Source organism: Streptomyces sp. SID13031 (genome assembly GCF_010548305.1).
Lineage (GTDB): Bacteria > Actinomycetota > Actinomycetes > Propionibacteriales > Kribbellaceae > Kribbella.
On sequence record NZ_JAAGLV010000011.1, the window covers coordinates 1 to 57,671 of the forward strand.

At 64.8% G+C, this 57,671-nt stretch carries 45 protein-coding genes, 12 tRNA genes and 1 pseudogene (1 of these 58 running past the window's edge); 22 read left to right on the forward strand and 36 right to left on the reverse strand.

Annotated elements, in window-relative coordinates; genetic code table 11:
- Positions 1-830: pseudogene (locus G3I17_RS21840) on the forward strand (hypothetical protein); the annotation flags it as partial.
- 224 nt (positions 831-1,054) lie between these two features.
- Here G3I17_RS21840 and G3I17_RS21845 read toward each other — a convergent pair.
- A complete protein-coding gene (locus G3I17_RS21845) occupies positions 1,055-1,738 on the reverse strand; it encodes a GntR family transcriptional regulator (protein ID WP_164599228.1) in 684 nt (227 codons plus the stop codon).
- A gap of 123 nt (positions 1,739-1,861) precedes the next feature.
- Here G3I17_RS21845 and G3I17_RS21850 point away from each other — a divergent pair, with 123 nt between their 5' ends.
- Genes G3I17_RS21850 through G3I17_RS21880 form a run of 7 tightly spaced genes read left to right on the forward strand, consistent with a single transcriptional unit; the run spans position 1,862 to position 12,419 of the window.
- On the forward strand, positions 1,862-4,612 hold the full coding sequence (locus G3I17_RS21850; protein ID WP_203590587.1) for a UxaA family hydrolase: 2,751 nt from the start codon (positions 1,862-1,864) through the stop codon (positions 4,610-4,612).
- Between the two features lie 22 nt (positions 4,613-4,634).
- Complete coding sequence (locus G3I17_RS21855) at positions 4,635-5,525, forward strand: fumarylacetoacetate hydrolase family protein (protein WP_164599232.1); 891 nt, start codon at positions 4,635-4,637, stop codon at positions 5,523-5,525.
- On the forward strand, positions 5,522-6,973 hold the full coding sequence (locus G3I17_RS21860) for an aldehyde dehydrogenase (NADP(+)) (protein ID WP_164599234.1): 1,452 nt from the start codon (positions 5,522-5,524) through the stop codon (positions 6,971-6,973). The genes G3I17_RS21855 and G3I17_RS21860 overlap by 4 nt, the downstream gene beginning before the upstream one ends.
- A gap of 34 nt (positions 6,974-7,007) precedes the next feature.
- Entirely contained in the window at positions 7,008-8,813 is a 1,806-nt protein-coding gene (locus tag G3I17_RS21865) for an IlvD/Edd family dehydratase (RefSeq protein ID WP_203590588.1), read from the forward strand.
- A gap of 56 nt (positions 8,814-8,869) precedes the next feature.
- Complete coding sequence (locus G3I17_RS21870) at positions 8,870-10,174, forward strand: hypothetical protein (RefSeq protein WP_203590589.1); 1,305 nt, start codon at positions 8,870-8,872, stop codon at positions 10,172-10,174.
- Complete coding sequence (locus G3I17_RS21875) at positions 10,171-11,046, forward strand: U32 family peptidase (protein ID WP_164599238.1); 876 nt, start codon at positions 10,171-10,173, stop codon at positions 11,044-11,046. The genes G3I17_RS21870 and G3I17_RS21875 overlap by 4 nt, the downstream gene beginning before the upstream one ends.
- Positions 11,043-12,419, forward strand: a complete 1,377-nt coding sequence (locus tag G3I17_RS21880) for an FAD-linked oxidase C-terminal domain-containing protein (protein ID WP_164599240.1) — start codon at positions 11,043-11,045, stop codon at positions 12,417-12,419. Before G3I17_RS21875 ends, G3I17_RS21880 begins: the two co-directional genes overlap by 4 nt.
- A gap of 374 nt (positions 12,420-12,793) precedes the next feature.
- On the opposite strand, the gene G3I17_RS21885 is transcribed toward G3I17_RS21880, so the two are convergent.
- From G3I17_RS21885 to G3I17_RS21955, 15 genes are all read right to left on the reverse strand, one after another.
- Positions 12,794-12,875 (reverse strand) — tRNA-Tyr (locus G3I17_RS21885).
- Positions 12,876-12,879: 4 nt separating this feature from the next.
- Positions 12,880-12,952 (reverse strand) — tRNA-Glu (locus tag G3I17_RS21890).
- Positions 12,953-13,000: 48 nt separating this feature from the next.
- Positions 13,001-13,073 (reverse strand) — tRNA-Asp (locus tag G3I17_RS21895).
- A 14-nt stretch (positions 13,074-13,087) separates the two neighbouring features.
- Positions 13,088-13,176: transfer RNA gene (locus G3I17_RS21900), tRNA-Ser, on the reverse strand.
- A 124-nt stretch (positions 13,177-13,300) separates the two neighbouring features.
- Positions 13,301-13,687 (reverse strand): hypothetical protein, encoded by a 387-nt coding sequence (locus tag G3I17_RS21905; protein ID WP_164599242.1) that lies wholly within the window; start codon positions 13,685-13,687, stop codon positions 13,301-13,303.
- Positions 13,688-14,040: 353 nt separating this feature from the next.
- On the reverse strand, positions 14,041-15,183 hold the full coding sequence (locus G3I17_RS21910; RefSeq protein ID WP_203590618.1) for an RtcB family protein: 1,143 nt from the start codon (positions 15,181-15,183) through the stop codon (positions 14,041-14,043).
- Positions 15,184-15,259: 76 nt separating this feature from the next.
- Positions 15,260-15,352: transfer RNA gene (locus G3I17_RS21915), tRNA-Ser, on the reverse strand.
- A 116-nt stretch (positions 15,353-15,468) separates the two neighbouring features.
- Positions 15,469-15,541 (reverse strand) — tRNA-Gln (locus tag G3I17_RS21920).
- Positions 15,542-15,572: 31 nt separating this feature from the next.
- Positions 15,573-16,019 carry an HNH endonuclease gene (locus tag G3I17_RS21925; RefSeq protein WP_164599246.1) on the reverse strand — a complete coding sequence of 149 codons (447 nt, stop codon included), beginning with the start codon at positions 16,017-16,019 and terminating at the stop codon, positions 15,573-15,575.
- A 76-nt stretch (positions 16,020-16,095) separates the two neighbouring features.
- Positions 16,096-16,169, reverse strand: a tRNA-Leu gene (locus G3I17_RS21930).
- A gap of 86 nt (positions 16,170-16,255) precedes the next feature.
- Positions 16,256-16,332: transfer RNA gene (locus G3I17_RS21935), tRNA-His, on the reverse strand.
- 2 nt (positions 16,333-16,334) lie between these two features.
- Positions 16,335-16,408: transfer RNA gene (locus G3I17_RS21940), tRNA-Arg, on the reverse strand.
- A gap of 143 nt (positions 16,409-16,551) precedes the next feature.
- Positions 16,552-16,627: transfer RNA gene (locus G3I17_RS21945), tRNA-Pro, on the reverse strand.
- A 98-nt stretch (positions 16,628-16,725) separates the two neighbouring features.
- Positions 16,726-16,794: transfer RNA gene (locus tag G3I17_RS21950), tRNA-Trp, on the reverse strand.
- 73 nt (positions 16,795-16,867) lie between these two features.
- A complete protein-coding gene (locus tag G3I17_RS21955; RefSeq protein WP_164599248.1) occupies positions 16,868-17,011 on the reverse strand; it encodes a hypothetical protein in 144 nt (47 codons plus the stop codon).
- A gap of 179 nt (positions 17,012-17,190) precedes the next feature.
- Between G3I17_RS21955 and G3I17_RS21960 the strand changes: the two genes are divergently transcribed.
- The 3 genes from G3I17_RS21960 to G3I17_RS21970 all read left to right on the forward strand — a co-directional run bounded on the left by G3I17_RS21960 (position 17,191) and on the right by G3I17_RS21970 (position 19,380).
- Positions 17,191-17,586 carry an NUDIX domain-containing protein gene (locus tag G3I17_RS21960; protein WP_164599250.1) on the forward strand — a complete coding sequence of 132 codons (396 nt, stop codon included), beginning with the start codon at positions 17,191-17,193 and terminating at the stop codon, positions 17,584-17,586.
- A 69-nt stretch (positions 17,587-17,655) separates the two neighbouring features.
- A tRNA-Thr gene (locus G3I17_RS21965) sits at positions 17,656-17,731 on the forward strand.
- Positions 17,732-18,390: 659 nt separating this feature from the next.
- A complete protein-coding gene (locus G3I17_RS21970) occupies positions 18,391-19,380 on the forward strand; it encodes a hypothetical protein (protein WP_164599252.1) in 990 nt (329 codons plus the stop codon).
- 183 nt (positions 19,381-19,563) lie between these two features.
- Here G3I17_RS21970 and G3I17_RS21975 read toward each other — a convergent pair whose 3' ends face one another.
- The 12 genes from G3I17_RS21975 to G3I17_RS22030 form a co-directional block, all read right to left on the reverse strand.
- Positions 19,564-22,836, reverse strand: coding sequence for a type I restriction endonuclease subunit R (locus G3I17_RS21975; RefSeq protein ID WP_164599254.1), 3,273 nt, complete (start codon positions 22,834-22,836; stop codon positions 19,564-19,566).
- A complete protein-coding gene (locus tag G3I17_RS21980) occupies positions 22,833-24,014 on the reverse strand; it encodes a restriction endonuclease subunit S (RefSeq protein ID WP_164599256.1) in 1,182 nt (393 codons plus the stop codon). The genes G3I17_RS21975 and G3I17_RS21980 overlap by 4 nt, the downstream gene beginning before the upstream one ends.
- Positions 24,007-25,647 carry a class I SAM-dependent DNA methyltransferase gene (locus G3I17_RS21985; protein ID WP_164599258.1) on the reverse strand — a complete coding sequence of 547 codons (1,641 nt, stop codon included), beginning with the start codon at positions 25,645-25,647 and terminating at the stop codon, positions 24,007-24,009. Before G3I17_RS21985 ends, G3I17_RS21980 begins: the two co-directional genes overlap by 8 nt.
- A gap of 42 nt (positions 25,648-25,689) precedes the next feature.
- Positions 25,690-27,855 carry a hypothetical protein gene (locus G3I17_RS21990; RefSeq protein WP_203590590.1) on the reverse strand — a complete coding sequence of 722 codons (2,166 nt, stop codon included), beginning with the start codon at positions 27,853-27,855 and terminating at the stop codon, positions 25,690-25,692.
- 869 nt (positions 27,856-28,724) lie between these two features.
- Positions 28,725-29,681 carry a hypothetical protein gene (locus G3I17_RS21995; protein WP_239062778.1) on the reverse strand — a complete coding sequence of 319 codons (957 nt, stop codon included), beginning with the start codon at positions 29,679-29,681 and terminating at the stop codon, positions 28,725-28,727.
- An 11-nt stretch (positions 29,682-29,692) separates the two neighbouring features.
- Positions 29,693-30,715, reverse strand: coding sequence for a glycosyltransferase (locus G3I17_RS42185; RefSeq protein WP_164599260.1), 1,023 nt, complete (start codon positions 30,713-30,715; stop codon positions 29,693-29,695).
- Entirely contained in the window at positions 30,715-32,007 is a 1,293-nt protein-coding gene (serS, locus tag G3I17_RS22005; protein ID WP_164599262.1) for a serine--tRNA ligase, read from the reverse strand. Before serS ends, G3I17_RS42185 begins: the two co-directional genes overlap by 1 nt.
- A gap of 78 nt (positions 32,008-32,085) precedes the next feature.
- Positions 32,086-32,688: a histidine phosphatase family protein gene (locus tag G3I17_RS22010; protein ID WP_164599264.1), complete on the reverse strand. Its 603-nt coding sequence runs from the start codon at positions 32,686-32,688 to the stop codon at positions 32,086-32,088.
- Positions 32,676-33,608: an aminoglycoside phosphotransferase family protein gene (locus G3I17_RS22015; RefSeq protein ID WP_164599266.1), complete on the reverse strand. Its 933-nt coding sequence runs from the start codon at positions 33,606-33,608 to the stop codon at positions 32,676-32,678. Before G3I17_RS22015 ends, G3I17_RS22010 begins: the two co-directional genes overlap by 13 nt.
- Entirely contained in the window at positions 33,608-34,858 is a 1,251-nt protein-coding gene (locus G3I17_RS22020; protein ID WP_164599268.1) for a methionine adenosyltransferase, read from the reverse strand. The genes G3I17_RS22015 and G3I17_RS22020 overlap by 1 nt, the downstream gene beginning before the upstream one ends.
- A gap of 55 nt (positions 34,859-34,913) precedes the next feature.
- Positions 34,914-35,978, reverse strand: coding sequence for an aminoglycoside phosphotransferase family protein (locus G3I17_RS22025; RefSeq protein WP_343238373.1), 1,065 nt, complete (start codon positions 35,976-35,978; stop codon positions 34,914-34,916).
- 170 nt (positions 35,979-36,148) lie between these two features.
- The gene (locus tag G3I17_RS22030) at positions 36,149-36,835 is read right to left on the reverse strand and encodes an HAD hydrolase-like protein (RefSeq protein WP_164599271.1); all 687 of its coding nucleotides are present in this window, start codon (positions 36,833-36,835) and stop codon (positions 36,149-36,151) included.
- Positions 36,836-36,939: 104 nt separating this feature from the next.
- Here G3I17_RS22030 and G3I17_RS22035 point away from each other — a divergent pair, with 104 nt between their 5' ends.
- The 6 genes from G3I17_RS22035 (at position 36,940) to G3I17_RS22055 (ending at position 41,831) form a co-directional block, all read left to right on the forward strand.
- Complete coding sequence (locus tag G3I17_RS22035; protein WP_164599273.1) at positions 36,940-37,719, forward strand: helix-turn-helix transcriptional regulator; 780 nt, start codon at positions 36,940-36,942, stop codon at positions 37,717-37,719.
- Positions 37,706-38,173 (forward strand): NUDIX domain-containing protein, encoded by a 468-nt coding sequence (locus tag G3I17_RS22040; protein WP_164599275.1) that lies wholly within the window; start codon positions 37,706-37,708, stop codon positions 38,171-38,173. The genes G3I17_RS22035 and G3I17_RS22040 overlap by 14 nt, the downstream gene beginning before the upstream one ends.
- A gap of 15 nt (positions 38,174-38,188) precedes the next feature.
- Positions 38,189-38,731, forward strand: a complete 543-nt coding sequence (locus G3I17_RS22045; RefSeq protein ID WP_343238374.1) for an HD domain-containing protein — start codon at positions 38,189-38,191, stop codon at positions 38,729-38,731.
- A gap of 504 nt (positions 38,732-39,235) precedes the next feature.
- Entirely contained in the window at positions 39,236-39,952 is a 717-nt protein-coding gene (locus G3I17_RS39940; protein WP_203590592.1) for a hypothetical protein, read from the forward strand.
- Entirely contained in the window at positions 39,946-40,587 is a 642-nt protein-coding gene (locus tag G3I17_RS39945; protein WP_203590593.1) for a site-specific integrase, read from the forward strand. The genes G3I17_RS39940 and G3I17_RS39945 overlap by 7 nt, the downstream gene beginning before the upstream one ends.
- 665 nt (positions 40,588-41,252) lie before the next feature.
- A complete protein-coding gene (locus tag G3I17_RS22055; protein ID WP_164599277.1) occupies positions 41,253-41,831 on the forward strand; it encodes a hypothetical protein in 579 nt (192 codons plus the stop codon).
- A 400-nt stretch (positions 41,832-42,231) separates the two neighbouring features.
- On the opposite strand, the gene G3I17_RS39955 is transcribed toward G3I17_RS22055, so the two are convergent.
- From G3I17_RS39955 to G3I17_RS22085, 7 genes are all read right to left on the reverse strand, one after another.
- Positions 42,232-42,582 carry a hypothetical protein gene (locus G3I17_RS39955; protein ID WP_203590595.1) on the reverse strand — a complete coding sequence of 117 codons (351 nt, stop codon included), beginning with the start codon at positions 42,580-42,582 and terminating at the stop codon, positions 42,232-42,234.
- A gap of 92 nt (positions 42,583-42,674) precedes the next feature.
- Entirely contained in the window at positions 42,675-42,800 is a 126-nt protein-coding gene (locus tag G3I17_RS41710) for a hypothetical protein (RefSeq protein WP_275402516.1), read from the reverse strand.
- Between the two features lie 222 nt (positions 42,801-43,022).
- The gene (locus tag G3I17_RS22065) at positions 43,023-44,900 is read right to left on the reverse strand and encodes an ATP-binding cassette domain-containing protein (protein ID WP_164599287.1); all 1,878 of its coding nucleotides are present in this window, start codon (positions 44,898-44,900) and stop codon (positions 43,023-43,025) included.
- A complete protein-coding gene (locus G3I17_RS22070; RefSeq protein ID WP_164599290.1) occupies positions 44,897-46,204 on the reverse strand; it encodes a lanthionine synthetase C family protein in 1,308 nt (435 codons plus the stop codon). The genes G3I17_RS22065 and G3I17_RS22070 overlap by 4 nt, the downstream gene beginning before the upstream one ends.
- A complete protein-coding gene (locus G3I17_RS22075; RefSeq protein ID WP_164599292.1) occupies positions 46,201-49,263 on the reverse strand; it encodes a lantibiotic dehydratase in 3,063 nt (1,020 codons plus the stop codon). The genes G3I17_RS22070 and G3I17_RS22075 overlap by 4 nt, the downstream gene beginning before the upstream one ends.
- Before the next feature lie 291 nt (positions 49,264-49,554).
- Positions 49,555-49,749 carry a hypothetical protein gene (locus G3I17_RS22080; protein ID WP_164599294.1) on the reverse strand — a complete coding sequence of 65 codons (195 nt, stop codon included), beginning with the start codon at positions 49,747-49,749 and terminating at the stop codon, positions 49,555-49,557.
- An 835-nt stretch (positions 49,750-50,584) separates the two neighbouring features.
- Positions 50,585-51,136 carry a hypothetical protein gene (locus G3I17_RS22085; protein ID WP_164599296.1) on the reverse strand — a complete coding sequence of 184 codons (552 nt, stop codon included), beginning with the start codon at positions 51,134-51,136 and terminating at the stop codon, positions 50,585-50,587.
- 141 nt (positions 51,137-51,277) lie between these two features.
- Here G3I17_RS22085 and G3I17_RS22090 point away from each other — a divergent pair, with 141 nt between their 5' ends.
- From G3I17_RS22090 to G3I17_RS22105, 4 genes are read left to right on the forward strand one after another with little or no spacing between them, the layout of a single operon-like run.
- Positions 51,278-51,793 carry a MauE/DoxX family redox-associated membrane protein gene (locus tag G3I17_RS22090; protein ID WP_164599298.1) on the forward strand — a complete coding sequence of 172 codons (516 nt, stop codon included), beginning with the start codon at positions 51,278-51,280 and terminating at the stop codon, positions 51,791-51,793.
- 12 nt (positions 51,794-51,805) lie between these two features.
- Positions 51,806-52,354, forward strand: coding sequence for a thioredoxin-like domain-containing protein (locus tag G3I17_RS22095; RefSeq protein ID WP_164599300.1), 549 nt, complete (start codon positions 51,806-51,808; stop codon positions 52,352-52,354).
- Positions 52,351-54,210, forward strand: a complete 1,860-nt coding sequence (locus G3I17_RS22100; protein WP_343238375.1) for an ABC transporter ATP-binding protein — start codon at positions 52,351-52,353, stop codon at positions 54,208-54,210. Before G3I17_RS22095 ends, G3I17_RS22100 begins: the two co-directional genes overlap by 4 nt.
- Complete coding sequence (locus G3I17_RS22105) at positions 54,191-54,679, forward strand: S26 family signal peptidase (protein WP_164599302.1); 489 nt, start codon at positions 54,191-54,193, stop codon at positions 54,677-54,679. The genes G3I17_RS22100 and G3I17_RS22105 overlap by 20 nt, the downstream gene beginning before the upstream one ends.
- 470 nt (positions 54,680-55,149) lie before the next feature.
- Here G3I17_RS22105 and G3I17_RS22110 read toward each other — a convergent pair whose 3' ends face one another.
- On the reverse strand, positions 55,150-56,325 hold the full coding sequence (locus G3I17_RS22110) for an HEXXH motif-containing putative peptide modification protein (protein ID WP_164599304.1): 1,176 nt from the start codon (positions 56,323-56,325) through the stop codon (positions 55,150-55,152).
- 524 nt (positions 56,326-56,849) lie between these two features.
- On the opposite strand from G3I17_RS22110, the gene G3I17_RS22115 reads away from it, so the two are divergent.
- Positions 56,850-57,671: the 5' portion of a BTAD domain-containing putative transcriptional regulator gene (locus tag G3I17_RS22115; protein WP_164599306.1), read on the forward strand. It continues 2,010 nt past the right edge of the window; 822 of the gene's 2,832 nt are visible here — the first part of the coding sequence; its start codon is at positions 56,850-56,852; its stop codon lies beyond the right edge, outside the window.

A 57,671-nucleotide genomic window follows, 5' to 3' on the forward strand; every position in this document is an offset into this window, starting at 1 on the left:
CGACCGTCGCGCCGTCAGCCGACGCTGCTTCCGCGGCACCTTCCACCTCTGATGCTCCCGCCCCGGAAGAGACACCCGTGGATCCGCACCCAGGGCGCTGGCCATGGGACGACGTGCCCGATGCCGATGCCGATGCCGATGCCGATGCCGATGCCGATGCCGATGCCGACGACGACGGTGCCGACGAGCAGGCAGGTCCCGCCATGCCTGACGCATTCAGCGAAACTCCCGGATCCGATGACTCCGTCGCCTCCTCACTGAAGGCGCCCGACTTCGACAGCGCAGCACGTCGGGAACTCATCGGGAAGCTCGCCAACCTCAAACAAGCCGCACGACGGCAAAACAACGGAACGACGCTCTACCTCCACATCACCGACGAAACACTCCTCGCCGGTGAAGGCGTCGCGCGCGTCGAAGGATTCGGCCCCGTACTCGTCACCCGCCTGGAAGAACTCATCGGCCACCACCACATCACCCTCAAGCCCGTCATCGACCTCAAAGACAAGCTCGCCGTCGACTCCTACGAGATCCCCCAGCGCATCCGCGAACGAATCAAACTCCGCTACCCAGCAGAACAATTCGTCTACGGCACCGGCGAAAGCAGCCGCGCCGCTGACCTCGACCACATCGAACCGTTCAGACCGGACGGCCCACCAAAACAAACAAACACCGACAACCTCATCCCGCTAAGGCGATTCAGCCACCGGGTCAAAACCCACGGCGGCTGGCAGGTACGCCGCCTAAACGACGACGCCCTCGAATGGACCACCCGCCACGGCTTCAAATTCATCGTCGACCACCGCGGAACCCACCCGGTAGACCGGCGGTGAACGCGATCCCCAGTGCGTCCGGCACGACCCGCGCGCACCATTCCTCAGTACCGGATGCCGCGGCCTACACGCTCCGGGGTCGGCGACGACGGCATCGATGGACGCCGGTGCGCCGTGGGGTTCAGGCCGCGTGTCGATCCGGATCCCGCTTCATCGGTGCCGCGCTCGCCATCGACGGGGGCATGACTGCCGCTGCCCTGGCCCAGCCGCCCTAGTATCAAGTTCTACTGCTCGTACACCTTGCGCAGTCGAAGCGACATCGAATTGTCGAGGTGCTTGGTCATCGCGGCCTCGGCCGCGGCAGGGGCACCGGATGCGATCGCCTCGACGATCTGGCGGTGCTCCACCAGTACTTCGGGTCCGGTGTCGCGGTCGTAGTGGAGGCGGAAGATGTGCAGGTGGCAGTGGGTTCGCTGGAAGGCGAGGCGGACCTGCTCGCTGCCTGACAGGCCGGCGATGAGGGTGTGAAAGCGGTTGTCGTGCGCGGTGAGTGACTTGTACCCGGCGTAGTCGACCGACGTCGGCTCAACGGCGGTCGCGAGCTCCGCGCGCAACCGATCCCGCCCACCGGCGTCGATGAGTTCGGCGGCCCGCCGCGCTGCCCACGGCTCCAGCAGTAGCCGGAACCGGTACAGGTCGTCGAACTCCGCCAACGAGAGCAGCGGTGTGGCCCGATACCCCTTCAGGGGCTCCTTGTCCGCCAGTCCCTCCGACTCCAGTCGCGCCAGCGCCTCTCGTACCGGCGTCGACGACACCTGGAAATCGCGCGCCAGGCCGTCGATGGAGATCCGCGCGCCCGGCCTGATCGCGTGGTCCATCAGCATCGTCTTGATCGCCTCGTAGACGTCGTCGGCGAGCATCTGCCGCCGCAGCAACCGGCGATCCTGCGGCTCCACTGTCTGGTCCATCGGGCCCCATTCTCCAGGGACTGGTCGTGCCCTTGACCCAGCCCGCGCAGTTCGGCAAGGTGGCACCGGTAATCATGCATCATGCACGATTCCAGCCCAGCCAGCCACCCGGAGGCGGAAACGATGCTCAGGTTCGACGAGATCGGCGTACTACCCGAGCCGGGGGACAACGTCGCCATCTCCTCGCGCCGCCTCGAAGCCGGCACCGTGATCGACGTCGCCGGTACGCCGGTGACGCTGCCGCACACCGTGCTCGAAGGCCATCGCTTCGTCGCCCGCCCGGTCGCCACCGGCGAGCCGCTGCTCTCCTGGCACACCCCGTTCGCCAGAGCCCTCCGGGACCTCGAAGTCGGCGACTACGTCTGTACGCCGACCAGCCTCGCCGCCGTGGCAGCCCGAGGTGTCGACGGCCTTCCCCGGGAGCCCAGCGCCAGGAACGAGACCCTCGATCCGTACCAACTCGACGAAACGGCTCTCAATCTCGGCCGGCAGGTCACCTCGGTCGAGCAGCCCGGGACCTTTCTCGGCTACCCCCGCGAGCAAGGACCGGCCGGGACGCGCAACCACGTCGTGCTGCTCGCGACGAGTTCCCGCAGCAGCGGTTTCGTCACCGAACTCGCCCAGCGGATCGACGAGGAGTTCGTAGTACCGGTTGCGCACACCGAAGGCGGCGAGGACGGTACGCCGAACAACCTGCGCCTCCTGCTGGCCACGTTGGCGGGCTTCGCCTTGAATCCCAACGTCGGCGCGGTCCTGATCGTCGACACCGACGGCGAACTCGTCTCCGGCCAGGCGATCAAGAACTTCATGGCCGAGCAGGGCTATCCGCCGATCCGCGTGCCCCACGCGTACTTCACCAGGAAGGCCGGATTCGAGGCGGACCTCGCGGCCGCGGGTCAGCTGGTCGCGCCGTGGTTGCCGGTCGTCGCCGCGCAAGCCAGGCAGGAGGTTCCGCTCGCGGATCTCTGGATCGGCTTGCAGTGCGGTGGTTCTGACGCGTTCTCGGGCGTCAGCGCGAACCCGCTGTCCGGCGCGGTCGCGCGCGAGGTGATCCGGCACGGCGGCATCGCAGTACTGGCTGAGACCGATGAACTGATCGGCGCCGAAGGCTACGTTCTCAAGAACGTCCGGGACCTGCCGACGGCCAGGAAGTTCCTGAGAACCGTGCAGTCGTTCAAGGAACGCGTCGGCTGGCACGGGCACACAGCCGAGGGCAACCCGTCCGGCGGCAACGTGTATCGCGGGCTCTACAACATCGTTCTCAAGTCCGTCGGCGCCGCGCGCAAGCTGGATCGCGACGTCCGGCTGGACCACGTGATCGACTACGCCGCGCCGATGCCGGGCCACGGGTTCGTCTTCATGGACAGCCCCGGCAACGATCTGGAGTCTGTCGCCGGCCAGGTCGCGAGCGGCTGCAACCTGATCTTCTTCACCACCGGGAACGGCTCGATCACCAACTTCCCGTTCGTCCCGACGATCAAGTTCGTCACCACGACGACCCGGTACGACCTACTGCACGCCGAGATGGACGTGGACGCCGGCCGCTACCTGACCGGCACCCCGATGGACGACCTCACCACCGAGACCTTCGACCTCACCGTCCGGGTGGCCTCCGGCGAACCGTCCGCAGGCGAACGCGCCGGCCACAGCCAGGTCTCCATCTGGCGCAACTGGCGCCAGAACGGTCCCCGCGAAGGCATCTCCATCACCACCGACGGCCGCACCACCCGCAACCTCCTCGACCTTCCCGCCGAAGACCGAGACGCCCCTCTCCCCGGCGCCCCACTAGACCTCGCCGGCTACGCCGCGTCCGGCGCCGCCGCCTCCGCAGCCGCCCCCGCCGCCCCCGCCGCCGCCTCCGCCGTGCTTCAGCTTTTGCGAGTTGACGGTCGCGTCGTTCCCGAAGCCGTCGGGCTCATCCTTCCGACCAGCTTGTGCTCCGGGCAGATCGCCTTGCGGCTGGCGACCCAGGGTGAGTTGGAGCGGTGGGCGAGTGACGCCGTCACGCGGATGGTCGCGCTGCCGCATACCGAAGGATGTGGGTCGAGCGGGGGTGCGTCCGAGGAGACGTTCGCGCGCACGATGCTCGGCTACCTCCTGCACCCCAACACCAGGCTGGCGCTGCTCCTCGAGCACGGTTGCGAGAAGACGCACAACGACTACTTCCGGTCCCGCCTGGTCGAGGCCGGTGCCGACCCGTCGCGTTTCGGCTGGGCGAGCATCCAGGCCGACGGCGGCCTCGACGCAGTCACCGGCCGCGTCCGCGACTGGTTCGGCAGCTTCAACCTCCCCGCGCCCGAAGAAGTCCCAAGCACCCTCGGTGAACTGACCGTCGCCCTCGAAGCCCGCGGACCGCTCACCCCTGAAACCGCCGAGGCGCTCGCCCTGACCGGCCGCGAAATAGTCGCCGCCGGCGGCACCGCAGTTCTCTCCTCGAGAGGCGCGCTCCTGGCCGACAAGACCTTCCGGTACGCCGCCTTCGGCTCGCCCGCCGCGGTCGGCCCGACGATCGCCCACGGCCAGCGGTTCACCGCGAAGGGCTGGCACGTGATGCGGATGCCAGGCACCGACTGGATGGAAACCGTCACGGGCTTCGGCGCCGCCGGCGTCCAGCTGGTACTCGCACATGTTGCCAGCGGCACCTTGTCGGCCCAGCGCTTCGTCCCCGTCGTGGAGTTCAGCAGCGACCCGGAGACGGTCGCGCAGTACGGCGATGATCTGGATGCCGTTGCCTCGGGCAACTCGCAGCAGCAGGCAACGGCAGCCCTGGTAACCCTTGCGGCGGTAGCGAGCAGGCAACTGATCCCGAAGGCCGTTGCATCCGGCAACGTAGGTTTCCAGATCACCCGTGGTCTCCTCGGCACCTCGATGTGAATTCCCTCGAAAGGTGGAACCAATGCATTTGGTCCGGTACCTGCTCCCTGGACAACGGCCGCAAGCCGGCGTCCGAACCGGTGACACGGTGGCACCGGTTCGCGGGATCGCCACCATGGCGGAGCTCCTGCGTCTGAGGACGGCGGAGCTCCGCTCGGCGACCGGCCAACTCGGCGACGGCGTACCGGTGGCCGATGTGCAGCTGCTGCCACCGCTCGACGGCCGCGGCGAGGTGTGGTGCGCCGGTGTCACGTACGAGCGATCCCGCGGCGCGCGGATGGAGGAGAGCACCGAGCAATCGGTGTACGACCGCGTGTACTCCGCGCCGCGGCCGGAGTTGTTCCCGAAGTCGCCGGCCTGGCGACTCGTCACGGACGGCGAGCAGATCGGCATCCGCGCCGACTCTGGTCACGACGTACCGGAGCCCGAGCTCGCGATCGTCGCGAACAGCCACGGCGAGATTGTCGGATTCACGATCTGCAATGACGTCAGCTCCCGCTCGATCGAGGGCGAGAACCCGCTCTACATCCCGCAGGCGAAGGTGTTCGCCGGCGGCTGCGCGCTGGCGACCGGGATCCGGCCGGCCTGGGAGGTCGCGGACCCCAAGAACCTCACCATCGACCTCGCGATCCGTCGCGACGGCGCCGACGTCTTCACCGGTACGACGTCGACGAAACAGCTGGTCAGAGAGCTGCAGGACCTGATCGACGTCCTGTTCGCGCCGAACGAGTTCCCCGACGGCGTGATCCTCGCGACGGGCACCGGAATTGTGCCGGAACTCGACTTCGCACTGCGCGCCGGCGACGAGGTGGCGATCTCGATCAGCGAGGTCGGCGCGCTGACGAATACGGTGGGAGTCGGCCGGGAACCTTTCGCCTTCCTGGCAGCGCACACCTTGGAGGAGACCCGATGACGCCCGACACCACCCCCGCCGAACTCGAGCAGGCACTCAGCGACGCGGCGGCAGCAGCCGGACCGCTCGCCGCGTCGGCGCCCGCAGTACGAGCCGAGTGGATCCGTGCGGTCGCTGATGCGCTGGACGCCGTCGCGGACGACCTGGTGCCGATCGCGATGCGGGAGTCGTCGTTGCCCGAAGCGCGGTTGCGGGGAGAGGTCGCCCGCAGCAGCGGTCAGCTGCGGATGTTCGCCGACGCGCTCGCCGAGGGATCGTTGCTCGAGATCATCATCGACACGGCAGACCCGCAGGCCAAGCCGGTACCGCGACCAGATCTGCGCCGGGTGCTCGTCCCGCTCGGGCCGGTGCTCGTGTTTGCCGCCAGCAACTTCCCGTTCGCGTTCAGCGTCTGTGGCGGCGACACCGCCTCCGCGCTCGCGGCCGGTTGCCCGGTGGTCGTCAAGGCGCACCCGGGCCACCCCGACCTCTCGGTCCGTACCGCCGAAGTGATGATCGAGGCGTTGCGCGACGCGGGTGCTCCGGACGGGACGCTGAGCCTGATCCAGGGGTACGACGTCGGCGTGACCGCGTTGAAGGACCCGCGGATCACCGCCGCCGGGTTCACCGGTTCGGTGCCGGCCGGCAAGGCGCTGCACGAGATCGCGGTGACGCGCCCGGAGCCGATCCCGTTCTACGGCGAGCTCGGCAGCCTCAACCCGGTCTTCGTCACCCAGGCCGCGGTGGATGCCCGAGGCAACGAGATTGCGGCCGGGTACGTCGGGTCCTTCACGCTCGGGGTCGGGCAGTTCTGTACCAAGCCCGGGCTCCTCTTCCTGCCTGCCGGACACGGTCTCGAAGACAAGTTGATCGAGGCAACCGGTGGCGTCGCGGCAGCCTCGATGCTGAACGACCGGATCGCATCCGGCTTCTCCTCCGGCCTCGATCGCCTCCGCAAGGTCGACGGCCTCCGCGTGCTCAGCGACGGCCCCGCGACCCTGCTCGGTACGACTGTCGCCGAGCTGCTCGAGCGGCGCGAGGAGATCCTGGAGGAGTGCTTCGGCCCGGTCTCGATCGTCGTCGAGTACTCGTCCATCGACGAGCTGACCGCAGCCATCGAGGCGTTCGAAGGCAACCTCACGGCGACCCTGCACGCGGAGGACTCGGATACCGAACTGGCCCGCGAGCTGCTCCCGCGGCTCACCGCCCGGGCTGGCCGAGTCCTCTGGAACGGCTGGCCCACCGGCGTAGCCGTCTCCTGGGCGCAACACCACGGCGGCCCGTTCCCCTCGACGGTCGGCTCCATCCACACCAGCGTCGGCGTCACCGCCGCCCGCCGCTTCCAGCGCCCGGTCGCCTACCAGGACATCCCCGACGCAGTACTCCCCGAAGTACTGCGCAACGACAACCCGGCAAAGATCCCGCGCCGCCTCAACGGCACCGTCACCACAGCCGACGTAACCCGATAACCACCCCGCACTCCGACAACCGCGGAGGTTCCCCTTGAGCGACAAACCGACCGACAGCGACCTACCCCCGGTCGCCGACCCGCAGCAACCGCCTGAAGCCGCCGGAGTCCAGCACACGGGGCGACGGAGCTTCGACCACTGGTTCGGGGAGAAGGACCGCAACGGTTTCATCCACCGGTCCTGGATGCGGGCTCAGGGCTTCTCGGATGAGGTGTTCGACGGCCGGCCGGTGATCGGGATCTGCAACACCTGGTCCGAGCTCACTCCCTGCAACGCGCACCTGCGCCGCCTCGCCGAATCGGTCAAGCGAGGCGTCTGGCAGGCCGGCGGGTTCCCGCTCGAGTTCCCCGTGATGTCGCTCGGCGAGACCATGCTGCGCCCGACCGCGATGCTCTTCCGCAACCTACTCAGCATGGACGTCGAGGAGTCGCTGCGAGGTAACCCGCTCGACGGCGCCGTCCTGCTGACCGGCTGCGACAAGACCACGCCCGGCTCGATCATGGGCGCCGCCTCGGTCGACCTGCCGACCCTCGTGGTGACCGGCGGCCCGATGCTGAACGGCAAGTTCCGCGGCTGCGACATCGGCTCCGGTACTGCGGTCTGGCGGTTCAGCCAGGACGTCAACGCCGGCCGGATGACGCAGGAGGACTACGCCGCCGCCGAGTCGGGCATGTCCCGTAGCAACGGGCACTGTATGACGATGGGTACGGCGTCCACGATGGCCTGTATGGCCGAGGCACTCGGGCTCCAGCTGACCGGGTCGGCCGCGATCCCCGCCGTCGACTCCCGCCGGTACGCGATCGCGCAGCAGGCCGGCCAGCGAATCGTCCAGATGGTCGAGGAAGACCTCAAACCGAGCGACATCCTGACCCGGGACGCATTCGCGAACGCAGTCCGGGCCAACGCCGCGATCGGCGGTTCGACCAACGCGGTCATCCACCTGCTCGCGATCGCCGGCCGGGTCGGCGTCGAGCTGACGCTGGACGACATGGACGAGTGGGCGCGCGGCGTACCGTGGCTCGTCGACCTGCAGCCCTCCGGCAGGTACCTGATGGAAGACTTCTACTACGCCGGCGGTCTGCCCGCCGTGCTGCACGAGATTCTGCCGCTGCTGAAGGCCGACGCGATCACGGTGACCGGCAAGACGATCGGTGAGAACGTTGCGAACACCGAGCGAACCGTTGACACCGACGTGATCCGTGCCGTCGGCAACCCGCTCGGCAGTGGCGCCGGAACCGCAGTACTGAAAGGGAATCTGGCCCCGGACGGTGCCGTCGTCAAGCAATCGGCGGCGTCCGAGAGATTGTTGCAGCATCGCGGTAAGGCGCTCGTGTTCAGCAGCATCGAGGAGTACGACCTGGCGGTTGACGACATGGATCTCGACGTCGACGCAGACACCGTGCTCGTCCTCCAGAACGCCGGCCCGCGCGGCTATCCGGGCATGCCCGAGGTCGGCAACCTGACCATCCCGCGCAAGCTCGCCGAACAAGGCGTGGACGACATGGTCCGGATCTCGGACGCCAGGATGAGCGGTACGGCGTACGGCACGGTAGTCCTGCACGTAGCCCCCGAGGCGGCCGTAGGCGGTCCACTGGCGCTGGTCCAGACGGGTGACTGGATCGAACTGGACGTCCCCGCGCGCACCCTCCACCTGGACGTCCCAGAAGAAGAACTGGCCAAACGCCGAACAGCCTGGGAATCCGCCCCACCCCCCACGAAGCCCGCCGAGCGAGGCTGGGCCCGCCTCTACGTCAACCACGTAACCCAAGCCAACCTCGGCTGCGACCTAGATTTCCTGATAGGCCACTCAGGCTCCGCCGTAGCCCGCCAGAGCCACTAATGCCCCCCACCCAGAACCCCCCACCAACCCCCAAGCCAACAACCGCCGCGGGTGGCTTGTGGGGACCTTTCGAAGCCGTCCGCGGCCTGCGGCCTACCGGTGCACTGCCGCAGGTCACCCCAATCCGCCGCCTGCTACACGACGTCCCCACCGAAGCCGACCCGTACGCCGCCGCGCAGGCCGCCCTCGCCCCGTTGGCCAGCGCCATCCACCCGGGCGACCGGATCGCGGTGACGGCGGGAAGCCGTGGCATCCACGACCTGGTGACCGTCGTACGAGCCGCCGTCGACTGGCTGCGCGCGGCGGGCGCGGAGCCATTCGTAGTACCGGCGATGGGTTCTCACGGAGGGGCAACCACCGACGGTCAGCGCGAGATGCTCGAAGGCCTCGGCGTCACCCCGGAATCCGTCGGCTGCCCGATCGAGGCGACCATGGAAACGGTTGTCCTGGGCAACCTGCCGGACGGTACGCCGGTCCACCACGACGCCCTGGCCGCAAAGGCCGACGGCGTCCTCCTGATCAACCGGGTGAAACCGCACACCGACTTCCACGGACCGGTGGAGAGTGGACTCGGGAAGATCCTGGCGATCGGCCTCGGCAACCACCAAGGCGCTGCGGCGCTCCATGCCGGCGGGATTCCGTTGCTCGGATCATCAATCGAGCAAGCGGCGCGAATGGTAGTTGCGTCCGGCAAGATCCTGGGCGGCCTCGCGATCCTCGAGAACGCCCACGAGAAGACCGCCGCCGTCGAGTTGGTCATTGCCGACGGCATCGCCGGTGCCGCGGAGAACGCCCTACTGCAACGCGCCAGCGGCCTGATGGCGAGACTGCCTTTCGACTCGTTGGACGTGCTCGTGGTCGACGAGATGGGCAAGGACAAGTCGGGCACAGGAATGGACACCAACGTCCTCGGCCGCTGCTGGGTCTACGGCATCCCCGAGTTCGAATCGCCGTCGATCGCGGCAGTGAGCGTGCACCGGTTGTCAGAGGCATCGCACGGAAACGCGTCCGGCCTCGGCCTGGCTGACGTGATCCCGGCATCGATGCTCGCCCAGATCGACCTGCGAGCAAGCTACGTGAACGCGCTGACCTCAGGCGCCGGGGGAGCGCGGAGATCCCGGCTGCCGATGGTGCTCGAGGACGACGCGGCCGCAGTACTGGGCGCGGTGACGATGAGCGGGCGGCGCGACTGGTCGGAGCTCAGACTGGCCAGGATCCGTGACACCCTGTCGCCGAACGAGTTGATGGTGACGCCCGCCCTGCTGGCCGAGGTGGGTGAACGGTTCGACCTGGAGATCACCGGGTCTGCCCGGGAGTTGACCGACGCGACCGGGTCGCTGAGTGGCTGGGGTGAAGGATGAACCTGCGAGAAGCCCATGCGCTCCTGACCGACCGGGGGCTGATCACGCCGCCTCACGAGTTCGCCTCCACGCGACGGTTCGGCGACGGAGCGCAGTACAAGGTGGAGATTCCCAGCTGCGAAGGGCCCGCGGTGATGCGGACCGTGCTCGACGAAGCGTCGGCGCGTGGCGTCGCCGTGCATCGCGTCTCGCAGGGCAGCGGCGTGATGATGCTGACCGACGGCGAGATCGACGAGATGCTCAATCTCGGCGCCGACCATGACGTCGAGGTGTGCCTCTTCCTTGGCCCGCGTGGCGCGTGGGACACGGGCGGCCAGGCAAAGGTCTCGGCCGCTGTCGGCGGAGTTGCCCGAGGCAATGACATGGTTGCCGCGTCGCTTTGTGATGCGTACCGTGCGGTGGAGCTCGGCGTACGGAGCCTGCTGGTCGGCGATCTCGGCGTACTGGAGTTGCTCGGCCTGCTGAAGAAGGAAGGTGAGCTCCCGGCCGACCTGGTATTGAAGACATCCGTGTTGATGCCGTTGCCCAATGCATCGACTGCTGCGCTGTACGAGCGGCTCGGTGCGACCAGTCTGAACGTGTCGACCGACCTCCCGATCACCGTGCTCGCCGAGATCCGCGCGGTGACGACGGTACCGATCGACATGTACATCGAGGTGCCCGACGATCAGGGCGGGCACGTGCGCTTCTATGACGTACCGGATGTGGTGCGGGTGGCGGCGCCGGTCTACCTGAAGATGGGGCTGCGGAACGCGCCCAACATCTACCCGGCCGGCGCCCACCTGGCGGCGACGGCCGAGGCGCTCGGGCGCGAACGGGTCCGCCGGGCCGAATTGGTCCTGCGACTGCTGGCGGAACAGGATGAGGAATGAGCACTGACTTGCTGATCGCGCGACTGCGGGCCTCGCTGGGGGAGAAGGCGGTCGTCACCGACCCTGACGTACTGGACAGCCATCGCAACGACCACGCGACCTTCTGCGAGGCCGGGGTTCCTGCCGTGTTGGTGCGGCCTTCCTCCACCGCTGAGGTGCAGGAGGTGCTGCGCGCGGCGGGGGAGTACGGCGTACCGGTGGTGACGCAGGGCGCGCGGACCGGGTTGTCGGGTGCTGCGAACGCGCTCGACGGGTGCTTGTTGCTGTCGACGTCGCGGCTGAACCGGATCCTGGAGATCTCGGTCGAGGACCAGGTCGCGGTAGTACAGCCTGGGGTGGTGAACTCCGAGCTGTCGCGGGCCGTTATGGAGCAGGGGCTGTTCTATCCGCCCGATCCGTCGTCGTGGGAAATGTCCACGATCGGTGGCAATATCGCCACCAACGCGGGTGGGCTGTGTTGCGTGAAGTACGGCGTGACCGGGGACTTCGTGCGCGGTCTCGAGGTGGTGCTCGCCTCCGGTGAGGTTGTTCGCACCGGCCGGCGGACTGCGAAGGGGGTTGCGGGGTATGACGTGACTTCCTTGATCGTCGGCTCGGAAGGGACGCTGGGCGTTGTCACCGAGGCGACCCTTGCCCTGCTGCCTGCGCCTGAGGCGGCGCTCACTGCAGCTGCCACCTTCTTGTCGATCGAGGACGGGATCGCGGCTGCGGCTGCGGTGATGGCTTCGGGGTTGCGGCCTTCGCTGCTTGAATTTCTCGACGGTCCGACGGCTCGGGCGATCCAGGACTACCGAGACATGGGGTTGCCCGCCGAGGTGGGTTCGCTGCTGATCGCGCAGTCGGATCGCGGCCCTCGCGCGGCTGAGGATGTGGCCGAGATCGCCCGCATCTGCACGGCTTCCGGAGCCGTCGAGGTGGCCGTGGCATCCGATGCGGAGGAGTCCAGGATGTTGCTGGAGGCCCGCAGATTGGTCAACCCGGCGCTCGAGTTGCTCGGCGTGACGCTCGTCGACGATGTCGCAGTACCGCGCAGCAAGCTCGTCGCGCTGCTCGACGGGATCGCGGAGATCGGCACGAAGTACGACGTACTGATCTGTTGCCCTGGGCACGTAGGTGACGGCAACATGCATCCGACCGTCGTCTTCGATCGCGACGACCCCGCGGCCGAGGCGCGTGCCCTGGAAGCGTTCGGCGCGGTGATGAACCTCGGCCTGGCTCTGGGCGGAACCATCACCGGCGAACACGGCATCGGCAAGCTCAAGGCCCGCTGGCTGGAACAAGAGCTCGGCCCGATCGGCCTGTCCCTGCAACGCCAACTCAAATCCGTCTTCGACCCGACGAACCTCCTCAACCCCGACAAGCTCTTCCTCTAGTCTCCCTGCCTGGAGTCGAACCAGGGACCCAGCCTTCGGAGGGTCGGGCGTGCATCCGTCACCAGAGAGTCTTCTGTACGCCGGCCGCCGTGGCCGGCGTACAGAGATTCGCTACTCGTCGACCGAGACGACTCGGACCCAGTCGGCGCAGTCTGCTTCACACCACACGTGATCGTCCGAGTGGGCGATCCGATCGCGCTGCACGTGCCCGCAGGCAAGGTGCACGCGCCGTAAGGCATGCCCCTGCTGAACCGGAGCACCGGTCCTACCACCGGGGATCTTCCTACGCTTGTTCCTCAGATCGGCCATGGCCGGTCCTCCTTCCTTGCTGGTTGTCTGACACACCGCCATACCCGGCGCGAGCGCGCCGGTAGTACAGGAGACAGGATTCGAACCCGCTCAGCCGAAGCAACGGGATTACAACCCGCCCCATCTCTCCCACGATGGCGCTCCTGCCCAGTACCCCGTACCGGATTCGAACCGGCGACCTTCCGGCTGAGAACCGGACGTCCTATCCACTAGACCAACGGGGCTTGGATTTTCGCCTGGACGGGCCGGCCGGTTCGCCCCGGCCGGCCCTGCGCCCCGTACCGGATTCGAACCGGCGATCTCCCGGCTGACAACCGGACGTCCTGACCACTGGACCAACGAGGCTCACTGTCCCTGCGCGGTGAGAGTGAGATTCGAACTCACGGACCGGCCGAAGCCGATCGACGGTTTAGCAAACCGCTGCCCCTGCCATCAGGCGGACCTCACCCCGGCCCGGCCGCCGTGCCCCCACGACGACCGAGCTCTCCGATGCCCCCGGCGACTCCGGGAACAGGTTCTTAGTACGACGTCTCGACGCCGTTTCGCACGACGCTGCGTCGTCGTAGTACCGGCTAGCTCGCTAGCTCGCCGATCCTGCTGACCGCGTCCCCCGACTTCGGGCACTGCCAGCACGGACCACCGGGTGCCAGTACCGGCGTCAGCGGATGCGACGCCGGATGCTCCGGACACTCGGGCCAGGTCGCCGGAAGCTCGAGCCGAGCCAACTCCTCGAACACGAACTCCTGCACCTGATCAGCAACATGCACCAACCGCTCGGCGTCCGCCATCTCAACCGGCGCAAGCACCCCGGTCGACGACCGTCGCCCAGACAAGAGCAGAACGGACTCATACCAAGGATCCGTGGTCGCAGGCTCCTCCGAGATCCGCAACTCGATCCCGCCGGTATTCCGAAGGTCCCGCCGGATCGCATCCAGCGCACTCCCAAGAGACACGTTCACCCTCTCCAATCTGCCGAGCCTGTGGACCAGTTTCGACTCTTGACACGCACCACCACGACCAGCGAAGGACGCAGCTATCCCGGAGCCGACTGGCCACGATGAATCGCTGATCGCCACCCAGTGCCGGCCACCATCCGGTCCGCAGGTACTCCAGATTCCCCGGCTAGCCACCGGGCTGGGGATTCAGCTGGCCGAACGTTAGGCGGCTGGCGGCCTGTGGAGCGTGTTGCGGAATGGGAAGTGTGCATAACGACAGGAAGTAGTGCCCGTACTGCGGCCGGGCGCCGCCTCCGTGAGCGTGGCGCCCGGCCGAACGTCCGACTACTTCCTGCCCTTGTGTACAGCCACTGCGCTCAACCCTTGACGCAAATGACCTGCTTGAGGTGGGCGACTACCTCGACCAGGTCGGACTGCGCGGCGATGACCGCCTCGATGTCCTTGTATGCCGCAGGCAGCTCGTCCAGCACGCCGGCGTCCTTGCGGGACTCCACCCCAGCGGTCTGCGCGATCAGGTCGTCGACCGTGTAGCGGCGCTTCGCCTCGTTGCGGCTCATCCGCCGGCCTGCCCCGTGCGAGGCCGAGTAGAAGGACTGCTCCGAGCCGAGCCCGCGGACGACGTACGAGCCCGTCCCCATCGACCCCGGGATCAGCCCCAGGTCACCGGCACCCGCCCGGATCGCGCCCTTGCGGGTGACCAGCAGGTCGAGCCCGTCGATCGTCTCCTCCGCCACATAGTTGTGGTGGCACGAGATCGGCTGCTCGAACTTGACCTCCTGCGCGAACGACTTCCGGACCGCCTGCATCACCAGGGCGAGCATCACCGCGCGGTTCCGCGAGGCGTACTCCTGCGCCCAGGTGAGGTCCCGGCGATACGCGTCCATTTCCGGCGTACCGGCCAGGAACACCGCCAGGTCGCGGTCGGGCAGGTCGGCGTTGTGCGGCATCGCCTTCGCGATCCGCATGTGCCGCTCGGCCAGTTCCTTGCCGATGTTGCGCGACCCCGAGTGCAGCATCAGCCAGACCCGGTCATCGTCGTCCAGGCAGACCTCGATGAAGTGGTTGCCGCCACCCAGCGACCCCATCTGCTGGTGCGCCTTCTTCTCCCGATCCTGCACCCCACCGTGCAGGCTCGTGAACGAACCCCAGAACCGATCCCACCCGCGATCCAGCCCGAGCTTCCGCACACTCACCGGGTACTCGTGCGCCCGGAAACCAACCGGTACCGCGGCCTCGATCCGCGACCGGATCCCTGCCAGATCATCCGGCAGATCCGCAGCCGTCAGCGACGTGAGCACGCCCTCCATGCCACACCCGATGTCGACCCCGACCGCAGCCGGCGACACCGCCTGGTACATCGCGATCACCGACCCAACCGTCGCCCCCTTACCCAGATGCACATCCGGCATCACCCGAACGCCGTGCACCCACGGCAACGCCGCGATGTTCCGAAGCTGCTGCAGAGCAGCAGCCCCCACCTCATGCTCCTGAGCCCACATCAGAGTGGAGCTCTTCGCCCCACTCAGCTCAACCGGGTACTGAACGTTCATCCCCACTCCTTGTGTCGTTTGTCTGCGGCAGAGCAGGGTCTTGAACCCTGACGCCCCGTTGAGGGACAGACCGTTTTCGAGACGGCTGCCGATAGGCCGAAACTCGGCTTACTCTGCCTGGCTTACGTGGAGATCCCGGGTGTCGAACCCGGTGAAGTGACCGTGCAAAAGTCGCTCGCGTGCCGACGCGATCCCCGCGTACGCCGTACCGGGAGCCCAGTACGGCGCACAAAGCTGCCAGGGCAGGACTCGAACCTGCGGGACCTCGGGTCAGAACCGAGGGTGGGGTGCCTGCACCCACCTGGCATCGCTCTGACGCGGCACCGGTGGGTACGACGTCAGAGTGCTAACTCAGCACGCGAAGGGATCCACGGCTGCCACAGCAGTGGCATGCGGGCCTCTTCGGGCGTGCGGCCGCCCTTCTTCTCGTTGCAGGACGCGTGGGCGGCGACGGCGTTCAGCCACTCGCCGCGGCCGCCACGGGACCGGGGTACGACGTGGTCCATCGTGGTGGCGCCCGCTTTACCGCAGTACGCACAGCGGTACTTGTCACGCCTCAGCACGCCGGCTCGCGTGTACTGCAGCCGGCCGGACGCGTAGCGCCACTTGGTGACGACATACCGCACCAGGCGTAGTACGCGGGGAAAGGGGAACGGACCGATGCTGGCGCCGTCGTGCGCCTCTTCGACGACAGCGACCTCCCGGACGAGCATCCGGATGGCGTGCTGGACCGACACGACGTGGAGCTGCTCATATGAGGCGTTGAGCACTATGACACCGCTCATGCTTGGTTCCTCCTCTCCTCCAGTGTGCCCGACAGGTAGTTGCCGGGGCGCCATTCTCGGTGCGGCTCCGTCTCGGTGCGGCTCCAGGGACTCGAACCCTGAACCTTCTGGTCCTAAGCCAGACGCCTCTCCCAATTGGGCTAGAGCCGCGTGTCCTGTACTACGTACTGCTGCCGTCGAGCCGGTACTGCGCCTGCGGTACCGGCTGTAGTGGCGTATTGACCCATCGCAACGACTGGGGTGTCCGGCGGGACTCGAACCCGCTTCCTCCGGGGCCACATCCCGGTGCCTCGACCTCTTCAGCCTCGGACACAGCACGCCCGGCAGGACTCGAACCTGCAACCTCCTGCTTCGTAGGCAGGTGCCCTCTCCAATTGGGCCACGGGCGTTCACCGGCCCTGCGCCGGATTTCGGATTTCCGGCGCAGGGCACGTGCGTGGGCGGCGGTGGCGGGTCAGAGCCTCCTCTGACCGCTGCCGTCGACCCTTGGTTGGCGCTCGCTCGGCCGGTAGCTGAGCATGCTGCGGGCGCCTGGTCGAGCTGGGGAGACTCGAACTCCCGTTCCCCTCATCCCAAATGAGGTGGCCTGGCCGCTGGCCTACAGCTCGTACTCCCCGGCGCACCCGTCGTTTCGGGTGTGCCGGGGTATTGCAATGGCATATCCAGTTGTCAATTCTTCGAATTGCGGCCCGTGGGCAGCAAAAAGCATCGGTGGAAGGAATTGAACCCTCGCAACACGGATTTGGAGTCCGGCTTGCAACCATTGCGCACCGACGTGAGTGGACAAACAAAAAGCCGCCTAGATCCGGGGTCTCCCGGGCTCTGGCGGCTCCTGACGATCTGGATGATCAGTCAGGTGGACCGCCGTAGGCCGGGCTCAGACTCCCCGCGAGCTGGTGGATATCGGCGTACAGGCGCACGGATCGCAGGCAAGCAGGCATGGCGTTGCGCTGTTCGCGCCACGTCTTCCTGAACTCTTGCTTGCCGGTCACGGTGCTCTCCTAGTCTGTTGGTCCTTGCGGGCATTAGTTTCACCCAAGGCGCTAACCGAAGTCAATGCATTTCCCGCAACTTCTATTCCCCGGCCTTTCCCGGCCCGGGTCGTACGCCGGTACGACGCGGCCTGCCGCCCCCGGGTTCCGGCCATTCCCGCCGATGCGAGGATGGCGAGATGATCGACAAGGTGGCCTGGATCGAGCTCGCGGACGGCAAGGTGCTCAGTACGAGATCGAAGGGCAAGGACGCGTACTACATCCCCGGCGGGAAGCGCGAGCCTGGCGAGTCCGACGTCGAGACACTGGTCCGCGAGATCGCCGAGGAGCTCTCCGTCCGGATCGACCCGGCGACCGCAGTACACCTCGGCACGTTCGAGGCCCAGGCCCATGGCCAGCCGGACGGCGTCATCGTCCGCATGACGTGCTACACCGCCCGGTACTCCGGCACGCTGGCCCCCGCGAGCGAGATCGCCGAACTCGTCTGGCTCTCAGCCACCGACACCGCCCGCATCGCCCCCGTGGACCACCTGATCTTCGCCCACCTCCAAGCAGCCGGCCTGCTCCACCCCTGACCCACCCAGGTATCCGATTCGGAATCAGCCCGCCATCCCGCTACACTCTTGCATCGGCCCCCGGGCCACGCCGCCTTAGCTCAGTCGGCAGAGCGTCTCACTCGTAATGAGAAGGTCATCGGTTCGATTCCGATAGGCGGCTCCACCAAGGCCCCTCTGACCAGGCAAAACGCCGAAGTCAGAGGGCCTGCTTCTCGCACCGGATCAGCCAGGTACGAGAAGAAGTACGGAAAGCCGGGCGGGTTTCTGCAGGTATCCGCAGAGGTGTAGGCCGCGCCGGTGTGCGGGCGGGGTCTGCCACTCAACCGCGTGTAAGAGCGCGCCTCGGACCGTGACCGGGGGTGCATGCCCTCGGGAATCTTGAAGCTGTCGGGCCGTGCAGGGGCTGCTCGTGGCCTCGTCCTGGCGTCAATAGTGGCCCTGCCTGGTATCCCTGTTGCCCCAAGTTGGGCGTGAGCTCCGAATGACCCGGTTGCGGTCACGCTAGGGGCGGTGGAGCGCCGTTGATGAGACCTGAGACGAACCCAGGCCGTTCCTTGGGCCGAGACAAGCGTTGGAGGGCGCTGGCTACGCACGCCCGATTCTCTCGACGGATGCGCCAGCTTGGGATGGCTAGTGACGCCGCGGGTTGCCCCTTGACCCGGCTGTGTATCATCATCGGTGGCAAGGGGCTCGGGAATGTACCTGAGCATCCACCAGATCTCTTCGAGACACGGAGCGCGGGACTATGCCTGCGCCACCGTCTCTGTCCCCGTACCTCGTTCTCGTCCTCGGGGCGTCATGCGCCGAGGCAGGAGGAAACCTGTGACGATCTATTCCCAGCACCCAAGCCGTGGCAAGGTCCAGATCCTCGCCACCTACCAAGGACCGAGCGGCGTTCTGTCCGCAACTGTCACCAGCGTTGAGAACCAGGCTGTTGCCGGCCCGATCGTCGACGCGCTGAACCGCGTCTCGGCGTACACGACCGTGCCGGTCAGCGTCCAAGACGAGCGAGACGACCGCTATCGCCGCTATCCCACCGACCACATCGATGCGCTCGTGGATCCGGAGGCCCGGCTCGCGCTGCGAGTCGGCGCGCATAGCCTCTGGTATCAGCACGTCATGCTGCGTCTCGCCAATGCCCTCAAGGACCTGGACGAGGCGACAGCTGCCGCCCCATCGCCTGTACGAACTGCGATAGCCGCCGAGCTGGAAGTCGAGGCGCGCGACCTAAGGCATGGGTTGGCCGAGTTTTCCGAGGGCGTGAGACCGCCTACGGATGAGCTTCGCCGGGTATGGGACAACGACGCGCCGTTCGTCACTTCGGAGGAGGCGTTGAGCGATGCGACTCGGCATCGTCTGGACGAGCAAGAAGACGAAGGGGATGCCGCGGATCGTCGCCGGGCGGTCGCCGACCTGCAACTGCTCTACGACGCGTACGTCAAGTCCACCAATACCGGAGCGCGGTTGGAGCTCGGCGAGTTCCTCGTCGAGGACGACCCTTGGGGCGACGAACGTGACAACTTCTTCCTCGATATATCAGCGCCACTTCCGGATGAAGATTCGCCGCAGGATGCCTGGAGCGTCGGCATCTACCGATGGGTGCCCGACGACCCCGACGAGGAATACGGCGCAGCCTCTGGCGATTCAATCCTCGCGTGTCGTCGGTCGACCACACCTGACCTCGACGAACTGGTCAATCTGCTGAACCTCAGCAGTGGCGACAACGCCCAGCTCGCAGCCTGGGCAGCGACCCCGCTGGGAGAACCTCTTGCTGGTACCACTTTCGTCGTGACTGCTCGCCACACCGACTGAATACCGCCGTACCGAGACCCCTTGGAGCGCCGGCACGCGTCATACTGAAGCGTGCTGGCGCTGTAATGGACCTGCGTTCCAAGTGGGATGCAGCATCGGGAAGAGTGGATCCGCGTGACCTGAGGGTCGGCGTAGGGTCACCGACCCTCAGGATGTTCTTCCGCAATCGCAGTACCTCCTGCGCTAGCCCTGCTTTGCCGCGGGTGCCCAGAGGGCGGCAATGATCTCCATCTGCTTGAGTACCAGGTCGACCGCCTCACGCTCCTCCTCCGGCGGGTAGTCGAACATCGCCAGCACGCGGCGGATGCGGGTACGGAGCTTCGCCCGGACGGGTTCGCGGGAGAGCCAGTCAACGGAGAGGTTCTTCTGGATGTCCTTGACTAAGGCACGGGCGATCTTGGCAAGGGTGTCGTCACCGCCCTCCATCACCTCGGCCATGTCGCGGTGTGCGACGGCGTCGTAGAAGGCCAGTTCGGCGTGGGTCAGCGGCGGGTCGAACCGCTCACCACGGCGGGCCTCCTCGGATACTTCCCGCGCGAGAGCGGCGAGTTCGGCGATGACCTGGGCGCTAGTGAGCTGCTGGAGCATGTACCGCTTCATCAGGTCGTTGAGGCGCTCGGTAAAGCTCTCGTTGCGGACGACGTTGTGCTTGGTCACCTCACGCATCTTCTGCTGGATCATGCGGCGCAGGGCCTCGGTCACGAGGTGCGGAGTCTCGGAGTTCTCCAGCTTGCGCAGCTGCGCCTCGTTGATGCGGGTGATGTCGAGCCGTCCAATCCCGGCCTCTACGTACAGGTCAGTGATCTCGTCGGCGTCGACGATTGAGGCCGCGAGGGCTTGCAGGTAGCGCTGGACCTCGGCGCTGAGCGGATCTCCGTTAGCCTCACGCTGGGCAGCGTCGAGCTTGATCATCCAGGCCCTGACCTCGCTGAAGAATGAGATGTCACGACGCCAGTCATCCATGTCTTCGCAGCGTTCGGCGATCTCCTTGCTCATCGCGCAGACACGGTAGAAGCGGTCCAGCCGAGCGGCACTGTCCTTGAAGCGGACGGAGAGCGGCTTGCTGGGAGGGTCGACCTTGTTCCCCGGGGTCTTCGGGTTGCGCAAGAAGTCAGCGGTTAGGCGCAGCGCCCGCCTGCGGGAGTCAGGGCGGCCGCTGTCGCCGAGCCATACCTTCCAACGACTCCCAGCTAGCAGGCCCTTGATCGTGGCTAGCTCGTTCTTGACCTCGGTGACGGCCCGTTCGATGTCCGCGCCGAGAGTCTGGTCCTTGCGGTCCTGGTCCGAGTACTCACGCAGGGCCTTGGTGAGGTTGTCGGTGAGAGGCGCGTAGCCGACGAGCAGGCCATCCTGCTTGCCGCGGAAACGACGGTTGACCCGAGCGAGCGCCTGCATCAGGTTGGCGCCCTGCATCGGGCGGTCCATGTACAGAGTGTGGATCGGCGGGGCGTCGTAGCCGGTGAGCAGCATCGAGTGGACGATGAGCAGTTCCAGCTCGTCGTCGGGGTCCTTTGCGCGCTTCTGGACGATCTTCTGCTGGGACTTGCGCAGCGAGTGTTTGCGCAAGTGCTCGGGATCGGAGCGGTCGCCGTGGAAGACGATCTTCATGACCCCCTTGCCGACCTCGTCACTGACCCAGACTGGGCGCCGCTCGGCTAGCGCATCGAACACCCGTACGCAGATCTCGCGAGTCGCGCACACAACCATGGCCTTGCCGGGGGCACCGATGTCGGGCTTGACCAGGTCACGGCGCTGCTCCCAGTGCGCGATCAGGTCGTCGGCGAGCTTCGCTAGGCGGTCGGGCGCACCGTAGATGGTGTTCATTGTTGTCGCGTACTGGATGGCGCGGCGGCGCTCGGCGTCGTCCATGCCCTCGGTGAGGGTGTTCGCTTGCTCGTCGAGCGTGTTCGGGTCGACGTCCTTGGGTAGATCGACCTCGATGACACGTGGCTCGTGGAACACCCGGACCGTCGCCCCGTCATCGACGGCGCGCTTCAGGTCGTAAATGTCGATGTACTCGCCGAAGACTGCACGAGTGTCGGCCTCAGCCTTCGAGATCGGCGTACCGGTGAAGGCAAGCAAGGTGGCATGCGGTAGGGCATCCCGCAGATGACGGGCGTAGCCGTCAAGGCTGTCGTAGTGCGAGCGGTGGGCCTCGTCGACGATCACCAATATGTTGCGCCGCTCGGAGAGGAGAGGGTGGGACTTGCCGGCGTCCTTCTCCTCCTTGCTCAGGCCGAACTTCTGGAGGGTAGTGAAGATGATCCCGCCGACGTTGCGCCGCGTCAGCTCGGTGCGCAACTCCTCGCGCGAGTCGACCTGATGGGCCTTCTGGCCGAGCAAAGTCTCGCTGTCGAGAAAGGTGTCGTAGAGCTGGTCGTCTAGGTCATTGCGGTCGGTGATGACGACAATGGTGGGGTTGTTAAGGGCCGGGTGACGAGCGACTAGGGCCGCCGTCTCCACCATCTCCTCCGACTTGCCCGCGCCCTGTGTGTGCCAGACGACACCGGCCTGGCCGTTCGTCCGTGACGCCTCGACGACGGCGTCCACCGCCTTGTTCACCGCGAAGTACTGGTGCGGCTTCGCGATGCGCTTGCCGGAGAGAGGCTCGCCGGGTGTGGGCGGGGGGAAATTGACGAAGTTGCGGCTGAGCAAGAGGAACCGGTCCTGCGTGAAGAGACCGTGCAGGGCCAGGTTCAGTGCCTCGAGGCCGTCGTAGCCGGGCTCGTTGGTGTCGACGCGTTCACCTTCATGGTCAACGTTCCAGGGCGCGAAGTGCTCGTATGGCGTGAACAGTGTGCCGTACTTGGCGGTTATGCCGTCCGAGACCAGGCACAGGATGTTGTAGCGGAACGCGATCGGGAATTCCGCGACATACGTCTGGAGTTGCGCGTGCGCCGACTTGAGGGTCGCGTTCTCGTCGGACGCGCTCTTCAGCTCGATGACAGCCAGGGGCAGACCGTTGACGTACAGGACGATGTCGAAGCGGCGATGACTGCCGTCGGTATCCCTGACCGTGACCTGGTTGACAGCGAGGTAGCTGTTCATGTCGGGGTCCGCGAAGTCGACGAGACGGACGGTCGGGGTCTGCTCGGCGCCGAACTCGTCGGTGTAGGTCAGGCGAACGCCGGCCGTTAGATACTCATGGGCCTGCTTGTTCTCCGGGTAGGCCTCGCGGGATGTCGGATCGGTCGCGATACGCATCGCCTCGTGGACGGCGGTCGAGGTCAACTCCGGGTTCAGCTTCTCAATGGCCGCCTGGAGTTCGTCGTGGAGGATCAGGTCGTCCCAGTCGCGGCGGTGACCGGTGCCGGGGGCGAGGTCTCTTCCGGGCCTGGTTTCCCACGCGAGTTGAGCGAGTTCGTCCAGGGCCAGGTGCTCCCAGGTGGACTCGGTCATTTTGGCATCGAGGTGGGCAGGAGTGTGAGTGGGCTCGTTGCCGCTTTCGGTGGTCATACGGCGTCCTCCACGATCTTCTCGGCGTTACGAACTCGGAGCTTGCCGGACATTAGTTGGGGGAGGAGGGTGTCTCGGAGTGCAGTTAGAGTGAGCGACTCCTGCTCTGCCGCGAGAGCCCTATCCCAAATGGGCCCGAGCTGAGAATCGAGCTTCTGCGCCATGGCGATACTTGGAGTCAAAACCAGCTCGTCAAGGTGACGGCGCTGGATATGACCCATCGTGGTTGCTTTGTCAGCGGCAATCGCTCGGAACTCGTCGAGCTTCAGACGGAGGAGCTCTGCAACAAGCCACGTAGGGCGATCGTCCTTCGGCACAACCTTGAAGATGTGCTGATTGATGATGGCCTCGGGTCGGTACCAGCGAGCAATGGTGAGGGAGCCCGACCAGGCAAAAAGTAGGTCGCCAGGACGCACGAGATGCTTGTCAGGCACCTCAATATCGTTGTAGACGGTCGAGCTTCCAGGGCCGGAATTGAGTTCTGCAATTCGAGCGACCATGCGACCTGTGCCGGTTGCATCCTTCGTGAAGGCGCGCCCGTTAATGAACTCCGCCGCACTAGAGAGCTTTTCTTGTCGGAATTCCTCTGAAACTTCTCTGTGTGCGCCCTCATACCGGGCAGAGATCAGTGAATCCGCAGTGGCCGAGAAATGCCTATTGGCCGTGATTTTGTCATCCATAGCTCCCAGTGTGGCCGCAATTCGCTCTTGATAACTCCGCTCAGGCATCGGCACAGGAATCTCCCGCAGTACGCCAAGGTTGATCTTTTGTGTCACACTCCCACGAAGTCGCGCCGTCAGCCATTCCACAGCCGCAGGAGACTTCAGGTACCAGTTGACGAAGCTGTGGCTGACGGAATCTCCGAGTGCGATGACAGCAACATCGCGGGAGACGTTGAAGCCTGCCATTTCAGTTGGAACGATTGCCGAATGGCCAGGCTCCGCAATCAGATTGATCACTAGTTCGCCACCGTGAAGAATGGTTCGAGAGAATCCGTCACTCACTTCTTGGGTCACGCGCTTCTCGTCATTGAAGACAATCCTATTATTCCGGATGTCGCCGCCTCGGATCACAGGGACGCCGCCCGCAACAAAGTCGCCAACCTTAACGATTCCATAGGTGATGCCACGACTGCGGTCGCAGAGTTCTCCTAGCGGCAGGGTGGGCCACTCAGTCATTGATCCTCCCCAACTGCTCCCGCACAACCGCATCCAGTCGCGCCGACTCATCCAGTTGCGTGAATAGCTCCTGCGTCAGCCGCGCAATCCGCTCCTCCACCGACTCGGCGTCTGGGTCCTCATCCGCCAGTGCCGCTCCGACGTACAAGCCCGGAGCCAGCATGTAGTCGTGCTTCTCGATATCCTCCAGCGTCGCGCTGTAGCAGAACCCCGGAACGTCTTCGTACGTCAGCCCCTTGTCTTTGGCGGACTTGGTGCCCCGCCACGCGTGGTAGGCATCGGAGATCTTTTCCAAGTCATTGTCATCAAAGACTCGCTCCGTGCGATCAATCATCGTGCCCAGCGACCGGGCGTCGATAAACAGCACTCGACTTCGCCTGTCATTGAAAGCCTGCACCCCCTGTGGCGACTTATCCTTGGTCAGGAACCACAAGCACGCCGAAATTGCCGTCGTGCGGAACAGGTTGGCCGGCAGGGCGATCATGCAGGAGACCAGGTCCGCCTCGACCATTGCCGCGCGGATCTCGCCCTCGCCCGACTGCTTCGATGACATCGAGCCGTTCGACAGGACCACGCCCGCGCTGCCCCGGTCACCCAGCTTCGACGCGATGTGTTGGAGCCATGCGTAGTTTGCGTTCGATTGAGGAGGGGTCCCGTACCGCCATCGCCTGTCGTCCGACTTCCGCGCCCAGTCGGACATGTTGAACGGTGGGTTGGCCATCACGAAGTCGGCCTTCAGATCTGGCAGCTTGTCATCCGCGAAGGTGTCTGCCCAGCGGTCGCCGACGCCCTTCGGGTCCATGCCGTGAATGGCAAGGTTCATCTTCGCCAGGCGCCAGGTGCGCTCGTTGGCCTCCTGACCGTAGACCGCGATGTCGTGCGTGTGGTCCTTGCCCTTGCGCCGTTCGACGAACTTGCCGCTCTGGACGAACATGCCGCCCGAGCCGCACGCCGGGTCGTACACCCGTCCCTCGTACGGTTCCAGCACCTCAACGAGCAGGCGGACCACGCTCGCCGGCGTGTAGAACTCGCCGGCTCGCTTGCCCTCGGCACGGGCGAACTTCTCCAGGAAGTATTCGTACGTCTCGCCCAGCAAATCCTGCGCCGGGCGGTCGCCGTGGCCGGTGAAGCGCGCGTCGCTGATGAGGTCGACGAGTTCCTTCAGGCGCTTCTGGTCGACGTTGTCGCGGTTGAAGATCTTCGGGAGGACGCCGGTAAGGGTCTTGTTGGCCTTCATTACGTCGTCCATGGCCTCGTCGAGGAGCTTGCCGACGCCGCCCTCCGCGCTGGCCGCGTTCTCGGAGATGTGGTCCCAGCGGGCGGCCGGGGGCACCCAGAAGACGTTCTTCTCCGTGTACTCGTCCTTCTCCTCCAAGAAGGCCGCCCGGCGGTGCTCGGGGATCCGGGCCAGCTCGGGGTCGGCGGCCAGTTCCTCGCGGCGTTCGGTGAAGGCGTCGGAGACGTACTTCAGGAAGACCAGGCCGAGCACGAACTCCTTGTACTGGGCGGCATCCATGGAGCCGCGGAGCTTGTCCGCGGCCTTCCACAGGATGTCCTGGATCTCCTTGGGGCTTGAGACATTGAGCAGTTCGCCCTGGCCGACGGCTGCCGCGGCTTTCTTGCGGGGTGGCATTGTTCCTTCTTCCGGTGGATGGGTTCCATACAGTGGATTCGGCTACGTAGGGTTGATGGTTCGGGTCTCGCCGAGGATGAGAGTGCCGTCGGCCAGGCCCGCGATCGTCAGGCGATGGGCCTCAGCGAGCGCGTCGGCCTGGGCTTGCAGCAGGCGTTTCCGGCGCTCGGTTTCGGCCAGCAGGGCTTCAAAGCGCAGGACCTCGTCCGGGTCGAGGTCCGGGAGCTGGTACTCCTCAATACGGCGGACCGGACGTACGGCGCTGGGGCTGCGGGCGGTGCCACGGGCCGCGCCGAGCAGGGCTGCGAGAACCCGGGGGGTGAGCGCGCGGGTGGCGCTGGCGTTGACGCGGAGAACGCGGGCCGGGAATGCGACAAGTGAGAAACCGTCGTGGTCGACGTACACGCCGAGGCGGGGGGCGAGGGTGTAGACGATGTCTCCGGGCTCCGTGAGCGCTGCTCGTTCGTACGCCGTCGCCAGCAGCAGGCGGTCGATGCGGCGCTCACCCACGGTTCTTTCGCCGATGATTTCCTCGGGACCCAGGACGGTGTGGTGGCCGTCATGGGTGAGGTGCTTATTGTCGATACGGTGGCCGGGCAGTCGGGTCACCTTGCGTGCGGTGATCAGCTTGCCGAGGGTAGTGCCTATGGGTGGGCGACCGACCCTGCGCATTACGGCCCCTCGGTAGGGGCCCCGCTCGTCCTCGTACCTGCGGGTGTCCGCTGTTGCGCGCTCCAGGAGGGCCTCGGCCTCGGCGATTAGCGCGGGGCGTTCGGTGACCTTGTCGGACCAGATCGCGGAGGCGGGCGGCGCAGGTGGAGCCAGGGAACCGCCGAAAGCCTTGTCCAGGTCGGCGACGGGGACCACGCGGCCGTAGCGTGGGTCGTGACCGTTGAGTCCTCGGAAGCCTTCAGTGCGCCAGAGGAGGACGTCCTCGGCGAGCCGCATGCGCACACCCGATGTGAGTTGTTCCGAGCTGATGTCAGCCAGCAAGACCAGGCCCTCCGCCTGCCGGACGGGACCGCGGGTGAGCGTCCACAGCGCGGGGCGGTAGCCGGGGCGGAAGGGTAGGACCCCGCCGGGAAGCGCGATGACCGACTCGACGATGTTCTCGCGGAGGAGGGCTGAGCGGAGCTGGGCGGCTTCGGTGCTCTTCAACTCGTCGACGAGTGCGTCAGCCGGTCCGAGGACGAGAGCCGTGCAGCCCGGGCGAAGGAGGTAGGCGACGCGTTCGAGCTGCGTCAGAGCGACGACTACCGAGCGGTCTTCGCCGGGATGGTAGGGGAGCTGGGTGACAATGAGGTCGGGATCGGCGAAGCGTTCCTCCAGGTCGGTGCCGGTCTGGACGTCAAGGTCGAGTTCGCCGACGCCCGCCAGCAGGAGCCGACGGCGGGTGATGCGCGTGAGCCGGTAGTCGGGGTCGGCGGCGAGTACGGTGACGCGGCCGCGGTCCTCCGTGTTGTCGAGGAGTGCGGCGAGCAGGTCGCCGACGCGGGCATGCGGGTCGGCGAGGGTGAGGGACTCGCCTCGATCAAGGCGGACGCGGAGGTCGGCGAGCTGGGTGAGTAGGTTGCGAAGCTCCGGGGCGACGGCGTCGGCGGTGAGCGAGTCCAGTCCGAGCCGGGAGCGGGCGCTTAGCAGCCACTCGTACGCGCCGCGCTCGTCGTAGGCGGACTCGACCAGGTCCTCGGCGAACCGGGCGAGCGGGGCCGCTGTGGCGTCGATCGAGCGAAGCTCGCGGAGTACGAAATCGTCCTCGGCGTCGATCCGTTCGGCTCGGCGCAGCAGCGCGGACCAAAGGGCCTCGTCGGCCTCGGCGTCAGGCGAGGAGGCGTTCGCATCGTCGGCCAGTGGCCGGCCGTCGAGCCGGCGCAGGCACAGCAAGCTGCCCAGCGTCTCGACCAGCTGCCACGGCGTGAAACGTTCCCGCAACGCAATGATGCCGAAAAGGGTCAGCTCGGATTGGAGCTCTTGCGGGGCAGCGTTGCCGAGGTCGGAGGCGATGAGCCAGTCAGCTACCTGTACGCCGTCGAACAGTGGCCGCCCGGAGTTCTCGGACACGGCTGCGGGGAATTCCGGGTGGCGTCGGCGCCAGGTGGACACGACAGGGCGCTTCACCCGGGCGAACGTCGCGATGTCGGACATCGACACCAGGAGGCGCAGCGGCCCCGCGGGGCGGAGCGCGGGGTCTGGCAGACCACTAGCCATGGTGCGTATCCCCCCTCATCTATCGTCACCGCAGTCGCTTCGGCCCATTGGAGCGAGCCTTATCTGGCGTCGCTGTTCGTGTGCTGCGGATTCTGGACCGACGCCACAGACGATACGCAACTTCGGCGCTTCAAGGCCTCGATTTGTTGATAACGATGGTTATCAGCATACGAGGCTCAGAAGCTTCCAGGTACCTGTCAGGGTGTAGTGGGACACTCGGACTTCCCGAGTTCACTGGATGGAGGCGGTATGACTCGCAAGAAAAGTGACCGCCGCGATGACCTCATCGCGGCGCCGTTTCTCGCGAAGGGACCAGCAGTTCCTCGGCTTGCAGGGGACAAGGGGGCGAAGGTGTACCTCCTTGGGCGCGATGGCGAGGAGGGCATCTATATTCGCAAAGATGATGGAACTGTCTGGCTTAGGACAGCTGCTCTTGGCGGCCGCTGGTTCAGCGCTGATGCGGCCGCATGGGCGGCCGGCGAGTGGGAGCCAACTCCGGGGGCAAGTCATGACTGGGAGCTGGCTGCGGTGGAAGGGCTGACGTTGGTCGCGACGTGGACGTCCTCGGGCGGCGTTCAGGAAGTGACCCGACCGACCGAGCTCGCTCGGCACTACCTCGGGTGGCCAGTGTCTGCGCCAGATTCATGAAATGACTGTCACACGCCGCCGTAGAAATCTCGCCGCTCGCTGTGCGTGGGCCCAGATACAGGCTTGTCCTCGGTAGCAGTCGCCAGTCGAATGCGAAATGTTGCAGGCTGAGGTGGCGGCCAATCTGTGCACCGATCCTGGGCAGCAGTTGAAGGGGACTGCTGCACGAGTAGGTGACAGGTTCGGTCAGGCGATCGGACTCAATCTCGGGCGGCACTGACTTATCGGGTCCGTTCGTCTTCGATTGCTGACGCGATGGCTGGCCACTCGAGTGTGAGGGGCGACAGCCTTTGCCAGTAGAGGTGTGAGAAGCGGACCATCGCGTCTACTCCGAGGGGAGCTGAGTCGGGCGCGATGGTGTTAATGATTCGGCGGGTTGTGCCGGCGGCACCTCGAGAACCCGGGCGGATGCCGTGGCCGAGTAGGAGGGTTGCTGTGCGTATGGCGTCGAGTGTTGCTGGTGGTGCGGCATTGGCGAAGGGGCCGAAGACCAGGTCCTTCCAGTTGGATCGGGATCTCGCCCAGGCGAGGCGCTCGAGGCCGCTGCCGAGGTCGACGGCCATGCGTTGGGGTTGATTGACGTTCCAGAGGAGATTGATGTCTCCCAGGGTTAGGTCTAGGTGCTTGAAGCGCAGCGTTACGCCGTGGACCTGGTCGCGCTGCCATGTCTTCAGATGACCGTAGACGGTGATGTGGCGGGCGTGCAGGCTGAGTCGGGAGAGGACGGAGAGCCAGATGTCGATGACTCCTGAGAACTCGTCGCGGTGCCTGATCGGCTGGATATGGGAGACGTTGACGAACGAGGTGAGGAATCCGTCGCGTAGTTCTCCGCGGTCGTCACGCTGTCCTGTGAGGCGTACGACCGGCTGAGGCAGGAAGCCTGATCGGTAGACCCTTTCCTGGCCATCTTTGAGGAGGGGGTCGAGTGCCTGGACTGCGGATACGGTGAGGTCGGTGTCGCGTCCCCAACGAAGCGGCAGGGGGTGGGCCCGGTGTACGCCGTGCATCGCGAAGCTGGACTCCAGCACGTCGAGCAGGTCGGCGAAGGTGAGAGAGCGCCGTGGCGGCGTGTAGTTGTCCGAGCGATCGCTATGTCGCGCCATCAGCAGATCGCCTTCGAGACGAATGGTCCATCTGGGGCTGAGAGTCCGGCGGAGTGAATCGGGGATCCAGCCCACCGGATCCGGAATCAGCACTGTGCGGACGTCAGCGCTTCGAAGTGGCGTATGGGATGGAAGCGCTGTTGGCCGATCTCCTGAACCGTCGAGTGTTCAAGTTCTTCGGCTTGAACGATGGCCTCCGCCAGCCGGTGAGCTGCCTTCTCATCGTCCTCGGCAGGATCGGCGACTGCGACGACCCCCGTTTGATCGCACGTGGCTGCGTCGGCGCAGGTGCCTTCTCGCCAGCTGAGCGCCGCCACTGGCGTGCCGGCACGCAGGGCCTCGCCGAAGACTGCGGCGCCCGCCTCGACGTAGTGGCGTGCGTAGGTGTAGACGAATACTGACCCAGCCTGGAGTGCTGCGATCTTTGCGGGCCCGCCCAGCTGGCCGGTCAGTTCGACATGGTCGGCGCCCAGCAGGTGTTTGTGTGCACGCACGTAATCTTCATCGAAGATTGGGCCAACGATGCGAATGCGCCGACCAAGCAGTTCGGCAGCTCTGGCGGCAAGGTGTGGGGCCTTGTCGCTGTCGATTCTGCCTAGCCAGACCAAGTCGTCGCCGGTGGTTGCCTGGGGCTCCTGCTCGCCGATACCGAGGTGGACTGCAAGTTCGGCTATCGGTTGGTGGTCCTCGTAGCGTTCGAGCATCTCGGGCGAGTAGCAGTAGAGACGTGATCGCCTGCCGTCGAAGGCGTCCGCTGAGTGATTGAAGCTCGGTGAGTGCTGAAACGTAGCCACGTCGCAGTCCATTCGCTCCCAGGTACGGACCCATCCGGGGTGTGAGGGGTATTCGTGGCCGACCACGAGCAGGTCGTACGCCGTACGGCGCAGGTCTTGCTCTGCCAGTGAGCCGGCAGTGACGCCTTCCAGGCGAACTGGCTTTCGGGTCCATTCCCGGTCGAGGTCTGGGATCCAGCCTGGTCCGAGAAGGTGAACATCGGCGCCTGCGGCTCGGGCCCCAACAGCAACCGCCCAGAGCCAGCGCTCGATGCCGCCATAGGCAGCGGGTGGAAACGGGTAGTCACTTGGGAAGTCGCAGACGCCGACAAGCACTATTCCTCCGGTGATCCGTCCGCCGCGATGCGGCGGAAGCCGAGATAGGAGACGAGAGATTGCGGGAGCAGGATCGATCCATCTTCTTGCTGGTACTGCTCGATCACCGCAGCAAGGGTCCGGCCGATGGGGAGCCCGGAGCCGTTGAGTGTGGCAACCAGTTTCGGCTTGCCGTCTGCACCGCGGGTACGGATGTTCGCACGGCGGGCCTGGAAGGTTCCGAAGCTGGAGACGGAGGAGATCTCGCGGTAGGTGTTCTGGCTTGGGAACCAGACCTCGATGTCGTAGGTGAGTTGAGCCGAGAAACCGGTGTCGCCGGCTGCGAGCATGACGACCCGGTACGCAAGCCCGAGTTCTTTGAGGCAGGCTTCAGCGTGGCCGAGCATGTTGTCCAGTTCAGCGTCGGCCTGTTCAGGTTCGACGATTCGCACAATTTCGACCTTGGTGAACTGGTGCTGACGGATCAAGCCGCGAGTATCGCGTCCGTATGACCCGGCCTCGGATCGGAAGCATGGTGTACTGGCTGTCATCGCGACCGGCAGTTCCGCGGCCGGGATGATCTCGTCGGCGTAGAGGTTGGTGAGCGGGACCTCCGCCGTTGGGATCAGGAAGAGATCGCGGTCGGCGACGCCTGTCTTGAAGAGATCTGCCTCGAACTTCGGCAGCTGACCGGTCCCGGTCATGGTCTTCCGGCTGACCAGATAGGGGACTGAGTGCTCGATGTAGCCGTGGCGACGGGTGTGCAGGTCGAGAAAAAGCGTGGACAGTGCACGTTCGAGCGCTGCACCTGCTCCTCGGGTTACGGCGAAGCGCGGCCCGGACAGTTTGGTGGCCCGGGCGAAGTCGAGGATTCCAGTCGTCTCGCCAAGATCCACGTGGTCCTTCGGGATGAATGAGAAGGCAGGTTGCGCCCCGACACGTCTGACCTCGGTCGCGAACTCGTCCGAGTCGCCCTCGGGGGTTCGGTCGTCCGGGATGTTCGGAATGCTCAGCAGAAGAGTCGTGAGTTCCTCCTGCACTCCGCCCAGGTCGACCTCGATGTCGTGGATCTGTTCCTTGAGCTTGCGCGCGGTCTCCTTGAGAGCCGCAATGTCGCCGCCAGCGCGTGCCGTCGACTGGACCTCGCTGGCAACCCGCTTGGCCTCGGCCCTGAGCTCGTCGATCGAATGAATACTCTGGTTCCGCCGAGACTGCAGGTCCTCGAGCACCGACAGGTCCAGGCTGTAACCCCGACGGGCCAGTCGACGGACGGCCTCGGGGCCCATCTCGATGAGAACACGAGCATCATGCATGGCGACAATCCTTCATTTCCTGCAGTGGACATGTGCCGTCGAAGTTAGCAGTCAGGCGGCGATCGCTGCCTACGGACGTCACCGATGCAGCTCTGATGGCGCGATCCGATCATGTAGGGCTGTGACTAGGTCCTTCAGTTCGTCGTCAGATAGGGCAAGTGGTTCGACGTACGGCGCTTCAGGGAGAAAGAGCGGAAGCGATTCGAGACGGTGGCTGCTGAGGCCCCAGATCAGTACGGATGTCAGTAGGCCGTGGCCGACTATCACGCGATCGCCGAGATGGTTGGGCATGGTGGCCAACGCGCTGAGCATTCGCAGGATGCCCTCTCGCTGAGACTCGGTTGCTCCTTCGGGCCGCTCATCTGCACCGTGTCGGCTGAGCCACTCCCCATACGAAAGGAACGGGGTGCCCTCGAAGACTCCGTAGTCGAGTTCGTTGAGCTGCGGTTCGACCAGTGGTGCGCGGGTCGATGGCCCCATGAGGAGCCGGCCGGTCTGGCGAGTGCGTGGGAACGCACTGGTGATCCAGGCCTGCACACCGGAGAAGCGCGAAGAAGCTTGTGCCTGACGGCATGTCTGGCGCCCTACGTGATTCAGCAGGATCGAATAAGTAGGATCGCCATTTACGCGGTGTTGGACGCTGTAGTCCGTCTGAGCGTGGCGACAGATCAAGTTGACCACGAGCTTCTCCCCTCGTCGTTCCGGACGAACGCGGTGGCCGTGTCGCCCAGCAACGAAGCTCTCGGATCGTGGGTTTCGAGGTAATAGAGGAGCCCGTCCAGGAACAGGACTGTGCACCACCGACGGATGGCTTGAACTGGCAGACCCGAGATCCGCTGAGCAAGCGCCAACCGATCTTCGAAACCGCGTTCAACCTCGTAGTACACGACCCAGAAGGCCCAGTCGAAGGCCTCCGATCCCAGCATCGGCAGCGGGTCAAGGAAAACTGGTTGCTGGATGTCTGCGAACAGCACGTTCTCGCGGTAGAGATCTCCGTGAAGCAGGGTTTGTCTGGCCCCCTCTGGATGACCACCGGCAACCTCTCGTAGAGCATGGAGGCCGGCCTGGGCCACCGGCCGCCATTGGCCGAGGTCCTGATCGCCCAGCCGTTTCCAAACCCGCGGGGTCACCTCGCCCTGTATGTAGTCGGTAAGGAGTGGGAAGCTAGCAAGAGTCTGCTGACGGCCGAAGGTATGCAGGCGCTGCAGCGCCTCCGCTACCAGTGCGAGCTCGTCGACGGGGCGAACGCGACCGCCTGGTTCCTGGCCGACCATCTCCAAGGCGGCCGCACACAAGTCATCCGCTGTCTCGATCACCTCTACGGCCGGTCCACCAGCCCAGTGCCGAAGCGCCGCGACCTCATGTCGATACCGCGCCGGATCGGTCCATGCCTTGACCATCAGTCGTCGACCATGCTGGCCGACCGCGGTCGACACAACTGACGCGTGACCAGCGTCGTGGTAGTTCATCAGCGACAAACCCCACCGAGCAGCCGCGACTTGGAGCAATCCGGGCGCCTCCTCGACCCACTCAAGAGCTGCTGCTCCGTAGTGTCCGACAAGCCTTCGCCGGCAGCCTTCGGAAACCTCCCCAAGGTTCATCAGCTCAACACGATCCCGTTGGCCACCAGCTCGTCAGTCACGGCAGGAAAGCTTGCCAGAGCGTCAGTGACAAGCGCCCGAACCTTGTCCATGTCAGCGGTGTCGTCCGTGAGGCGTACCAGGACACGCCAGGGCTGATCGAGCCGCTGGCCGGTCAAGCTGACAAGGTGCACTTCTGCGTGGTCTCCGGTCTCGTCGGACAGCCGCTCCGCCAGTCGTTGGGCAACGATGTTGTAGAGCTTTCCCACGTGGTACACGGGATTCTTGCCGTTGGCACCTTCCAGGTTCATCGGCCGGAGCGGGGTAATCAGACCGTTCACACGATTGCCTCGGCCGACCACGCCTTCGTCGCCGGACTCGATCGAGCTGCCGGTATGTGTCAGATACAACTCGTCACGATCGGGAACATCCCGCGCATTGAGGCGGAAACGTACTTCGGAATCTGGCAGCCGTGCTGCGGCTAGCCGGTAGCACTCCTCGCGCACGACCTCGAGGTTTCTCACATACTCGGTGCGGTTGCTGACGAACCTCGACTTCTGCGGTACGCAGAGGACGACGTCGGCGAGGTCTCCGTCGCAGTAGCCCATAAGTTTCACGTCCGATCCGCACCAGGGATGGGCAAGCGTGAACTCGGATCGTCCCGAGAAGTAGTTGACCAGCTCGCGAACGAACGATTCGAAGGGGTTCTCTGGTGCCCAGCCAGTCCCCAGCGAGGTGTCGTTCGACAACCGGATTCGTCTCTCACGGAGATCTTCGATCGAGCGTGGGTTGAACCACCGGACACGGTCCGGAACGGAGCCGTCCGTGATCACCGCGCCTGGGCTGGAGTTGCTGGTGATGTTGAAGACGATGTCGAGATGATTCGTTAGCTCGGGCAGGCGGTCGCCGAAGAATGCCCGGACTTCGGCTTCGACCAGTTCCGCGACCGGGATCGCCTCATCCCCGCACGTGTGCGCGGCCCGGCCGTTAACGAGGACCCGTACTGGAGCTGTCATTCGACCAGCGCCGTAGCGAACCTCGCATGCACCACCGAGGAGGGCAAGTTTGTCGAAGTTGTGGTGCAGGACTGCACCGAAGTGGTCCAGGGTGTAGCGACTGTAAGCGCGTGACAGACGCTCTGCCAGGTGGTCGGCGAGCGTGTCCGGATGACCGATCCCTTTACGCTCAACGATCGTGGTTGTTCCCGGTCGAGTCGTGCCGGTCTCGATGACGATGCGGCCGGGGCCGGAGGCAGTACTGGATCGTGGCATATCAGGTCCAATCTCAGAGTCAACTGGAGTACCGCAAGGTGGCGTAGAGCTGGCGTCAGCGAGGGACGCCGCGAGCTCGTAAAATGGCGATGAGTTGCATGAGCCTCTGACAGGCTGTGACTGGGTTCGCCTCAAGGCTGAGTTCATCGAGGTGGCGCGATGGGATGAGCGCTAGGTCGCCAGTGCGGCGGCGATCCGCCCATCGGATCAGTCGCCAGGCCAAGACGGCACCGGGCGTGCTGAGCCGGCTGAGCAAGGTGAGCGTCATTGGTTGGACGACATGCCCGTCGTAGAGCAAGTCGCGAAGCACATGGAAGACGACATCCGCGCTGTCGCATACTGCCGGCCCTCGGCTGCAGGCCTCCCAATCGACGACATGAACTTCGTTGTCCGTCACCAGGAAGTGTTCGGCCTTCAAATCACCGTGGAGGTAAACGGTGGGATCAGCTTCGACGATCGACAATCTCTCGTGAATGGCGCTCCACCAAGAGTACGTTCGACAACGGTCAGTTAGCTGACCAAGCATGAACTGCCGGTTTCCCGATGGAATCTCGCTGCCTGGTTGGCTCCAGCCGATGCCAGGCGTTAGCCCGACGGCGTGGGCCTCAAGTCGTGCAGTCAGGTTGCGCGCGTGTCGCAGGTACCGCCGAAGAGCCTGGCCAGTGCGGACAGGGTGCACGGATCCTGGGACAACGCTCAAGATGGTCCATGGCTCATCCGCACGGATGCCGGTTGCGCGCACCTTGGGGACTGCGATTCCCCAATGAGTCGCGAGCTGTAGAGCTTCGGCTTCGGCAAGCTGTCGACGGTACGGTTCGATTCCGCGATAGGTCTTCAGGATGCTGTGTCGGTCGACGGACCAACGTGTGACAGAGAAAGGTTTGACGACCGATTCGGAGGACCATTCAAGCCGCGGATCCGAGTCTGGCTCACGGCGCCAGCTGGAACAGCGGGCAGACGCAGGCGCAGGGTCCGGTACGTCTGCCCGCTGGCTCAACGGGTTACTTGCCTTGTGCTGGGAGGGACTGCCCGGGCCTTCAACTCGCATCTTTGGCAAGTTGTCCGCGCCCTCACACCTGGCGGTCTTCATTACCTGCACCCCTCCCAACACCTTCGGCATTGTTTGATGTGGAGGACCGTACGGAAGGCGCGGGGGACGGCATCACCACCGCGAGGGACGCTGTCGGGACGTCCTGAGGTCGCAGAACGTCCTCGGGATCTTCGTTGCGTCAATCACCGGTGCGTCGATTGGCGATCGTCAACCCTGCAGAGCTGCGGCGCTGAGCCGTGCTATCTGCCCAGAATCACTGAGACCGCGTGATCGATATCCGAGAGGTCCCGGAGGACGACGTTTGCGCCAGCGGCGCGGAGTTCCGATTCGGAGTCGACCCCGGTTGCGACAGCTACGATCCGCGCGCCGCCTTGGCAGGCGGCTTCTACGTCGCGTGGGGTGTCGCCGATCACTGTTGTGTTGCTCTCGTCGAAAACCGCGTTGTAGAGACGCTCCGCGCGGGCTTTCGCAAGCCGGACCAGGTCGTGCCGATCTTCGCTGTCTCCGCCGTAGGCGCCGGCAGCCATATCGAAAAATCCTTCAAGAGCGAATGCGGCGAGCTTGATCGCTGCATTTTGCGCAATATTTCCGGTGACCACGGACTGGACTACTTCTGCCCGGGTGTGGATCTGCTTCAGCACCTCACGTACCCCGGGGAGCACGTAGCCGACCTCACGTAGCTTGGGCTGAAGCTCGGCGCCAGCAGCCTGAAGCGCATCATCGGTTCGTGGCCACCCAGGGTCAGGCACCGAGTCCGACACAAACATCTTCCGCATGATCAGGCGATCCGTCATGCCGGCCGTAATCGGCGGATTGATGGGAGGCCGACTGGCTAATCGACTGAAGGCTGAAGAATAGATCGCCTTGCTGATGCCCGAATTCTCGATCAGCGTGTGATCGACATCCCACAGCAGTAGCTGGCTCACCATCCCGACCCTACGGCCTGCTGCGCGCAAAGACCTCACCCGAGACACATGGGACGTACGGGACGCCCTTGATAAGTCCCTGAACGTCCTGAATGATACAGAGGATGAATGAGCGGCTACGAACCGTGATGAGTCAGCGCGGCCTTAGTGTGCAGGCGCTTGCTGAGGCGTGTGCTGTGGATCCGAAGACCGTAGAGCGCTGGCTGTCCAAGAGCCGCGTTCCGCACAGGCGGTACAGGTGGGTTGCTGCCAACCTGTTGGGGTCCGATGAGACCTACCTTTGGCCTGCCATCGTCGACCAGCAGCAGCATCGCCGCAAGATTGAGGCGATGTCCGAGTTGGTTCGTCTGTATCCAAATCGGGCGGCAATGTCGTTGCAAGCCTGGCGGACGCTCATCGATGAATCGACGGAAGCAATCGATGTGCTGGTGTATAGCGGCACGTTCTTTTCGCAGATGCCAAATATCAGTCGCGCTCTCGAGGCGCGCTCCCGTGTGGGCGTCAGAATCCGGATTTGTTTTGGTGATCCAGACTGTGATGCTGTCGTGCGACGAGATGAGGAGGAAGGCTTGGAGGGCACGCTGTCTTCGAAGATCCGCGCGGCGCGGACGTATTTTCGGTCTATCGTGTCAACTGAAGGCTGTGAAGTTCGTCTGCACCAGACGACCCTCTATAACTCAATCTTCAGGTTCGATGACAACCTGTTGGCAAATCCGCACGTTTGGGGCCATCCCGCGAGTATGAATCCTTTGCTGCACTTTCGCCGCGTGGATCCGATGGCCGCTGGTCTCTTTGATCACTATTGCGACAGTTTCGAAGCCGTCTGGGCGTCTGCCGTTCCGTGGGTTCCCAAGGCTGGAAGGATTCAAGATGCCGCGAACTGAGTACTACAACGACCCTGATGCGCCGAAACCAAATACGCTGATTCCGGCGTGCAACATGGCTGTGGTCGATGATCGTGGTCGAATCCTTTTGCAGCGACGCCGAGACACGGGCCAATGGGCGCTACCGGGTGGTGCTCAGGAGCTGGGTGAGACGCCGAGTGCATGTGCGATCCGTGAGTGCATGGAGGAGACCGGTGTTACTGCCGAAATTACTGGGCTCCTTGGCGTGTTCTCGGATCCGGGCCATATCGTCAGATATGACGACGGTGAGACGCGTCAGGAGTTTGAAATAACGATGACTGGCCGCCCGGTCGCGGGGAAGCCGACGATCAATGACGAAGCCAGTGATGTTGCTTGGTTCACCTTTGACGAGCTGGCAGAGCTGGATATTCATCCGTCGATGACGCGCCAGATCGATGCCTACCGGGACGGCGTCCGTTCGCATGTCGACTGAGACGGCGTTGGTCGCGTGGGCGGCGACTGTTGCGCAGGGCCTGCTAAGAACTCACTTCCCCGTCGCTGGGCTCACACGATCGGAGTAGCGGAGGCGGCGAGAGAGCTCGCTCCAGCACTCCGGGGTCTGGATAACAGTCTTGAGGCAGCAGCCTGGCTTCACGATATTGGGTACTCGCCAGTGATCGCCACATCCGGGTTCCATCCCGTCGACGGCGCGCGCTACCTGCGAGACAGAACCGATTGTGACTCAACGATCTACTGCCTCGTGGCACATCATTCGGGATCGGAGTTCGAGGCTTCAGAACGCGGGCTTCCGCCGCTGCGCGAGGAGTTCGGCGTACCTGATCGAGTTTTGCTCGACGCGCTGACTTGCGCTGACATGACCACTGGGCCAACTGGCAGCCGAGTCACCGTAGACCAACGCTTGGATGAGATTCTGACGCGCTATGCGTCAGACCATGTAGTCCACAGATCGGTTGAGCGGGCATCTCCGAACCTGCGCTCAGCAGTGGAAGCTACCCGGAGACTCGCCCATTCCAGTCAAGGCGGCATGTGAGGCGGAGGTCCGCTGAGGTCGACCACGGTCCCTTCGCTGGCCAGCGGCGCTAGGGTCCAGTAGTGGCAAGCCGACCCGGGCGCACCTCCAGCTTGGTCAGTCGTTGGTGTGAGCGACGCGACTTTGAGAAAGCCGCGTATCAAATCGCACCCTCCACCACTGCTGAAGGGTGCGATTAGGTACGTGCCGCAGCCGCCCACGGCACGCCAAAAAGTACGCGCCAAAGTACGGAAAGCGAGAGCTCCCCAGTGATCCCTGACGAACCGACCTGAGCCCCAAAGGGTCCAGTCAATCGTGCTCTGACCAGGCGGTTCATAGCGGGACAGCTCTCTGACCAGGCATTATGTCGAGAACGCTTGGATAGTGAGAAGGTCATCGGTTCGATTCCGATAGGCGGCTCCACCAGAACCCCCAGGTCAGAGGCCAGTTTCCTCGCCCTGGGGTTTGGTCTTTCTGGCTCGCGTGGTGCGGGTCGTGGTGCGAGTGGGTCCTATCACCCACCGCATGGCCAAGGAAAAGGCGAGGCCCAAGCGGACTCCGGGCGAGATCGAGGTGCTGCCGTCTGGCTCCCTCAGGGTCAAGCTCTACGCCGGGATCGACCCGATCTCCAAGGACCGTGTGTACCTTCGGGAGACCGTCCCGGCCGGGTCAGATGCCGACAAGGAAGCCGAGAAGATCCTCGTCCGGTTCCGGAACGAGGTCTACGAGCGCCGGCATCCCCGAACGAACGCGACGGTGGAACAGCTCATCGAGCGCCATCTCGCCGACGCCAAGCTTGGCTTCAAGACTCGCAAGAACTACCGCAGTCAGGCAGACAAGCACATCCTCAAGTGCCTCGGCGCACAGAAGGTGAGCGCCATCGATGCTGAGATCACAGACTCGTTCTACGCAGAGCTACGTCGCTGCCGCGACCGCTGCGACGGCCGGCCTCAGATCCACCACCGCACAACTCAGCAACACGAGTGCGGCGAGCGATGCAAGCCGCATGCATGTAAGCCGCTGAGCGAGTCGAGCATCCTCTACATTCACCAAATCCTGAGCGGAGCCTTCCGGCGGGCTGTTCGCCTGAAACGGCTGTCCGGTAGTCCCATCGACTTCGCAGAGCCGCCAGCGGCCCCAAATCGAACGCGAGGCCGCCGTCGGCCGCCGATGCTGCGCGCATCGTTACGGAGGCCTGGAAGGACCCGGAGCGGGGCACACTCATCTGGCTCACGATGGTGACTGGCAACCGCCGCGGCGAGCTGTGCGGAACCCGGTGGCGCCACGTCGACCTCGCTACAGGCGTACTCCATGTCCAGCGCGCGATTGGACAGTACGGAGGTACGACATGGGAGAAAGACACCAAGAACGAGGAAGACCGCCGGATCGTTCTGGACCCCGAGACGGTTCTAGTCCTATCCGAGCACCGTGAACGTTGTGTCGCTCGCGCGGCCGCCCTCGGAGTCAAGCTCGCAGGAGATGGGTTCGTCTTCTCTCGCGACGCTAATGGCGCAGGCCACCTCAAGCCAGATTCAGCCACGCAGCGATACGGCCGACTGGTGGAACGGCTGGGGATCGATACTTCGATCCACAAACTGCGCACCTACAATGCCACCGAGTTGCTCGCGGCTGGTCTGGACATACGGACAGCCGCCGGCCGCCTGGGTCACGGCGGCGGCGTCACAACCATGAAGCACTACGTGCCGTGGACGACGGAGGCCGACCAGCGCGCGGCCGGAACCATCACTCCTCGGGACCTTGCCCGTAGGGCTGCCGATCCCGTCAGCCAAGCCACTGGCCCGGGAGCACGGCATCTCGTCGTCGACGGCGCAGCGAGCGGTGCAGATGCTCAGCCAGTGGGGCCTCGTTCGGGTTGAACCCGGGATGCCGACCCTAGTGGCGCCTCAAACAGTTGATCAGACTGCTGTGCCGATCGAGATGGCGTCGCACTCCGACGACACTGAACGATCGCCCGTCGATGACGCCGGCGGACAAGTCGGACCGCGGCAGCTCGACCTTGAAGTGCGCCGACTCGGCGTGGCAATTGCGACGCTTCGCACGCAGGCGGCTGATCCCGCCGACAGCGAGTCTCTACATCGCCTCCTGCTCGGTGCAGTAAAGCGACACGGATGCCAGCCGTCGGAGGTTGACGACTTCGAACTCATCGTTCGGTCTAGCGGTGACCACGTGGTGCTCGCCACGTACGTTGCTGCTGCCCCATGGAAAGCAGGATTCTCAGCGACGTAGGTGAGACAGTCTGGCCGACTCGACGACCAACCGCTGTCGCATCGGTCGGGCAGGACGCCTGCGGTCAGTTTTTGACTGGGCGATTTCTCTTTGGATTGTAACGACTGGCAGATCCTGCCGATTACCTCAGTAGCCGTGCGGCGTGGGCCGCAGGCGCACTTTGGGGGATGAATTCATGGATCCAATAACTATAGCTGCTGTCATTGCTGCCGCGAGCGCTGCTGGAGGCTTGCCCGCGATAAGTCAGTTTCTCCGGAAGGGATTGGACAGGTCGGTTGCGGTTGAGCGCAACAGGTTGCAGACCGAACTTCTCGGACCGGAGTCTGTTCACTCTGCAGATTCTGTTCCGGGCGAAGTGGAGGGTCGCCACCGTGAGTCCCCCGAGGCGGACGCAGAGCGCTTCGCCAAGTTGCTAATTGAGTACTATGCGCATGGATTGGCGCAGGCCAAGCGGAGTTCTGTCGCAAGCATGATCTCCTCTGGAGTTGGCCTGGTGGTTCTAGTTGGTGGTATTACGATGGCAATCCTCGGGTCGGTCGCGCCTGCAGTGATTGTCACCTTGTCTGGGATCATCACCAATGGAATAGGAATTCTATTCCATCAGCAAGGAGACAAGGCGTTGCAGCACATGGAATTGCAGACGCTGAACCTGCGGTCGGACATGAGGTCAGAGCGGGACTCCACTCGCGCGATTGAGTTGATGGACAACGTTGACGACTCGCGGCTACGTGATCAACTCCGCACCGCAGTGATCCTGAGGCTGGCTGATGCTCCGGTGCAATCCTTCATGGCGCAGACCAGAGTAGATCTCACGGTTGGCAATGCAACCTCGGATTCGGTCTCGGATCAGGCCGCCAACGGGCTTGTGCCCTAATCTAGCCTTGGCCGACCTTCGCGGGACTTCGTCTCCGAAAAGGGGTTAGTAGATGGCGGAAACCGGCCGAATCGCCCCGCCACTCTCGCAGACCTTGCCCTGGTCGAGATGAAGCGGTTCTCCAGCCCTGACAGCCTCTATAACGGCGGTTATGGCTGTGGCCACCAGTCTGGGTGTCTCCTCAGGTATGCGGTGTCCAGCTTCGTGGGCCACCACCAGTTCGCCCCGCCAGCGGCGTGCGTACTGAAGCTGCGCAAGTTGCCATCGCTGGTCGACCTCAGCTAGGGAGAGCGGGCGGTAGAGGTCCGGTCGTTTAGCTTTGAACCAGCGCCAGATCGCACTCCCGATCACCACGGTGGGAGGCGCATCAGCCGACCTGGTCGCGCTGTACTCAGCGGCACTAATCGCGATGTCCCACTTCCAGCCGTGACCAGCCCGGGCGGGAATAGCGTCGTCGAGGACTGGCCGTGGGGGACTCGGCGGTCAAATGCGAGCCCGGCGAACAGCGCACCCCGTCGCCAATGACACAGCCGCGCTCGATGGTCAGGTTCGCCGCGAGCTGACTGCCGGAGCCGACCCTGACGGTCGTCCGCAGCAGCGTGTTGTGCCCGATCGTGGTGTCATCGCCAACGGCAGCTCCTGCATAGATCGTGGCCCCGGCTCGCAGCACGATGCCGGCCGTCACGCATGCGGCCAGTAGCGGCAACTTCGGCACCGTGCTGCGAACCGCCAGGGCGGCCGCCGGGCTCACTTTGGCAGATGCCGTGATCTGTCCCAGAGATTTCCGACACCCCGCGCCAGGTACACAAGGCAGTTGGGCGCCCGCCCGAATCTCACTCGTTGCTAGGCAGACACTGATGGGACGAGCGTCAGGCCGTCGCCGACGGCGATCTTGTCGTCCACTGCGCGCGCGTTCAGCTGAAGGACGCCGCCCCGGCGGCTGAACCTCGGCGTCAAACTGCTGAACATCACTTGCAAGCCTGCCTCGGTCAGCAGGGAGACTCTGTAGGGCGATTCCGCCTCAAGGACAGATCTCATAGCAGGCCAGTCGGGTGCTATCACGATGACCGCGCAAGTCTCGAGCGCTTCCGCGAGCGACCGGACTGGCCAGGAAGTTGCTGAGCAGCGTGATCGAGGTCGCCGTGCCAGTGCCCACTGCACACGTTGACCACCTTGGATCTTGACGACCAGTTAGTGCCCCGGCCCGGCCTGCAAGGTGTAGAGGTCGGCGTAGTGCCCGAGCAGGGCCATCAGCTCGTCGTGCGTTCCCAGTTCGATCAACCGGCCGTCTCGAAGGACGGCGATCTGGTCGGCGGTTCGGGCACTGGCCAGTCGATGAGTGATCAGAACAATGGTGCGGTGGCCGGCGGCGCGGCGCAGCGATTCGTAGACCAAGGCCTCCGCCCGCGGATCCAGGGGTGCGGTCGGTTCATCGACGATCAGGACCTCGCCTTCCCGATACAGCGCACGTGCGAGCGCGAGCCGCTGCCACTGGCCGACGGACAGGGCCGCACCGCCCTTGAATTCCTTGGAAAGTAAGGTGTTCCAGCCCGCGGACAGCGCACCGATCACAGCATCGGATCCGCTGGCCAGGAGCGCCTCCTCGAGCCGAGCCCGCTCCTCCGGCGACCGAGGCGGCTGCCCGAGGGTGACGTACTGCTCCGCGGTCAACGGCCAATGGCTGGGCTCCTGAAGTACCGACGAGACCCGGGCCCGGATCGACTCTGCGTCCACTGTGGCCAGATCGACGCCGTCCCAGGTGATCTGGCCTTGATCAGGCAGATAGAGACCGCCCAGGAGCTTGGCCAATGTCGATTTGCCGGAGCCGTTCTCGCCGACAAGAGCCACGACGTCGCCGCGGCTGATGGTGAGATCCAGGCCGGAGATTGCGGCGCGGTCAGCACCGGGATAGCGGAAGGTCACACCGCGAAGCCCGATCACAGACGGGCTGCCTGAGACGGGCGGTTTGTCTGTGGACCGCCACGATGACTTGGCTTGGTCCAGAACCTGACCGAAGTCGAGTACGTAGAGACTCTGCTCGTACAAGAGATTCATCACCATCGTCGCTCGGGCCAGGGTGCCACGACCGCTCTGCAACGCGATGACGGTGGTGCCGGCTGCTGCCACCGCAACGTGTTGAGAGCTCACCAGCCCGATCAGGACGGCGTAGGAGAGAAGGACCATCGTCCCGGCTCCTGTCTGACCAACAAGTTCTAGGCGCGTCTGTCGCCAGCGGAGGCGAACCTCCGTCCACTCGACCTGGCTCGCGAGAGTTCGGTATCGCCCGAGCAAGAACGATCGAGCAGTGAAGGCGCGCACCGGCGCAGCAGACTCACGATCCGTCATCAGTTCACAGATTCGCCGAAGCCGCCGGGTGATGGCCATCGTCCGCCAGAACGTCGCGTATCCCAGACGTGCGTTGTGCATCGTTGCCCAGGCTGTCGGCAGAGTCGATGCCACCAGGAGCGGGAGCAGGAGAGGGTTCAATGCTCCGAGAGCAGTGCCAACGCCCAGCAGTGACACGATGCTGCCCAGCAGCTCAATCAGCTGAACAACCGCGGAGTCGATGGTGTGGACGCCACGATCCCGCGCCCGGATCAGTGCATCGTGGAAATCAGGCTCGTCGAACGATGCCAACTCTACGTCGGAGACGGCGGTCACCAGCTGCTCCTCTGCCAGCCGACGGACTCCTGGCGCCAGCCTGGCCTCCCCTGCGGCAACCCCGGCGTGTGCGAGTGCCCCGGCCACCGAGAGACCGGCCAGCATCGCCATGGTCGGTACCGCGCTGAGGACTCCACTGCGGAGGTCGGTCGCGCCCAGAATTTCAGCAAGAACTCGAGCGGCACCGAGCAACCCGACGGTGGTCACCGCGGCCGCGACGAGCTGGAGAATCAGGACGGCAACTGTCCAGCTACGGGAACATTGCCACGCCAGCCGAACGACGATCCGGGCGAAGCTCGGCAGAGTCCGGACCATCCCTCCGAGCGTTGCTGTGAACGCCTGTTCGTTATGTGCGGTCCACGTTGTCGCCTGGAGCTGATCCTCGGCAACGCTTTGTTCCGTGGTCATGCGAGCATCAGAGCGCTGTCCCACCCTGAGAAGACGCTGCCGGAGGTATAGGTGGTGATAGCCAGGGCGATCCCGGCGGCTCCTTCGAGGAAGCCTGGCAGATCCAGGTGGTGACTGTCAGCCATCTGCCTGGCCTGGAATCCGAACGGCAGTACCTCGTCGTATTCCGCCAGGAGGCGAGCAGCGATCTGGTCGATGGCTCGCTCGATCACCGGGTCCTTGAAGTCGCCGTTCATCCTGCACAGGGTCTGCAAGACTCCTGCCCAGCCGTGACAGAGCATCGTCTCGCCCAGGTCACCACCCGCGTCCAACCAGCCCACCACTTCGTGAACTGCCGATCGGGCTTCGATCCCCCAACCCGGTTCGGCCAGTGCCAGCCCCGCGAGCTGGATCGCTCGGGCGGTCCCCGGGGCGCCGTAGCACCATGACGGTGCCGTGACGGGGCGCTGCGCCGGCGCTCCATCGAAGTATTCGGCGTAGCTGAGAGAAGCCGGCCACAAGGGGACTGCCGAATACCTTCCGCGCTCAGTGATGAGCCAGGTGGCCATTCGATGGATGGCGTCGTCCTGCCCGCTGACCCGGCAACCTGCGTGCCAGGCAAGCGACAGGAAAGCGAGAGTGCCGGGCATGCCATGGGCCAAGCCGTAGTTGACGTGCCCATCGAGGTCCGGAATCTCCGGTGAGGGCGAATGGCGGATCCACCACCCCGGGCGCTCGGTACCATTCAGCCGCAACGGGTCGGCGCGCTCGACGAGAAACCGCAGTATTTCGTGAAGCGACTCGTCAGCCGGGCCGGGCCGGGTGAGCAGGTAGCGGCCGATCCCTGCGAGTCCGGAGATCACGTCGGTCGCAGCGAAGGAGCAGCCGCCCTCGCTTGGAACAAGGATGCGTTCGGCCCTGATAATCGTCGCGACGTGGCCGGTGATCTTCGCATCCAATTTGCTCAGTAAGGTCGCATAGTCGGCGCTGGACCGGGCGGCCGATCGTGCGGTGAACGCGACTGCACACAGGCCTCCCTGCAGGCCGCCTACTGGCGCCGCGCCCGCGTGCTCTGTGGCCGCGATGAGGTAGTTGTGTGCAAGACGTCGATGGCCGGCATCTTGATGGCTGAGCTCAGCAAACAGCAAGGCCATGCTCAGTGGCCCGCTGGCCAGTGAGACGGGCATCCAGCGGGAGCGTCGGGTATCGCCGATCCCGATCCATGGATCGGGATGAAGCGTCATACGCTCGACTGTGGTCTGATCTGCGAGTCGTTCGCTGACGGTCGCAACGCAGGTCTGGAGCGCCGACTGCAGCGCCGTCATCGGAGTCCCCGGACTCGCAGCGACTGAGCGCAGGTGCGCACGAGCGCGAGCGCACGCGATTCTGCCGCACGGTCGATCCCGATCAGGCGATTTGCGTGCATATGAAGAATGCTGGCGACAGCAGCGCTGACCCGGTGCTGGGAGGTGATACCGCTGAACAGCAACTTGCCGTATCCGTCGGCAGCTTGTGCCCGTGGCCCCCAGGCCGACACCAACTCCTCGCCGCCAGGCACGGCTCGGAGCCGGGCCCAGGAGTCCGCCGGATCGATGAGCAGCCGATGCGCCCGGTCGATGCCGCGGGTGGATGTCCGCTCAATCGTATCGACCGCCCACGCGGGCCAGTCCCAGTCGCCGAGAGACTCCAAGATGTCGACGACATTCATCGCTGCCAGCACCTCGATCGGCAGCTTCGGTCGGATCGCCGCAAGCAGGCTCAGCTGGCGTATCGCGGCGCGGCTGTCCGCCTCGAAGAATTGGTGTACTGCGGCCGCTGTCTGCGGGCCGCCGTACCGTTGGGTCTCGGGCTGGTAGGTGTCGAGAACCAAATTTCGGATCATCGACCGCGCCCGGGCTGTGCCGGCCCAGTCGTTGAGCTGCTGCAGCAGCTCTGTCCACAAGACCTCCGGTTTGCCCTTGAAGCGCAGCCTGAGATGACTGTCCGGGTCGCGGTAGCGGACGAAGTACCAGCAATCCAGCCCGCCCGGCAACCGGTCGATCAAGGTGGAGATTTCCTGCGTAATCAGTTGATCGTGCGATTGCTCGGTGGCGTAGACCTTTGCATAGAGCCACGCCCCACCGGGGAGGTGCTGCTCCTCGGAGCGTAGCGGCGCGACGGTGATCTGTTCGCGACTCGATTTGTTCGTGGCCTGCCTGGTCAAGGTGAACACCAGCTCGGCCACTCTTCCGTCGAGCCATCCCAGCTGCGACCGGTCGGCGATCAGGCTCTCCGAGAGCGGGAAGTCGCCGTACTTTCGCAGCGTGTGGCGCAACAGTTGGCGGTGCAGGTCGATCTCGAGGTCGAACTCGATCCGCTGATCCGCCATCGATGCCTCGACTCTGGAGGGTACTTCCCACCGTTGCTGCCACGTGGCGAGCCGGTCGCACCACTGCCGCCATCCCTCGCGGGAGGTGCGCAGAGCGGCATCAGCACGCCAGCGGGCAGGAGCAAGGATTGTCCTGCCGTACCGCACCCGAGGCAGGCTCGGGAACGAGTCGAGGCCGGCCCAGTCCCAGCCCTGGATACCGCGGTCTCGCTGCGCCTCCACATCCAGCAGAAAACGGGCAGCATTCGGCAGCTCGCGGCTCGGATTGAGCATGTGCATCAAGACCGGTCGCAGGACTGTCCCGGTGTGCCGAGAGGCGAGGTACAGATGTTGGGGGGTAGCCCCGACGACGATGTCGGACAGGCTCAGTACGGTGTCGTCGTCCGGGTCGGTGAACATTCCGACCGGTAGCGACTGGTCCGCGAGCCGGGCAACAGTCGCCACGTTGCCGGCCCGGGCCGTCGTGGGGTAGCTGAAGACCTGGGCCGATGCACGACCGGGGTCGACCTCGGCCAGGAGGTCACGGAGGCGCTGCTCGATTCCGAGATCCCGGGCGAATCGACCGGACATGGAGTTCGGTAGTGGAACTGCGGCCACCGGCGCGAGAGCCATCACGAAGTCTCCGTCATCGAGGGCACGAGGGGACCGGGCGAGAAGCTGAACGCACAGCTCCACCAGGGCGGGCGGAGCAAGCCGGTCGTCTGGGGTCAGAGCGTCGATGCTCTGCGGATCGAGGACGACGTCGGCTCGTTCCCTGGCGGCTGTCCAGGCCAGCCGGGCGAGAGTCGAGGTCCGGGAACGGCTGAGCTCCTCGGCGGCGGTTCGTTCCAGGCGTCGTGACGTCGCCGGCATCTGATAACCGGCCGGAGCGTCCAGACCGGCATGAGGATCGAGTAGTTCGAGCAAGGGCACGGTCTGCTCGAGACCGTAGCGCTCAAGAAATGCGGTGTGGTACTCCTGCATGTACTGGTGCTGCGGGCGCTCGGAGGTCAGCCGACTCAAGAGCGAGGCGACTTGCTCCACCTCGCGGGCAACCGGCGGCGGGAGGCTGAAGTCGAGGTCGTACTTCAGCTCCACCTGTATCGGCGGCCGGGCTGCGGGTTTCAGCTTCCGAAGCACGTCGAAGGCCGACTCCAACTCCGTCAGCCCCTCGCCGACGCAGGTTTCCTGATAGGCAGTGATTGCCTCCTGAGCGCCGGTGAGCGATTCGGAGATGTCGGTACCCGGGACGAGGCTCATGACATGCCTGAGACCATCCAGCGCTGGGTGTGGGCGCAGTTCGGTGAGGAGAAACCCTTTGTCGATCATCGTGATGAGGACTCGCTCGACCGCCGTGGCTTCCGCTGCCGGGTAACTCTCCCCGAGCGCCCGGACCAGGTCGCGATAGGCGATGGGCCTATCCGCTCGATCCATCGCGGTAGCGACGATCGGAAGGTGCCGGATCGACGCGGCCTGCACCGCGGCCGCCCGCTCGTTGTCTTCCCAGGGAACATGGTTCAGGACCAGCCGCTGACCACGAACAATGGCAAGTGAGTTGGCCTCCACCCGGAGCTTGGTCAATACCTCGGGACGCCGCTGCCATTCATCGATCAGCTCGGACAACCAGCCGCCGTCGACGCGAACCGACCTGGTGTGGTCCACGCCGACCCGAACCTTGGTGTGGCGCCCGAACTCGCCGATTGCCACGCCTGCCAGCATTCCGAACGGCGTAGGCCTGGAACACATTCGCAGCAGGTAGCGTGATGCCGCCATAACTGCTCGTTCGAGCTTGGCCGGCTCGACCGTGGGATCATTGCTGATCCGGTCGAGGCTCTCGGCCAAACTCGAACTCGACACGGCAATTGCTTCTCGCACGAGTGGGTCCGCGGTCAATTGCCGCAGGTAGTCGACCATCCGGGCGGTGTAGCCGGAACGATCCGGTTCGAGATCGACGGCTGTCACGTCCGCGCGACCCAGCGGGAGCGCCGCGACCCTTGCGGTCACGTGCGGCGCCACCACGTACGAGTGAGTGTTCAACGGGTCAGCAGCCGGTACGCCAGTCGGAATGGACGCAACACTGGTTGCAACTGTGCTTGAAGCACGTCGCGGCCGTGATGGTTTTCGTAGGGGGGCCGAGCTCGGCGGACCCGGATGTCCCCACCGTTTCCTGGTAGTCCAGGTCAAAGGTTTCGAATACTACGTCCAGCGTATCGATCGTCGAAGTCATCTGATTTTCCTTAGCGGTCGGTTTTGTTGATGTGTGGAAATGCGGATTCGATCAGCAGCCGGGTTGCCGCCGCATTGGCCCAAGGATGAATGCAGTCGCATTCAGAACGGCTTCAGCGCGTCGAGACGTGGTGTGGTGATGATGGTGCGAAGCGGGATCGATGTCCGGCGTACCTTGACATCGAGGCGATTCGGCTCGCGCTCAATGTTGCCCCGATCAACTACCACGGCGTCCTCTTGCGTCAGGGCGGAATGTTCCGGCGCCGGAAGCGCGGGTTGCGCCCGGCTGTAGTGCATCCTGTCAACGGCAACGAGACAGTCGGTCCTCCCGTCCGTTCGGTCGACCTGGCCGGAGAGGGCGTCGTGAACTGCAGTGCCTCGAGCGGTCGGCGGCCTGAGCTCGCAGAGCTGTAGCGGACCTTCCGTGCCGTGGAGGACGGGCGTCCGCAGCTCTGCCTGATCTCCGGCGCGGCCGGCATCCGAGGCCACTCCTGGGCGCTACACGCTGCACAACCTGCTGCGCGCCTACGCGTCAGAGCTCTGCGCGGAGCACGACGAGATCGCGAGCCTGCAAGCGGCGCGAGATCGGCTGCTCGACTGCTATCTGCACACGGCCCACGCCAACGGCACTGCCTCGCTGCAGCCGGACTCTATCCCTCCCGATCCGCCGTTGCCGGATGCCGTCGTGGCGAGCCTGTCCACAGTCACCGACCCAGCTGAAGCCGATCTGACGCATCGCGTCGCTAGCCTTTCCGGGAGCCGGCCTGCCCCCCCATGCCGGGCTCGCACCAGAACGCCCGCCTGGAGCAGGAGACCCACGCAGCACTTGCTCCAGGCGGTGCGTCCTGGAACCGATCACGCCGGCCCATTCCCGGGGCCATGATTTTGCCGTGATGGCGGGGTGTTTGATGGATTCAAACCACGACATTTGTCACGGGTGCACTGCGTTGGAAAGTGACTACGCTGACCTCCCCGGCGAGCGCCAGGCCGGTGGCGCCGGGGATCGGGGTGCCGGCGGGCGTCCGCCGTTCCTGGAAGCATGGTTGCCACAACCTCCTCATGCGTTTCGATCGATCCGCCAAGCCTGGAATACCCGCTGCGGGGCCTCCCGGAGGAGGCCCCGGTCGGCCAATCAGCAGGGGTCGACCAAGTCCACCTTGTCGTTCGAGGGCCCGGTGTCGCCGTTTTCGGCGTATCCGTAGGCCGCCCACAGCTGAACGTAGCCATTTGCCGGCGTGGAGTCGTAGCGATACTGATGAAGAGCGGCCCTCAGATTCGGCTGGTTGTTGACCCACGAGGACGCCTGGTTCCGCACGCCCCAGGCACCCAGGTCGACCAGGTTGCAGTAGTAGAACGACAGTTGCCAGCGTTGGCGTGCCGGCACGTTGGGGCTGTTGAACCAGCCGTCGCCGTACAGGCAGGTGTATCCAGGAGCGCAGTTGTGCACCGTGCCCGATAGCTGAATGGTTTGATCGGGGCTCGGGTATTCCATAACTGCACCGAGTTTCGGCCATTCGATTTTGTTACGCGCGACCTTGTGTCCGCCGGGCATGTTCGAGAGTTGCTTGGCGACCAGACTGTCGATCTGTGCCCACTGCTCAGTCTTGTCCGCAGCCGAGGCCGGTGAAGCGATGAATGCCAGCCCGCCGACCAGCGCGGCGACCAGACCGATGGTGAATCCCACTGATTTTCGTGTCATGGTGGGACGAAATCACTGCACGCCTTCAACTTGGCTTCAGGTGGAGGCCGCCGCCATCGTCAGCGCGTGAAGCCAGGGTGAAGCTTCGGTCTGGTCGACTAGCTCGGTTGCCAGACAGGAGCACAGATGTCTTACGTTGCCGTCTACTCGCAAGTCGTGATCGCCATTGTCTTTACGGCGGCTGCGATCAGCAAGCTCTCGGCACGTGAGGACTTCCGTGAATTCGTCCGGTCGCTGCGACGGTTGCGCTCAGTCCCTCGCCGAGCAGCCGCGCCCGCAGGATGGGCACTGCTGATTGGTGAGGCCATCACGGCGCCTCTGATGGCTTTGTCGCCCTCAGCCGGTCGAGCGCTCGCCGTGTTCCTGCTTGCTGCATTGACGGTCGGCGCGACGCTGATCGTCCGGAGCAACGCCGTTGTTGCCTGTCGCTGCTTCGGAGCTGCCACTGAGCCGTTGAGCCGGCGCCATGTGGCTCGCAATGTATTCCTCCTGACGATTGCGACCTCGGGAATCATGAGCGACGGAATCAGTCCTACTGCCAGTCCGGCCGCGACGGCCGCAGCCGTAGCGAGTGGCCTCCTCACCGCGCTGGTGGTGATCAGGCTCGACGACATCGTCTATCTGTTCAGATCCAGCCCATGAGGAGTGCACGAGATGCCGGTGCTAGTTGCTGTATTGATAGTCGTGGGCGTCGTGTCCATGGTGAATCTCCTGCTGACGTTCGGCGTGATCGGACGGTTGCGAGAGCACACTGAGAAGCTTTCGGCATGGCCGCTGGGAACTGCAGCAGACAGTACGCTCGCCGTCGGTGACTCGCCGGGCGATTTCGCTGCCACCACGACCGAAGACGAGGCGTTCGACCGGACATCCTTGCTGGGCGGGCAAGTTGTCGGCTTCTTCTCGCCGAACTGCGACTCCTGTAAGGATCTGGTACCGAAATTCGTCGAGCATGCCGCCACTACGGCCCGGGGTAAGGGGCGGGTGCTCGCGGTTGTCGTAGTCGACAATGACGAGGGCGCGGCCGAGTCCCTGGTGCGATCACTGGAGCCAGTTGCGAGAGTCGTCACGGAGCGGATCGGCGGCGCAATCAGCAGCGCCTTCAAGGTTTCCGGCTTCCCCGCCGTCTATGTGCTGGACAACAGCGGAACAGTTGCCGCGTCCAGACTCGCGCCCGACAGCCAGGATCGTATGGCGGTGTCGTGACGGCACTTTCCGACGGTCTGTCACTCGGGACTGCGCTCAGGCATGCCCGAGCCGCGTTGGCCATCGCTTGGCAGAGCGCGCCCGGCAACGTGCTTGCGCTGGCGCTGCTGACCGTGGCGAACGGTCTGCTGCCCGTCGTGATGGCATGGCTGACCAAGATTCTCCTGGACTTGCTGGCCCATCCCTCTCAAGGCGGCCAGCTTCTCCAGTACGCGCTGCTACTGAGCGGAGCCGGCATAGTTGGCGCAGCACTGCCGCAGGCAAAGCAATACGCCAAAGCAGAGCTGGGCCGGTCAGTGAACCTACGCGCCAGCCAGGACCTGGTCGGCGCGCTGAACAGGCTGATCGGCCTTGCCCGGTTCGAGGATCCGCGCTTCCGTGATCGGCTTCAGATTGCGCAGCAGGCCGGCCGGAGTGCGCCGGCGCAACTGGTCGACTCCGGTCTGAGCGCGATCCAGAGCATGCTGATATTGGTCGGGTTCGCAGGCACGTTGGTCGCAATCGAACCGTGGGCGGCCGTACTGGTCACCGCGGCCGTACTCCCGACCATGCGAGCTGAGCTGGTGATCAGCCGGAGACGTGCCAACTTGGTGTGGCGCACCAGCACGGCGACTCGCTACGAGTTCGCCTACTCGCGCTTGCTGGCTGATGTGCAGGCTGCAAAGGAAGTGCGAATCTATGGACTGGGCCAGTTCTTCGCGGCGCGGATGCGGCGGGAGCTCCAGCGGGTGCAGCATGCCGATCGGCAGGTGGACCGCCGCGAGCTCCTGACGCAGGGGCTGCTCGGGCTGCTGGCGGCGGCCGTAGCCGGCGCGGGCCTCTGGTGGGCGATCCGTGCGGCAGGCAACGGACGACTGACGATCGGAGACGTCTCGGTCTTCATCGCCGCCGTAGCGGGCATCCAGTCCGCGCTGACGACGATGGTCAGGGTGACCGCGTCGGCTCATCAACAGCTGATGATGTTCGACCACTTTCAATGGGTCGTGCAGGCGCCGACGGATCTCGAGTCCGGTCCGCCTGGGTCGACGCTGGTCCCTTTGGCGGAAGGTATCGAGCTGAAAGATGTCTGGTTCCGGTACAGCGACGACCATCCATGGGTGCTGCAAGGCGTGAGCCTGACCATCCCGCGGGGGGCGACCTTGGCGCTGGTAGGGCTCAACGGCGCGGGAAAGAGTACCGTCGTCAAGCTGCTGTGCCGACTCTATGATCCCGTCCGCGGCTCGATCCGCTGGGACGGCCAGGACCTGCGCCAGTTGCCCATCGACGAACTTCGCCGGCGGATCGGTGTGGTGTTCCAGGACTTCATGTCCTACGACCTCACCGCGGCGGAGAACATCGCAGTCGGTGACCTCGCCGCACTGCACGATCCGGACCGGATCAGGTCGGCGGCGCAGGCAGGGGGCATCGATACCGCCCTGGAGCAGCTTCCGCACCAGTACGAGACGATGCTCACCCGGATCTTCTTCAGTGAGGAGGACCGAGACGACGCATCCACTGGTGTGTTCCTGTCCGGTGGCCAGTGGCAACGAATCGCGCTGGCTCGTGCCTTGATCCGTCGTGATGCCGAACTGCTGATCCTCGACGAACCCAGCTCTGGGCTGGATGCGGAAGCGGAGTACGAAGTCCAGCTGCGACTGCGGAGGCACAGTTCGGTTCGCACCAACCTCATCATCTCCCACCGGCTGAGCACCTTGCGCGACGCCGACCTCATCGCGGTGCTGGCCGATGGCAAGGTGGTCGAGTCCGGCGATCACGCGGATCTGATGGCGGCCGGAGGCCACTACGCGCGCCTCTTCCGCCTACAAGCGCGCGGATATCGAGCCGCGGTGGGAGCCGATGATTTCGGCGCTCCTTGAAGCCGCTGCTGCGGTCGTCGTCCTCACAGCGCTCGGAGGGACCCGCTGGGTTCGGCGCACTTTTCTCGTGGTCGGGGTCGACGGCATCAGCATGGAGCCCACATTCGAGGCGGGAGAGCGGGTACTGGTCCGGCGCCTCCGGCCCACCGCGCTACGCCGTGGTGATGTCGTCATCCTGCGGCATCCGAGCGTCAGCCGCGAGGTGGCGCACGTCCAGATCGACGGTCTGCAAGGGACCCGACTGTTGATCAAGCGTGTCGTCGCGCTGCCGGGAGATCCTGCTCCACTTGACAAGGCTCCGATCCTCACCGGAGACCGGTCACCTCGTGTTCCGGCCGGCATGGTGGTCGTCTTCGGGGACAACGACGGAAACAGCATGGACTCCAGACATCTCGGCTACATCCCCGCCGACTGCCTGGTAGGCGTGGTCCTTCGCAAGTTGAACGCGAACCCGGCGACGAGGAGGTGAAGCGGATCTGAATGCGGCCGACGCAATACTCGAAAATAGAAAGGGAATCGCCGTCCCAGTGGAAATGGAGTGGGCAAGATGACCAGAGCCATGATGCAGGTGCAACGAGCAGGTGACCGCCTCCTTGGGTTGTTGGTGCCGAACAGCTCGGCAAGCGCATCGGATTGCGCGTTCGAGCAGAAGTGTGACAGTGACCTGCAGGGTGGTGATCTATTTCGACGCAAATGCTGTGCATTCAATGGACGGGTCAGTTGTGGGGACTGGTGGCCAGTCTGCAGCCACTGCTGCATATGAAAGGAGGAAATGATGCCTTCTTGCACTCATGCCCGTCGTTGGCCTAACGGCAGCAGGTCCTGAATTCGATCACGATACCCGTATCGCCGATGAGTTCGGCGTGTTATCAGAATTATCGTCGGTAGCGATACGCCGCAGCTTGCGGTCGTCACCGTCGTCACCTCTGATTTGAAGGTTCAGCTATGGCCGTAGGTCGAGACAACCAAGCCTTGACGGACCAGTTCGCGTAAGCCGCCGTCGAGCTGTGTCTCGGCCTCTGCCCGCGGAAGAAGGTGGTGAACCGCAGCTAAGTACTCGTCTCGAATTGCTGTCCGCTCGCGGCCATCACACAGTGAGTAGATCAGCCACGAGTTGAGATTGAGCCAGCACAGCCTGGAAGGGTTCGGCATTGCAACGACGACTCGTTGCTGATCAAGCAGTTGGACCACGCTGGTAGGTGGGACAGCACGATAACTGGCGGTCGGCATCTTTGTCTCGGCGGGGGAGATCAGGTCCTCCAACGCGCCTTCCAGCCAGTGAACGAAATCCTGGCCATACCGGGTCAGGAGGCCGAATCGGCTCTTGAGTTCGCCGGCCAGGTACGTTGCTCGCTCTGTCGGCGTGGCGAAGCCGGCTACCGACACGCTCGCCATACTCCGCGCAGTACCTGGCAACGGTTCGCCAAAACGTTCGCGGAGATCCAGCGCCGCGGTTTGAGCGACTTGATTGAACAGGACCATGTGGACATACACGTGGAGCGCGAAGAGGACCCGCATCAGCGACCACGGCTGAACTCGCCATGGAATGAGCACGACGGGCTCCTGGACCGGAACCTGAAAGCGGTACATTGCGCCGCAACGAATGATCTCGAAAAGTGCGAGATGGAGGCCTTCGTGCAGGATGGCTCCGGCCGCATCCCAGGGGTTGGTCAGCTTCTCCGGAGCGAGGAATACGGTCGCGGGGAACGTGTCGCCGCCGGAGACTGAGTGCAAGGGGCCTTCGGGCGAATCATTTCGGGTCAGGCCGATCAAACCGACGTGCCGGAGCACGCCGCGGCCAATGTCCGGCAGTAGCGCGGTCAGGAGGTCGGCTGCCCCGCTAAGTGCGGCCAGCTGATCAACTGACGGCTCGACCGGCAGGGAAAGACCGGGGCCGGGGAACGCCGAGTCGAACAGGCCCCACAACAGTCCTGCGTAGGAGCCGGCATCGCGCCCGGGCATCTCTGCCCACACGCGGGCAGATCCGAGCCGCGGCCAGGCGGGCTGCCCGCCAAGTTGTGTGCCCTTGAGTTCAGCGAGCAGCGGTCTGCCAGTGCCGTTCCGGCTCTGAAGATCTGCCTCGAACAAGTTGCGCAACACCGGGTCCCGCAACATCGCGAGCAGCTCCGAATCGGGTGCGTGGGCCTGCTCAGCCGCGAGCAACGCCGAGCCCGCCCGGAGTCGGGCAAGACTGCGTTGCTCGATGGCTACGGCATCGCCGAACTCCGGATGGCCGGCAAGTAACCTCTCTCGATCCCGAAGGGGCGAGGCGGTGCCCGGGGCGCTGACGCTCATTGCCCGGCGGGGGAATAGGGTGCAGCGTCTCTTGGAACCCAGCCCCTCTCAGCGGGGTTCTCCGTGGTGACAGCTGGCGGGTCCAGTGTCGCGAGGCGCTCGATCAGGCTGCGTAGGTCGGCCATTTCATTGGTTGTCATCGTCTACTCGCTCTCTACTTGCTTCGCAGGTTCAGACCAGTCAATTCCGCTACGGCTTCAGGCCGGCTTCGGGACCACGATGAGGGTCGATCGAGCCGACTGAAGTCGGACTGAAGCTGAACTGAAGCTGAACCGAAGGTGGACGGCCCTTACGCGGAGTAAGACTGGCTGGGTAGACAGCCGCATGAGAGGTAGGTCCCAAGCTTGTCCATCCCTCAGAGCCTGAATTGCGATGCAACTGGCGCCGAGCTCGACAGCCTCCAGATCCGCTTGCTGGGACCGCTGGACGCGCGTATCGCAGGACGACGACTTTCGCTCGGCTCTACCAAGCAAGCTGTCGTGCTGGCCGCGCTGGCGCTGCATCCTGGCCGGGTGGTGTCCATGGAGGCACTCGAGAAGTCGGTCTGGGACGGGGAGCGGCCGGCTCGGCCTCGCCGCGCGCTCCAGCTGTACGTCACCCGGCTCAGGATGTCGCTGGGATCAGCTGCTCATCTGATCGCCACGACCCCGAGCGGATACCGCTTCGACATTGCCCCGGAGCAGACAGATCTGGGGCGGTTCGACCAGCTCGTGGGGCGGGCCGAACAGGCAGCGGAACAAGGAGATCTGGAGGTGGCGGCTGCATCGTTCCAGGCCGCGTTGGCCGAGTGGCGCGGCGAACCGCTGGGGAGTGTGCGGTCGGAAGCGCTGCTGCGCGATACGGCACCTCAGTTACTCGAGCACCGGTTGCGGACCGTCGAGCGGTACTTCGAAGTGAGCCTGGCGCTCGGTCAGCACGCGAGGGTCGTCACCGAGCTCGCCGAGGAGTGCGCCCGTGAGCCGCTTCGGGAGCCGCTATGGGCACTCTTCCTGTCTGCGCTGTTCCGCTGCGGCCGGCGTGCTGAGGCTCTGGATGCTTATCACGCGATCCGCGAGCGTCTCGCCGACGAGCTCGGCCTCGATCCCAGCGACCAGCTGCGAACGCTCCACGCTCAGATCCTGATCGGCGATACGGCCAGCGGGCGGCCCGCCACGACGTTCTCGCCG

Excerpts from the sequence above, each read along its gene's own strand:
- G3I17_RS21990 (WP_203590590.1), bottom strand. The coding sequence starts at position 27,855 with ATGGCTAGTGGTCTGCCAGACCCCGCGCTCCGCCCCGCGGGGCCGCTG.
- G3I17_RS21860 (WP_164599234.1), top strand. The coding sequence starts at position 5,522 with ATGACGCCCGACACCACCCCCGCCGAACTCGAGCAGGCACTCAGCGAC.
- G3I17_RS22015 (WP_164599266.1), bottom strand. The coding sequence starts at position 33,608 with ATGAACCTTGGGGAGGTTTCCGAAGGCTGCCGGCGAAGGCTTGTCGGA.
- G3I17_RS22090 (WP_164599298.1), top strand. The coding sequence starts at position 51,278 with ATGTCTTACGTTGCCGTCTACTCGCAAGTCGTGATCGCCATTGTCTTT.
- G3I17_RS22095 (WP_164599300.1), top strand. The coding sequence starts at position 51,806 with ATGCCGGTGCTAGTTGCTGTATTGATAGTCGTGGGCGTCGTGTCCATG.
- G3I17_RS21985 (WP_164599258.1), bottom strand. The coding sequence starts at position 25,647 with ATGCCACCCCGCAAGAAAGCCGCGGCAGCCGTCGGCCAGGGCGAACTG.
- G3I17_RS21845 (WP_164599228.1), bottom strand. The coding sequence starts at position 1,738 with ATGGACCAGACAGTGGAGCCGCAGGATCGCCGGTTGCTGCGGCGGCAG.
- G3I17_RS21910 (WP_203590618.1), bottom strand. The coding sequence starts at position 15,183 with ATGTGGGCTCAGGAGCATGAGGTGGGGGCTGCTGCTCTGCAGCAGCTT.
- G3I17_RS22065 (WP_164599287.1), bottom strand. The coding sequence starts at position 44,900 with ATGACCACGGAACAAAGCGTTGCCGAGGATCAGCTCCAGGCGACAACG.
- G3I17_RS22070 (WP_164599290.1), bottom strand. The coding sequence starts at position 46,204 with ATGACGGCGCTGCAGTCGGCGCTCCAGACCTGCGTTGCGACCGTCAGC.
- G3I17_RS22110 (WP_164599304.1), bottom strand. The coding sequence starts at position 56,325 with ATGTTGCGGGACCCGGTGTTGCGCAACTTGTTCGAGGCAGATCTTCAG.
- G3I17_RS22040 (WP_164599275.1), top strand. The coding sequence starts at position 37,706 with ATGCCGCGAACTGAGTACTACAACGACCCTGATGCGCCGAAACCAAAT.
- G3I17_RS21925 (WP_164599246.1), bottom strand. The coding sequence starts at position 16,019 with ATGAGCGGTGTCATAGTGCTCAACGCCTCATATGAGCAGCTCCACGTC.
- G3I17_RS22025 (WP_343238373.1), bottom strand. The coding sequence starts at position 35,978 with ATGCCGAAGGTGTTGGGAGGGGTGCAGGTAATGAAGACCGCCAGGTGT.
- G3I17_RS39940 (WP_203590592.1), top strand. The coding sequence starts at position 39,236 with ATGGCCAAGGAAAAGGCGAGGCCCAAGCGGACTCCGGGCGAGATCGAG.
- serS (WP_164599262.1), bottom strand. The coding sequence starts at position 32,007 with ATGCATGATGCTCGTGTTCTCATCGAGATGGGCCCCGAGGCCGTCCGT.
- G3I17_RS21850 (WP_203590587.1), top strand. The coding sequence starts at position 1,862 with ATGCTCAGGTTCGACGAGATCGGCGTACTACCCGAGCCGGGGGACAAC.
- G3I17_RS21855 (WP_164599232.1), top strand. The coding sequence starts at position 4,635 with ATGCATTTGGTCCGGTACCTGCTCCCTGGACAACGGCCGCAAGCCGGC.
- G3I17_RS41710 (WP_275402516.1), bottom strand. The coding sequence starts at position 42,800 with ATGTTCAGCAGTTTGACGCCGAGGTTCAGCCGCCGGGGCGGCGTCCTT.
- G3I17_RS21980 (WP_164599256.1), bottom strand. The coding sequence starts at position 24,014 with ATGACTGAGTGGCCCACCCTGCCGCTAGGAGAACTCTGCGACCGCAGT.
- G3I17_RS21960 (WP_164599250.1), top strand. The coding sequence starts at position 17,191 with ATGATCGACAAGGTGGCCTGGATCGAGCTCGCGGACGGCAAGGTGCTC.
- G3I17_RS22080 (WP_164599294.1), bottom strand. The coding sequence starts at position 49,749 with ATGCACTACAGCCGGGCGCAACCCGCGCTTCCGGCGCCGGAACATTCC.
- G3I17_RS21880 (WP_164599240.1), top strand. The coding sequence starts at position 11,043 with ATGAGCACTGACTTGCTGATCGCGCGACTGCGGGCCTCGCTGGGGGAG.
- G3I17_RS21975 (WP_164599254.1), bottom strand. The coding sequence starts at position 22,836 with ATGACCACCGAAAGCGGCAACGAGCCCACTCACACTCCTGCCCACCTC.
- G3I17_RS22020 (WP_164599268.1), bottom strand. The coding sequence starts at position 34,858 with ATGCCACGATCCAGTACTGCCTCCGGCCCCGGCCGCATCGTCATCGAG.
- G3I17_RS22105 (WP_164599302.1), top strand. The coding sequence starts at position 54,191 with ATGATTTCGGCGCTCCTTGAAGCCGCTGCTGCGGTCGTCGTCCTCACA.
- G3I17_RS39945 (WP_203590593.1), top strand. The coding sequence starts at position 39,946 with ATGGTGACTGGCAACCGCCGCGGCGAGCTGTGCGGAACCCGGTGGCGC.
- G3I17_RS22035 (WP_164599273.1), top strand. The coding sequence starts at position 36,940 with ATGAATGAGCGGCTACGAACCGTGATGAGTCAGCGCGGCCTTAGTGTG.
- G3I17_RS21875 (WP_164599238.1), top strand. The coding sequence starts at position 10,171 with ATGAACCTGCGAGAAGCCCATGCGCTCCTGACCGACCGGGGGCTGATC.